We start from the raw sequence: 56536 nt of genomic DNA on the forward strand, positions 1-56536 counted from the left end.
CTGTGGAACACGTCCTGACGCTTGACTGCCGCGAGGAGCCTGGCATCGTCCACGCCGTGTCCGGTTTCCTGCTCGAACACGGCTGCGACATCATCGACAACAAACAGTTCGGTGACCGCATCGAAGGCCACTTCTTCATGCGGGTCCACTTCGCCTCCCCCGGTGAAGGAACAACCGTGGATCAGCTGCGCTCCGCTTTTGCTCCCCTCGCCGACAAGTACGGGATGCGCTGGCAGCTGGAAGAGCACCTCTCCCGCCGCCGGGTCCTCATCATGGTCTCGAAGTTCGGCCACTGCCTCAATGACCTGCTGTTCCGCGCCAGGATCGGAGAGCTCCCCATCGACGTGGTGGCCGTCGTGTCCAACCACACCGACCACCAGGCGCTTGTCGAGTGGCACGGGATCCCGTTCTTCCACGTGCCGGTCACAACCGCGACCAAGCCCGCCGCCGAGGCACGGCTGCTTGACCTCATTGACGACTTCGACGTCGAACTCGTTGTCCTGGCCAGGTACATGCAGGTCCTCAGCGACGGGCTGACCCGGAGGCTGGACGGGCGGGCGATCAATATCCACCACTCGTTCCTGCCCAGCTTCAAGGGCGCCAAGCCGTACCACCAGGCCTACGCGCGCGGAGTGAAGACTGTTGGCGCAACCGCGCACTATGTGAACGCCGAATTGGACGAAGGCCCGATCATCTCGCAGCAGGTGGTGGAGGTTGACCATACCTACGGCCCGGAGGACCTCGTGGCCGCTGGCCGCGACACGGAGTGCAAGGCATTGAGCAACGCCGTCCGCTGGCACTGCGAAGGCCGCATCATCCTGAATGGGAACAGGACAGTCGTCCTGAAGTAGGTTGTCCGAACAATCATGGACACCAGCTTCACCTTCTTCGCTAAGTGCCGGCAGTGCCGCCGGTGCTTTAATGTGTGTTGCGGGTCAAGCAGGCGGCCCGCCTCTTTTCCCTGCAGAAATGGTGTAACCCCTGTGTCTTCCGTCAGCGGATCCGGTCCCTCCGTCGAAGGGGACCGCAGGCCTGAACAGCTGTTGAACTGTCCCACCGGCTCCTATGAGTACTACTTCGACACCGGCGAACTGCGATGGTCCGATGAGATGTACCGGATTCACGGGTACCGGCGGGGAGAAATGGTTCCGAGCCTTGAATCGGGATTCCCCTACGTTCCGGCCGAGGAACAGGAAGGGGTGCGCGCCCTGTGGGGACGTCTGCTCACAGACGGAGGACCGATTGCCGGATACCACACGGTCGTTGACCGTCGGGGCCGCCGCCACCGGGTGCTCAGCGTGGGGGACCTCATCGTCGACGCCGGATCCGTTGTGGGAGTGCGAGGGATGGTCACCGACCTCACCGAGCCCGTGGACCGCAACACCCGACGGGCCACGGCCCAGGCCGTGGCCGACTCGGCCAGGAACCGGGCCGTGATCGAACAGGCCAAAGGCATCCTCATGGGCCGGCATAAGTTCAGCGCCGACGAGGCGTTCGAGGCGCTCAGCGCCCGGAGCCAGGCCGTGAACCGCAGGGTCGCCGACCTCGCCCAGGACATCGTCGATACCGCCACGGGGCATACGGCCTCCTCGACGCTGTGGGAAGCTCCCTCGCACTGAGAGCCGGGGCCCGGGTGCCGTGGGGGTGCCCCTGCGCCTACTGCTTGAAGGCCGCGTCGAACGAAGCGGTGGGGGGAGCGAAGTCGAAGGACTTGAGGAAGGCAAGCGCCTCCGGTGCGCCCTGCAGCCGGTCCATGCCTGCGTCTTCCCATTCCACGGAAATGGGCCCGTCGTAGCCGATCGCGGTCAGCGCGCGGAAGCTTGACTCCCAGGGCACATCCCCGCGGCCCGTCGAGACGAAATCCCAGCCCCGCCGCTGATCGCCCCAGGGCAGGTGGGAGGAGAGGATGCCGTTGCGTCCGCCGCCCATCCGCATCTTCGTGTCCTTGCAGTCCACATGGTAGATGCGGTCGGCGAAGTCGGAGATGAAGGCGACCGGGTCGATCTGCTGCCACATGAAGTGGCTGGGGTCCCAATTCAGCCCGAAGGCTTCCCGGTGCCCGATCGCCTCGAGGGCGCGGTGGGTGGACCAGTAGTCGTAGGCGATCTCCGAGGGGTGGACCTCGTGCGCGAAACGGACCCCGCACTCGTCAAATACGTCGAGGATCGGATTCCACCGGTCGGCGAAGTCCTGGTACCCGGCCTCGATGACCTCGGGGGACACGGGCGGGAACATTGCCACGTACTGCCAGATCGAGGAACCCGTGAAGCCGACGACCGTCTTCACTCCCAGCTTCTGGGCCAGGCGTGCCGTCAGCTTCATCTCCTCCGCGGCCCGGGAACGCACTCCTTCGGGCGTGCCGTCGCCCCAGACCCGCGGCCCCACAATCGACTCGTGGCGGAAGTCGATCGGGTCGTCGCACACAGCCTGGCCCTTGAGGTGGTTCGAGATGGCCCAGACCTTCAGGCCGTTGCGTTCGAGGATGTCCAGCCGGTCCTGGATGTAGGCGTCATCGTCCCACCGCCAAGCGTCGAGGTGGTCACCGGATACCGCGATCTCCAACCCGTCATAGCCCCACTGACCTGCAAGCTCCGCTACTTTCTCGAACGGCAGGTCAGCCCACTGGCCGGTGAACAGCGTGTACTTTCGTCCCATCTCAATGCTCCTTCGTCTCGGACAAGCGTCAGCGCGGGTTGCCGCTGGCGGTGAACTCAGAGCTCGACGACCGCGCTTGAGCGTTCAGCACTTGCCTCGAGGGCGGCAAGCACTCTCTGCACCGCGAGCCCTTCCTCAAATGACGGCGACGGCGCCGTCCCAGCATCGATCGCGGAAAGGAAGTCCGCGGCCTGGCTGGTGAAAGTTGAGTCCCAACCGAGGATATGCCCTGGAGGCCACCACCTGCCCGCATAGGGGTGGAACGGCTCGGTAACGAGGATCCGCGAATACCCCTGAACCTGTCCGGGAGCTTCGGTATCGAAGTACCGGAGCTCATTCAGCCGCTCAAGGTCGAACGCCAGGCCTCCGCGTGAACCGTACACCTCGATCTGCAGCGCGTTCTTCCGCCCGGTGGCGAACCGCGACACCTCGAGGCTTGCCACCGCGCCCGACGTGAGGTGCAGCGTTGCCCAGGCGGCGTCGTCGACAGTGACCTGTTCCATGCCGGCCGCTCCGGCGCGGGTCTCAACGAACGTCTTGACGGTCCCGGAGACGGCCGTGACGGCGGACCCGAGGAGGAACTGCACCTGGTCCACGGCGTGTGAGGCGAGGTCGCCGATCGCTCCCGAGCCCGCGGTCTCCCGGCGGAGCCGCCAGGTCATCGGGGCATTCTCGTCGCGGAGCCAGTCCTGGAGATAGCTGACCCTGACCTGCCGGATCTCCCCGAGGCGGCCCTCGGCGATGAGCGTGCGGGCCTGGGCGAGCGCAGGAAGACGGCGGTAGTTGAAGGCAACCATTGAGTGGACGCCCTTCGCGCGGGCGTCCGCCGCTGCGGCGGCCATCCGTTCCGCCTCCTCAACCGAGTTGGCCAGCGGCTTCTCCACGATCACGTGCTTGCCGGCCTCCAGGGCGGCGATGGCCAGCTCGGCGTGGAGATGGCCGGGGGTGCAGATGTCGACGATTGCGATGTCGTCGCGCTCGAGCACCGAACGCCAGTCCGTTGCGCTTTCACTCCAGCCGAACTGGCGCGCGGCCTCGGCGACCTGGTCCCGGTCCCTGCCCACAAGGACCTGCTGGGCGACCCTGGCGGTCGGGTAGAAGGCGTTGACGTTGCGCCACGCGTTCGAATGGGCCTTCCCCATGAAGGAGTAGCCGAGCACCGCGACCCCCAGCGCTCGCGGTCCGGAGCCGGGGGTGAGGCCGGCTGCAGCGGCAGGGGCGGTGGTGGTCATCTGCTCTCTCCTTAGGGTGCGGTGGCGGCCGAGCGCAGGAAGGCCAGGCCGTCCTGCGCGAGCTGGTCCTGCGACGGTGCAAGCGGGCGCCAGATCGAGGCTGCCCTGGCGATGCTTGCATTGGATGAGGTGAAGCTTTCGATGTTCAGCGGGCCGCTGTAGCCGACGTCGTCGAGTGCGGCGAAGATTCCGGGCCAGTCCGTCTCATCGCCGCCGGGGGAGCCGCGGTCGTTCCCGCACACCTGGAGGTGGACCAGGGAGCTTCCGGCAGCCCGGACCGCTGCGGCCGAGGAGCGTTCCTCGATCCCCAGATGGTAGGTATCAAGGGCGAGTCCGACGCCCCGGCCCAGCAGCGGTTCAAGCGCTTCGAGCGCCTGGGCGGTGGTGTTGAGCAGCGAGGTCTCGTAGCGGTTGAGCGGTTCGATGCCCAGCACGACGCCGGCGGCCTCGGCCTCAGCGGCCAGCGGCGCCAAGTTGCGGCGCAGCTGGCCGTAGGCTTCCGCGCGCTCCGAGGCGTCCATCCGCCAGAGCCGCCCCGTCGAGGCGTAGAACGGTCCGCAGACGGCCGGGGCGCCGACGTCCTGCGCCAGCGCGATGCAGGCGCTGAGGTATCGCTGGGTCTCCCTGACCACGGTGTCGTCGGCGAAAACAAGGTCCCTTCCGGGCGCCATTGCGCCGACGATGAACGGGCGCAGTCCCGCAAGGGAGCTACGCACCGTCCCGGCGGTGAAATCCCCGGCCTTCTCAAGGGGCAGTTCAACGGCATCGAAACCCATTCCGGCGATCTTCTCCAGCAGGGGAGGCAGGTTGGCGTCGGTGAGCGGGGATTCCCACACCCAGGTGTTGACCCCGATCAGGCGGCGCACGTGCCCTGCCTCCCCACTGGCCCCGGTGCTCACGGGATGGTGCGTTCCTGCCACACGTCGGGGTAGCCGGGAAGGTCCTCGCCGCCGAACTTGGCGTAGTGGCCATCAGGCATTCCCTCGTTGGCTTCGAGGAACGCGGCGCGGTCCTCTTCAGGGATCGGCGTCTGCGGGAGCACCCACTCGCTGGGAATCTCCTCGCCGGCGAAGATCTTCTCGAGCGCCAGGAGCGGGGTGCGCCACTGGAAGTTCGAGTAGACGGGGGCGAGGCCGGTCAGCCCGGTCTCCTCCCACTTGCGCAGGAAGCTCATTTCGTCTTCGCCGGTCATGACTGGGTAGTCCTTGCCGGCGTCCTCGAAGGCCTCGATCGCCGCAACGGCGCCGTCGCCGGCGTCCATCCAGACCCCCTGCACGTCGCCGGTGGCCAGTTCATCGGAGATGATCTTCTTGATCTCGGTGGGGTCGGCTCCGGTGAAGTAGTCGACCGCCTCGATCCCGTTCTCCTCGAAGATCTTTTCGGCCGCCGCCCAGCGCTGCTCGAGGACGTCGACGCCCGGGAGGATCCGCAGGGCCACGACCTTGTCTCCCTCCTGAAGGTTGTTGACGAGGAACTCGGCCGTGTCGATGCCCCATGCGTAGCCGCCGATGGGGTGGATGAACGTTGTGTAGCAGTCGGTCTCGACGCCGCGGTCGAAGACAACAACCGGTTTGCCGGTCTCGCAGGCACGCTCGACCGCCGGCGTCAGTGCGGCGGTGGAGTTCGGCGAGATGATGAACGCATCGCAGTTGCCTTCGGCGATGAAGTAGTCGATGTCGGCGATCTGGGTGTTGTCGTCGTCCTGGGCGTCACGTGTCTCCATTTCTGAGATCACGCCGTCCTCCTCGAGGACCTTGAGCTGCTCATTCATGGTGATCCAGCCGGTCTGCCGCCACGGGTTGGAGATCGAGGCATTGGAGAAGCAGACCTTCTGCGCGCCCTCCGCCGCGAGGTCGGAGGTGTTCTTCATTTCCCCGTCGATGTACTGCAGCCAGGGCTGCTCGGGGTCTCCTTCGAAGCTCGCCGAGCGCTGCTCCGACTGCCGGTCGTACACCTCCTGGACGAACCACTCGTCACCGCTGTCTTCGGCCGGAGTCGGGCCGCCGGCCGCCGCGCTTTCGCTGGCCGGCGGGTTCTCGATTGATGAATCGGTTGTACAGGCGGTCAGTGCGAGCAGCGCCGTGGCTGCCACAACTGTCGCCTTCGAATAGATGCTTCGCTGCATCATGTTCCTCCCTCATTGGCGCCCACGGTGGGCTGCTGTGCAATTGGGTGCTGCTTCTCATGGGTTGACCTGGTGGCGCCGCTCCTGCGCCGCTGCCACGTCTTCGCGCTGGCGGCGACGGCGAGGATGATGATCGCGCCCTGAACCGTGTCCCGCCACGTTGACTGGACCCCGGCGAAATTCAGCAGGGCGAAGAGCGTTTCGAGGGCGAAGGCCCCCGCCGCGGCGGAGAGCACCCAGCCCCGCCCGCCGCCGAGCACCACGCCGCCCAGGACGACGGCTGTGATGGCCGTGAACTCGTAGCCGCGGCCCACCGAGGGGTGTACCCCGGCGTATCCGACGAGGATGATGCCGGAGACTGTTGCCGCGAGCGAGGAAAGCATGAATGCCCGGGTGCGGATCCACCACACCCGTGCTCCGGTGAGCGCCGCGGCGCGGGCGTTGTCCCCGACGGCGACCAGCGTGCGCCCGTAGGGCCGGCGCATCAGCCAGAAGGCCCCTGCGGCCACCGCCAGGAGGATCAGCACCGGATAGGGCAGGATCTCGAGCACCGGAACGTCCTTGATGCCCCCGCGTCCGATCTGCCGGAACGTGTCGGCAGGGTTCCCGGTGGCGGCCCCGCCGGTCCAGTAAAGCACCAGGCCCAGCAGGGCGAGCATCATGCCAAGGGTCACGATGAAGCTCGGGATCTTCAGCAGCGTTGTCACGAGCCCGTTGACCAGTCCGATGAACGCACCGAAGACCAGCATCAGGAGCAGGACCGGCAGGGCCCTCCCCTCGTCCTGACCGATAAGGTTTCCCGCGATGAAGACCTGGGCGGTCACCACCGAGCCCATCGAGAGGTCGAACTCGCCCGAGACGATGACGAAGTACTGGCCGATCGCCGCGATGGCGATCGGTGCGGTGCGGCCAATAAAGCGGATGAGCGAGCCCGGTTCGCCGAAGGATGGATTGACGGCGATGACGGCGGCGAGCAGGAGCAGCAGCAGGATGAAGACCGCGCCTCCCGGGGTGCGCAGCGCGCGCAGCAGACGGTCCTTGCGAGGGGAGCGGTCGCGCTTGAGTTCAACGTTCCGGTTCGAAGCGAGGGTGCTCACGCGCCCACCTCCTGCCGTGTCGAAGTGGTCTCCCGCGGGGTGTCGTCGAAGCGGGCCGGCCGGCTGATGACGCGGCGCCCCGCGTAGACGGCGACGGCGGCGACGATGACGATGCCGCGGACGACGTCCTTCAAAAACGGATTGATCTGCATCACGCTCATGATGTTGTCGATCATCGCGAAGATCAGGACCCCGCCGAGGGTTCCTACGAGGGAGCCCTTCCCTCCGGCGAGCAGTGTTCCGCCGAGGACGACGGCTGCGATCGAGAGCAGGTCGTAGCCGCCCTGGCTGCCGATGGTGGGGCTGCCGACGCCGAGCCGCGCCGCAAGCAGCAGCCCGGCCATCCCGGCCAGCACGGAACAGATCACGTGGGCGGCGATGATGGGGGTGTTGGTGTGGATGCCCGACATGCGGGCCACATTGAGGTCTCCTCCCACGGCGTACATCGAGTGTCCGAGGCGGGTGCGCTCCAGCAGGAGCAGGACGACGGCGGCGCAGGCAAGCATGAGCAGGGTGGAGATCGGCACCGGCCCAAGCCCGGTCGCTCCCACAAGCCGGAAGGCCAGGGGGGCCTGCCCGGAACTGCCCTTGTAGTTGGTGGCGAGGTAGCCGCTGATGATCAGGCCCGTGCCCAGCGTGGCGATGAAGCCGTGGACCTTGAGCCCTGAGACGACGAGGCCGTTGACCAGGCCGATGGCCGCAGCCACCGCCAGTGCCACAAGGACGCCGGGGAGGATGTTGCCGGCCTGGTTGGCCATGATCACGGCCGCGAGGAGGCTGGTGAGGCTCACAACGTACGGGACGGAGAGGTCCAGGCTTCCCACGAGGATCACCAGGGTCTGGCCGATGGCGATGAAGCCCAGGACGCTGGTTCCCGTGAGGATCGATGAGACATTGCCGGCGCTGAAGAAGCTGCGCCCGGCTGCGGCAACCAGGATGGAGCCGGCGACGATTGTGAGCAGGACGACGAGGTAGACGATGTGGGTCGAGGTGAGCCGTGAGGTGATTTTCATGGGAGGACCGTTTCGCTTCGGGCCCCGGTTGCCAGCTGCAGGACCTGCTCTTCGCTCGAGCCCGCCGGCAGTTCACCGGCGATCCGGCCGTCGCGCATGACGACGATCCGGCTGCTCATCCCCAGCAGTTCGGGCAGCTCGCTGGAGACCATGAGCAGCGCCTTTCCTTCGGCCGCCAGGGACCGCATCAGGTTGTAGACGGCGAGCTTCGCGCCGACGTCGATGCCGCGCGTCGGCTCGTCGAGCAGGACAACCAGCGGGTCGATGGCGAGCCATTTCGCCAGCACGACCTTCTGCTGGTTGCCGCCCGAGAGGTACTGCACCTCCTGGTCGAGGTCCCGTGCGACGACCTCGAGGGAGGAAAGGATGCCGGGGGTGCCGGCCCGCGCCGCGGGCGTGCGCGATGGGAACACCGAGCGGATGACGCCGAGGGCGTTGTTGAGGATTGATTGGTTGAGGCTGAGGCCCTGCGCCTTGCGGTCTTCGGTGATCAGGGCGATGCGCTGGCGGATCGCCTGGCGGGGGGAGGTGGCGGTGAAGGGCCGGCCGTCCAGCACCATCCGGCCCCGGGTGAAGGGCGCGGCGCCGAAGATCGCCTCGACGAGTTCGGTGCGGCCCGAGCCCTGCAGCCCGGCCACCCCGACGATCTCACCGGCCCGCAGGGCGAGGTCGATTGAGTCGAGCTGGTGGTTGCCTCCGCCCTCCACGCTCAACAGAGTCTTGCCGAGCGTGGTGCCCGGGTGTTCGTCGGGGTAGTAGGCCGCGATGGGCCGGCCGACCATCATCCGCACCAGGGCGGCGTCGTTCAGCTCCGGCGCCGGGCTTGTGCCGACGATCCGTCCGTCCTTCAGGACGGTGATCGTGTCGCAGAGGTCGAAGATCTCCTTGAGCCGGTGCGAGACGTAAAGGATTGCCGTGCCGCGCTCCTTGAGCCGGCGGACGATCGCGTAAAGGAGGTCGACCTCGGCCCCGGCGAGGGCGGCCGTCGGCTCGTCCATGGAGATGATGCGGGCGTCATAGCTGACTGCCTTGGCGATCTCGACGATCTGCTGCTGCGCCACCGACAGTGAGCTCACCGCGGCGGTGGGGCGGATGTTGCCGATGCCCAGCTGGTCGAAAAGTTCGGCGGTGCGGGAGTTCATTGCCTTCGTGTCGACGAGCAGCCCTTTGCGCGGCTCACGGCCCAGGTAGATGTTCTCCGCGACGGTGCGGTCGGGCAGCAGGTTGAATTCCTGGAACACGGTGGAGAGTCCGGCGAGGTGGGCCTGGGTGGGGTGGTGGAATTCCACCGGGCCGCCGTCGAGTTCGATCGTCCCGGCATCACGCTGGTATACGCCGGCGAGGATTTTCATGAGGGTGGATTTGCCGGCACCGTTCTCCCCCACGAGGCCGTGCACTTCACCGGCCTTCAGTTCGAGGGACACATCTTCGAGCACGGGGATGCCGAAGAAGGCTTTCGACAATCCGGTGACCCGGAGCACCGGCGGGGACACAGGTCCGTTCATGCGAAAAACTGTGACAGACGTCATATCTTTTGTCGATAGCCATGCAAAAGACAGGTAGTACTCGTAAAAATGCGTGTGGCGTGACTCACGAAAGTGTGCCGTGCTTTACTGAAAGCGTGGTTCGAAGCCCAGCGTCCTACGCCACCTCGGCGCGAACCTCGGTCCTCCCGGCGGCGGGCGCGAGCGAGGTTTTCCAGCTCCTGCGCGACGGACAGCCGCGCACCCGTGCGGAGCTGGCGCAGCTCACCGGCCTGGCCCGCTCAACCGTCGCCTCCCGGGTTGAAACGCTGATGAAACTCGGCCTGGTCTCGCCCTACGGCGGCGCCGTCTCGACCGGCGGCAGGCCGCCGTCGCTGTTCGCGCTGAACTCCGGAGCGCGCGTCGTCATTGGTGCCGACATTGGAGCCACCCACGCCCTGGTGGTCCTTGCCGATCTCTCCGGAACCGAACTTGCCAGCGAGAGCACGGCGATGGAGATAGCGGACGGTCCGGAAGCTGTGCTCGGGTGGCTGGTTGCGGCCGTTGACTCGCTGCTGGCGCAGGCGGGGCGCCAGCGGCACGAGCTCGCGGCAATAGGGATCGGCCTCCCCGGGCCGGTCGAGCATGAGACGGGCCGGCCGATGAATCCGCCAATCATGCCCGGCTGGGACCGCTTCGACGTTCCGGCGCGGGTCCAGGCGAGCTTCGACGTCCCCGTGCTTGTCGACAACGATGTGAACATCATGGCGCTTGGGGAACAGAGCTTCCACTGGCCGGAGGTCACCGAGCTGATGTTCATCAAGGTCGCAACCGGGATCGGTGCGGGGATCATCTCGAGCGGCGCCCTCCAGCGCGGTGCCCAGGGCACTGCGGGCGACCTCGGCCACGTCAGGGTGCCGCGGGCCGGCGAGGTGATGTGCCGCTGCGGGAACTCCGGATGCCTCGAGGCGTTGGCCGGCTGGCCGGCCCTCGCGGCGGCGCTCACCGAGGAGACCGGCATGCCGCTCTCCTCGAGCGGGGACGTGATTCGGCTTGTCCGGTCTGGGGACAGCGCGGCCATCCAGGTGATCCGCCAGGCGGGGCGGGACATCGGCGACGTGCTCGCGACCTGCGTGAACCTCACCAACCCGTCGGTGATCGTCATCGGCGGCAGCCTTGCCCAGGCCGGGGAGCACCTTCTGGCCGGGATCCGCGAGGTTGTCTACCGGCGCTCCCTGCCGCTGGCGACCGAGCATCTGCGCGTGGTTCCCTCCGTCGCCGGACAGCGCGCCGGAGTGCTGGGGGCGGCCGTGCTGGCGATCACCCACGTCCTCTCGCCCGAATCCATCGAGGCAGCAAGCGCGGCCGTGTCCTGACAAGCGGTGGGCGCATCCCGATCAACGCCTACGATGAAATGGTGGAAGCAAACATTCGCGAGGAAGCTGACGCCGCACTGACCCGGCCGTCACCCTCGCAGACCCTGTCTCGCGGTATCCGCGCCCTCGAGATCCTTGCTGAAGCGCCGGGGCCGCTGACGATCGGCGAACTTGCTGAAGCGATGAAGGTCCACCGCTCCGTCGCCTATCGGATCCTGCGCACCTTGGAGGATCACTCACTGCTGATCCGCGACGACACAGGGCGGTTCGAGCCGGGACCCGGGCTGGCGGTGCTGGCACGGAATGTCTCCCGCAGCCTCCAGACAGCGGCACTGCCTGAACTCACCTCGCTGGCGAACTCCCTGAACATGACCGCCTTCGTGGCTGTGTGGGACCGGCAGGAATGCGTGACCCTGGTTTCCGTTGAACCCCGCCACTCCGGAGCGGCGGTGGCCCAGCATCCCGGCTCCCGTCACCCAGTCCACTCCGGAGCCCCGGGCATTGCCATCCAGTCGGCAATGAGTGAGGGGGAGTGGCAGGCCGTTGCTCCGACAATCCCCTACCGCACCCAGGCCGCCCTGGCCCGGAACCGGGGCTACGCCGAGAGCCACGACGAAGTGATAGCGGGAGTTTCCTCGATTGCCGCTCCCATAACAGTGCCCGGTGGAAAACCGGCGGCCATCGCCGTCGTCTATATCCGGTCCGACCAGGATGCGCCGAAAATCGGTGCCGAGCTCAGCGCGGGCGCCGAACGCATCGCGAGCCAGCTGCGGTAGGCAAACGCTTCCCGCGGTCCGGCGGGCCGCTGCTAGGCGAAGGTCCGTCCCGGCTGCCGCGCTGACCGCACCGGTGCGAGCAGCGGCTCGAAAAAGCCCGCGAGTTCGGCCATCGACCCCAGGGGCAGGACGTTTGCCACGTACTGGTCCGGGCGCACGACGACGATCACGCCGGAGCGGTCGAGGCCGCGCAGTTCGAAAATGTCGGAAGCCGGATCGGCGGCGTACACCAGTTCGTAGTCGGTGAGCCCGAACGGTCCCACCGCGGGCTTGAACGCTGCCGGAACGCCTCCGATGTCGACCTGCCTGTGGTCCTGCTGGTAGATCACCTTGACGTCGAACCACGCGTCCGCCCCCGCACCCTCGGGGGTGGCAGCGAGCGGAGAGTCGGGAGCGTTCTGAATCCACGCGGCGAAGTCGGCCACACCCGAGCCGCTGCCCGCCTCGGCCGCATCGGCGAAGACGTAGATCCGCCAGCGGCCGTCGGCCGTCGCGTGGTGGCCGAGGTGCATGGGGACGCCGTCGCAGACCCGCACCACGGGCGCCGACTTGAATCGCTTCCCGATCGGGAACCCCGTGGCGAGGTCCTGGTGCACGGGGTCGGCGATGAGGAGTGAGGGTGCGTACTGGGTCATGAAGCCCATGGGGAACTCGCCCGTGCGCACATAGAAGTCCTCGAGTTCGGAAGGGTCGGAAAACTCCTCCGGCTTCTTGGCCATGAGAGTTGACCACTCCTTGTCGAACTCGATCAGGTCCTTCGCCACGACCTGCCGCTCCGCCGAATAGGTTGCCAGCAGGCGCTCGGGGCTGCGCCCGTCGAGGACGTGCCCGAGCTTCCAGCCGAGGTTGAACCCGTCCTGCATCGAGACGTTCATGCCCTGGCCCGCCTTGGCGCTGTGGGTGTGGCAGGCATCCCCGGTAATGAACACGCGCGGGGTGCGGCTTCCCACCTCGTCCGGGAGGACGTCGTCGAACCGGTCGGTGAGGCGGTGGCCCACCTCGTAGACGCTGTGCCACGCGACGTTCCGCACATCCAGCGTGTAGGGGCTGAGGATCTGGTTCGCCTTCGCGATGATCTGGTCGAGGGTGGTGGCGCGCACCGCGCCGTTGTCGTCCGGCCCGACCTCGCCCAGGTCGACGTACATGCGGAACAGGTGGCCGCCCTCGCGGGGGATCAGCAGGATGCTTCCGCCTTCACCGGACTGGATGGCGCATTTCAGGCGGATGTCCGGGAAATCCGTGACCGCCAGGGCGTCCATGACCCCCCAGGCGTGCCGGGCCTGGTCGCCGGCCAGCGTGCAGCCGATTGCCTGCCGCACCTTGCTGCGCGCGCCGTCGGCGCCCACAACGTATTTCGCCCGCACGGTGCGCTCCCTGCCCTGATGTTCGCCGGAGGTGTGCACCAACGTCACTCTCACCGGATACTCCCCGTTCCCGGTCATCTCGAGTCCGGCGAACTCGTAGCCGTAGTCGGGCTCCATCCGGGTGGGGGAGTTCTTCATGAACTCCGCGAAGTAATCGAGCACGCGGGCCTGGTTGACGATGAGGTGCGGGAATTCGCTGATGCCGGTTGGGTCGTCCTCTGGACGGGCGGTGCGGATAATGCGTGACGGATCCTCGGGATCCGGCTTCCAGAACGCCATCTCGGTGATCCGGTACGCCTCATCGATGATCCGCTGTGCGAAGCCGAAGGCCTGGAAGGTCTCGACGCTGCGGGCCTGGATGCCGTCCGCCTGGCCGATTGCCAGCCGGCCCGGGCGGCGCTCAACGATGCGCGTGGTGATGCCCGGGAACTGGGAGAGCTGGGCGGCGGTGGTCATGCCGGCAGGGCCGGTCCCCACGATCAGGACGTCGACCTCGTCCGGAAGCTCCCTGGGCCGGTCAAGCCCGACGCCGGCCGCCGGACGAACGCGTGGATCGCCTGACACATATCCGTGATGGTGGAATTGCACGGGATTTCCTCACTTCGTCGTGACGGCCCATCGGCCACCTTGTTCGATAATAGAACTTCCCGTTCGATAAGTGAACAAGGATTGGGTGCTACTGTACGCGCCCTGAGACGGACGTCACAAGAGCTCATGAGCGCCTCGACGCCCGGTGTCAGTAGCTTGCGGACGGGTCGCCGGCGTCGGCCGAGCCATGCCTGGGCTCGGTGTATTCAGCGGCGAGGGCCTCGGAGCCGCGGGCCAGCAGGGCGACGTCGGCGCCGACGAGGATGAACTTCGCGCCGGCACCGAGGTAGCTGTGTGCCGTCGCCGGAGTGAAGGCGTTGACGCCGGCGGGTTTGCCGGCCCGCCCGGCGGCGGCCAGGCAGCGCTCGACGGCGCCGCGCACGTCGGCGTGCTCCTGCTGTCCGAGGAGGCCCATTGAAGCTGCGAGGTCGGAGGGGCCCAGGAAGATGGCGTCGACCCCGTCAACGTTCAGGATCTCCTCGACGGCGTCGACGGCCGCCGTCGATTCGATCTGGACGGTGACGCTGACGGTTTCTCCGGCGCGGGCCAGGTAGTCCGGGATTCGGTTCCAGCGGGCGGCCCGGGCCAGGGCTGAGCCAACACCCCGGACACCCTCCGGCGGATAGCGGGTCGCGGCCACTGCGGCCTCGGCCTCCGCCGCGGAATTCACCATCGGAATGAGCAGGTTCTGGACCCCGAGGTCAAGGTACTGCTTGATGACCACCGGGTCATTGACCGGCGGGCGGACCAGGGTGGTTACCGGATACCCGTGAACGGCCTGCAGCTGGGCAAGGATGGATTCAAGTCCGTTGGGGCTGTGTTCGGCATCCACAAGGAGCCAGTCAAGCCCGGCCCCCGCACAGATCTCCGCGACCAGCGGGCTTCCGGAGCACACCCACATTCCCGCAAGCGGGCGGCCGGCGTCGTCGAGCGCGTCCCGGAAGGTGGGACCGGGTTCTATTCGAAGCGGCATGTCACAACCCCAAGCGGTCCGAAGTCGGCGTGGACGGTGTCGCCCGGATGAACCCACAGGGGGCGGGTGAAGGACCCGGCGAGGATGATGGCCCCGGCCTTCAGCCCGTCGCCGTGCGCCGCGATCTTGTTGGCGAGCCAGTGGACTCCGGCTGCGGGGTGGTCGAGGACCCCTGCGGCGACACCGGTCTCCTCGACGGTCTGGTTCTTGTAGAGGATCGCCGAGACCCAGCGCAGGTCGACGGCGTCGGGGCGCACCGGGTTGCCTCCGATCACCATGGCGCCCATGGCGGCGTTGTCTGAGATGGTGTCAACGATTGTGCGTCCCTCCATCTCGATCCGGGAATCGAGGATTTCGAGTGCGGGGACAACGTAGTCCGTCGCATTAAGCACGTCGAAGATGGTGCAGCCCGGACCCGCAAGGTCCTTCTTCAGCACGAACGCGAGCTCCACTTCCACCCGGGGGTGCGTGTAGCGCTCCCACTCCACCGAGCATCCGGTCTCGAGAACCATGTCGTCGAAGATGGCACCGTAATCGGGTTCGGTGATCCCGGTTGCGGCCTGCATCGCCCTCGAGGTGAGCCCGATCTTGCGTCCCACCAGGACGCGGCCGGCGTCCTCGTTGCGTTGCCGCCACAGCCGCTGGACGGCATAGGAGTCCTCAACGGTCATGTCGGGGTAGCGGGCGGTCAGCAGGGGGACAGGGGTGCGGGTCCGGGCAGCGTCAAGGAGTTCGTCGGCGATCATTTCTACTGTGGATGGGTCGAGCATGGCAGGCTCCGTTCAGCGTTTGGAAGAGGGCGAAGGCGGTGTGGACAACCTGCGGATCAGAGCTGGGCGCCGACCTTGAAGCCCTTTTCCCCACCGTCGGGCTGGCGGGTGTAGGAGAAGCCGTCGGCGCCCACCGTGACGGCCATCTCTGAGGCGTCGGTGCGTTCGATCACCGGCTGCGGATTGCCGTCGAGGTCAAGGACCAGGGAGGCCTCCGTGTACCAGCTGGGGACGACGGGGTTGCCCCACCAGTCGCGGCGCTGGTTGTCGTGCACGTCCCAGGTGATCGTGGGGTTGTCGGGGTCCCCCGTGTAGTAGTCCTGGGTGTAGATCTCGATGCGGTGCCCGTCCGGGTCGAGGATGTAGAGGTAGAAGGCATTGGAGACGCCGTGGCGTCCGGGCCCCCGTTCAATGCGGTCGCTAATGCGCAGGGCGCCCATCTTGTCGCAGATCTGGATGATGTTGTGCTTTTCGTGCGTGGCGAAGGCGACGTGGTGCATCCGCGGTCCGTTGCCGCCGGTCAGGGCGGTGTCGTGGACGGTCTGCTTGCGGTGCATCCATGCGGCATAGGTGACGCCGTCGGAGTCCTTGATGTCCTCCGAGACACGGAAGCCGAGGTCCTCGAGGTAGGCACGTCCCCGCGGGACGTCGGGGGTGACCTGGTTGAAGTGGTCGAGGCGGACCAGTTCCCCGGCGGAGTAGAGGTCGTAGCGCTGGGTGAGGCGCTCGACGTGTTCGGTCTCGTAGAAGAATTCGTACGGGAAGCCGAGCGGGTCCTCGACGCGGACCGAGTCCCCGATGCCATTGGTGAAGCCTTCCGTGCGGCGTTCGGTGCGGCAGCCGAGCTCCTTGTAGTACGCCTCGGCGGCGTCGACGTCCTGCGGTGTCCGCACCCGGTAGGCGAAGGCCGCGACGGCTGCAACAGGTCCCTGCCGCAGCACCAGGTTGTGGTGGATGAACTCCTCGAGGGAGCGCAGGTAGATGGTGGTCTCGTCCTCTTCGGTCACGTGCAGGCCGAGGACACCGACATAGAATTCCCGCGACTTCGCGAGGTCGGTGACGACGATTTCCATGTAGGCGCAGCGGACAATGTCCGGCGCGGGGACCGAGGGCTTGGGGACGGCATTGCTCATGGGAATCTCTCTTCGTTGAAAGCGGAGGTGTACGGCGGAAGCTAGCCCTCGTTCAGGGCCGACACCTCGACGCTGCCGAACTTCGGGGTGTGGACGATGCCGAGGGTGATGTGCACGGCCTGCTGGTCGGTGTAGAAGTCGATGGAGCGGTAGCCGCCCTCGTGGCCCAGCCCGGAGGCCTTGACCCCGCCGAAGGGGGTGCGCAGGTCGCGGACGTTGTGGCTGTTCAGCCAGACCATTCCTGCCTCGACGTTCTGGGAGAAGGTGTGCGCCCTGGTGAGGTTCTGTGTCCAGATGTAGGCGGCGAGCCCGTACCGGGTGTTGTTCGCCAGGGCGAGGGCTTCGGCGTCGGTGTCGAACGGCGTGATCGCGACGACGGGGCCGAAGATCTCCTCCTGGAAGATCCGCGCATCGGGGGAGACGTCGGCGAAGACGGTGGGCGCGATGTAGTTGCCCTCCGGCAGGTGCTCCGGGCGTCCGCCGCCGGCGAGGAGCCGGCCTTCGGTTTTGCCGATCTCGACGTAGGAAGCGACCTTGTCGAAGTGTTCCGGGTGGACCAGGGCCCCGACCTCGGTCCGGGGGTCGTGCGGATTGCCGACCACGATGTTCTTCGCCCGGGCGGCGTACTTCCGGCAGAACTCCTCGTACACCGGGCGTTCGACGAGGATCCGCGAACCGGCGGTGCAGCGCTCACCGTTCAGGGAAAATACTCCGAACAGGGCCGAGTCTATTGCCGCGTCAAGGTCGGCGTCGGCGAACACCACGCACGGGCTCTTGCCGCCGAGCTCCATTGACAGGCCCTTGAGGTTCTCCGCGGCGTTGCGGAAGATCGTCTGGCCGGTTGTTGTCTCACCGGTGAAGGAGATCAGCGGCACGTCGGGGTGTTTCACGAGGGCGTCGCCGGCTTCCTCGCCGAGGCCGTTGACGAGGTTGAACACGCCGTCGGGCAGGCCCGCATCCTTGAAGATCTGTGCCCACAACGACGCCGACAGCGGGGTGAATTCGGCCGGTTTGAGGACAACCGTGTTGCCGGTGGCAAGGGCGGGCGCCAGCTTCCAGGACTCGAGCATGAAGGGGGTGTTCCACGGCGTGATCAGCCCGGCGACGCCGATCGGCTTGCGGTTCACGTAGTTGATCTGGGAGCCGGGGACCTTCATTGCGTCGTCGAACTGGGCCACGATGAGGTCGGCGAAGAACCGGAAGTTTTCGGCCGCGCGCAGTGCCTGTCCCTTGGCCTGCGTGATGGGCAAGCCGGTGTCGAAGGTCTCAAGTTCCGCAAGGCGCGACTCCTGCGCTTCGACGGCGTCGGCGATCCGGTTCAGGACCCGGGCGCGTTCGCTGGGCTTCATCTTCGGCCAGGGACCATTGAGGAACGCTTCACGTGCTGCCGAAACGGCGCGGTCGATGTCCTCTTTCTGGCCGGCGGCCGCCGTGGCGTAGTTGGTGTTGGACACCGGGTCGAGGACGTCGAAGGTCTTTCCGCTGACCGAGTCGACGAACCGGCCGTCGATGTAGTGCTGGATGTGCGAGGGGAGTCCCTCCGGGACGTACTGCTCTGTCGCTGTGCTGCTGGGAGTCGTCATCGTGGGTTCCTAACGGGAGTCGGTGGCGCTGGACTGCGCGAGGTAGGCGTCGAGGGTGGCGCTGCGGTGGAGACGTGCGGCTTTCTCAATGTCGTCGGCACCCGCCTGGGACTCAATGAGCTTCAGCAGGGCCTCGTGTTCGTCAACAGACTGGCGTGCGCGGCCGGGGACGAAACGGAAGGTGGAGGAGCGCAGTGAAGCCAGGCGGTTCCATCCACGGTGCACGAGGTCGAGGATGTGCGGATTGGGGCAGTGTTCGAAGAGGACGCTGTGGAAGTCCTGGTTAAGCCGGGTGAAACGCACCGGGTCGAAATGCTGAAGGCAGGCCCGCATCTCTTCGTTGATGCTGCGGGCGCGGGCGATGTCCGCGGCCCCAAGAAGTGGGGAGGACAGGGCGGTGGCCGCACCCTCGATGATGCTGAGGGTCTGCATCGTGTAGAGGTACTCGGTGGGATCGATCCCCGCCACCGTGGCGCCGACGTTGCGTTCGAAGGTCACAAGGCCTTCGGCTTCCAGCCGGCGGATCGCTTCGCGTACCGGCACCACGCTGACCCCGAGGTCCCCGGCGATTTTCGCGAGCACGAGACGGTAACCGGGGGAGTAGGTCCCCTCAACGATCCGGGCCTTGACCAGGGCGTAGGCCTGCTCTGATTTGCTGCCGGGGGCGGCAGGCCCCGCAGCCGCGACAACCTCAGCCACGGGCCTTCGCCTCCCACTCCTCATACAGCGCACGCCAGGAGGCGTTCATGGGATAGAGGCCGTCAACGCCGTGGCCCTGTTCAACCATTTCGGCGATGAAGGCCTCCTCGCGTTCCTGGGCAATTGAATCCTCGGCGAGTTCCGCGGCAAGCGCCGGTGGGATCACCAGGATGCCGTCAGCGTCGGCAACGATGATGTCGCCGGGCTGGACCGTTGTGCCGCCGCAGGCGATCGTGATGTCGGTGTCCCACGGGATGTGGCGGCGGCCGAGCACGGCAGGGTGGGGATTGGCGTAGTAGGTGGGCATGTCCAAGGCCGCGACGGCGGAGAAATCCCGGACGCCGCCGTCGGTGATGACCGCCGCCGCGCCGCGGACCTGGGCGCGGAGGGCGAGGATGTCGCCGATGGTTCCCGTACCCGTCTCACCCCGGGCCTCCATGACGAGGATTTCACCCTCATTGACCGAGTCGATTGCCCGCTTCTGCGCGTTGTAGCCCGCGCCGTGGGTGGCAAAGAGGTCCTCCCTGTTCGGAACGTAGCGCAGGGTTCGGGCCAATCCCACGATCCGCCTTTCCGGGCGGGTCGAGGTGAGGCCGTCGATGCTGACATTGTTCAGGCCGCGCTTGCGGAGCTGCGAGGAAAGTGTCGCCGTCGACACTCCTTCGAGCTTCGTTTTGAGGGCCGGGGTCAGCACGGGCACCGGGGCAGGGATGCCCGCGGCCTCACGCGAGCCATAGGCCTCCTCCCGCTGGAGGTCGTCACTCTTTGGGCGGGCACCGAAGTCTGCGAACGCCGTCGTGCCTTCCTCCACCCTGGTGACGAGACGGCCGGTGCTCATCCCGCCGTCGTTGTCTGTCGAACCGACGCTGCTGACCTCGACCTCGATGACATCGCCGGGGACGGCGACTGAGGCCCCGGCGGGGGTTCCGGTCAGGATGATGTCGCCGCGCTCGAGGGTGAGCAGCTGGGACAGATCGGCGATGAGCCGGGTGAAGGGGAACAGCAGGTCCTTGGTGGTGTCGTCCTGAACCAATTCGCCGTTGTGCCAGGTGCGGAGACGCAGCGCGGCGGGATCCACGGAGTCCGCCATGATCAGCCCGGGACCGACGGGAGTGAATCCGTCGCCTCCCTTTGACCGCAGGTTTGACCCTTTGTCGGCGTACCGCAGGTCATACACCCCGAGGTCGTTGCTCGCGGTGATCCATTCGACGTGGCTCCACGCGTCGTCGATGCCCACGCGGCGAGCAGGCCTGCCGATGACCAGGGCAATTTCGCCCTCGAATCCGAGCAGCTCGCAGCCTGCCGGGCGCTCGACCGCTGAACCGCTGAGGGCCAGCGACGACGGGGGCTTCAGGAAGTACGAGGGCTGTCCGGGCGTGCGTCCCCGTTGGGCAGCCCTGCTGGGGTAGTTGATGTGCACCGCAATCACCTTGCGTGCCTTCGCCAAGAGGCCGCCGTCAACCAGTTCCACCCGCTGCTCCTCGTCAAATATGAAATCGTATACGAACCCTAGGGGCTCCCATCCCGCGGGTCAAGGGGTGGTCCTCGGGCCGCGGATTATTTCCCGTGGCCTATTCCCAGTGGCGCTCGGATCGCTTAGTGCGTTGGTCGAATGTGCACCTCCTGCGGTAATCGATCCTTCAAAGCGGGGAATTCTGCAGAGTGGTTGCCTCGAAGGGGGCTGCGAGCCAAAGGTCCGGTCCGAAGACTTCGTAGCGGATCGCCTTCGCGGAGACGCCTCTGTTGATGAGAGTGCTTCGAAGGGACTGCATGAACGGCAGCGGGCCGCAGAGGTAGTAGACGGCACCCGGGGGCAGTTCGATGGAACTCAGGCTCATTCTGCCCTCGAGTTGGTTCTCGCCGCTTCCGGATTCCGTGACGCCGGTGCTCCAGGTGATCATCCGTGCGTCGGACATTCGGCTCAGGTCCGTCTGGATCTGGTCATGAAGGGCCATTGGGCCGGGGCCACGGTTGGCGTGGAGGAAGGTCACGTTCCGCCGGGCGTCCGTCCGGGCCAGGTGCGAGATCATTCCCGCATGCGGAGTGATTCCGATGCCTGCGCTCGCGAAAACGATCGGCCGGTCCGACGCTTCAAGGACCACGTCTCCGAAAGGCGCCGAGAGCAGCACTTCATCGCCGACCTCGAGTTTGTCGTGCAGCATCGTTGAAACTTCACCGTCGGGCGTTGCCGGGCCGTTGGCGCGCTTGACGGTGATCTGGCGGTGGGTTCCGTCATCGGCCCGGGAAAGGCTGTACTGCCGTGGCTGCCACACGCCGTCGGGCATGAGCGCCTTGAGGCTGACGTACTGCCCGGGGAGGGAGGGGCTCGCGGGGCTTCCATCGCGGTGCTCGAGGACGAAGGTGGCCACGTCCTGGTTCTCCCGGATCTTGCGGACGATCCTCCAGGTCTGCCAGACGGATTCGAGAGTCAGCCCTGCGTCGCGGTAGAGGGCACGCTCCTGGTTGATGAGGGCGTTGGCCATAAGCCAGTACACCTCGTCCCAGGCCGCGGCCACCTCGGCGGTCACTGCCTGCTGAAGCACGTCCCCGATCGCCCACATCAGGTGCTCGTGCACTACCTCGTACTGCTCCTCGCGCAGGCCGAGCGACGCGTGCTTGTGGGAAATCCGCGCCAGCAGGTGATCGGGCAGATCGTTCGGGTTGTTCACCAGGAAGGAGGCGAATGCGGCAATCGAGCCGGCCAATGCCTGTTGCTGGCGGCCGTCAGCCTGATTGCCCCGGTTGAAGAGCCCATTGAGCAGCTCCGGCCGGGCCTCGAACATGTGCGCGTAGAACCGGCGCGCAATCTCCCCGATATGCTCGCCCACAACGGGAAGCGTGGCGGCAATGACGGGGCGGGAAAAATTAGAAAGCATTACGGCCTCTTTCAACGCAGTAGCAACCGACGGGCTGGGATACCCCGGGGCGGCGCACCCGCGGCCGGGTCGCCTGCGCCGAAGAACTGCGCTGAATGCTGAACGAGGCGGGCCGGCCTGTAGGGGCACATTCCACACCCTATTGAATTTCTACACGTTGTAGAAATTCATGACGGCGGACCCGCGGTGCTGACGGAAGCCGGAAGAGATGCGCCGCCCGGAGGCTAGGCTGAACCAGTGAGTGAGACCCTTCCCGGAAACCGTCAGCTCAGCCGCAGCATCCTCCGCCTTGCGGTTCCCGCCCTCGGGGCGCTCATTGCCGAACCCTTGTTCCTCCTTGCCGACTCGGCGATTGTCGGCCATCTTGGTGTTGCCGAGCTGGCCGGCGTGGGGCTCGCATCGACGGTCCTCCAGACCGCGGTCGGACTTATGGTGTTCTTGGCATATTCGACTACGCCCGCCGTGGCGCGGCTGCTGGGGGCCGGGCGCCGGGCCGAAGCAGTAGCGGCGGGCCGTGACGGGCTCGGCCTGGCGGTGCTGCTCGGGCTGCTGTTGTCCATTCTCGGATGGATATATGCACCCGTCCTCGTGGCAGGCCTCGGCGCGCGGGGCGAGGTGCACGTCTTCGCCGTCGACTACCTGCGCTGGTCGATGCCCGGGCTCACCGCCATGCTCGTGGTGCTCGCGGCCACCGGCGTGCTGCGGGGGCTGCAGGACACGAAAACACCGCTCATCGTGGCCGGCGTGGGATTCGGCGCGAACATCGCCCTGAACTTCCTGCTGGTCTACGGGCTGGGACTCTCGGTGGCGGGATCCGCCCTCGGCACAAGCATCGCGCAGTGGGGCATGGCGGCGGTGTACCTCGTGATCGTCCTCCGTCTGGCACGCGGGAACTCCGTGCCGCTGCGTCCGCGCTGGAGGGGTGTGCACTCCACCGCCAGGGTCGGGTCGTGGCTGATGCTGCGGACGGTCAGCCTCCGGGCTGCCATCCTGGCCACCGTGTTCGTTGCCACCGCACAGGGGCCGGTCACCCTCGCCGCCCACCAGCTCGTCATGACCATCTTCACCTTCCTCGCGTTCGCCCTCGACGCCCTCGCCATCGCCGCGCAGGCGCTGATCGGCAAGGAGCTCGGTGCCGGAAACAAGGCGCTCGCCGGTGCGCTCACGCGCCGCATGGTGGTGTGGGGGCTCGGGTTCGGCGCCCTCACCGGGGGTGCACTGGCCGCCGCTGCTCCTTTCCTGGGGCAGCTCTTCACCCCCGACGAGCAGGTGCAGGCCGCCTTCGCCGCCGGCCTGTGGGTCCTTGCCGCGGCCCAGCCCGTGTGCGGGCTGGTGTTCGTCCTTGACGGTGTGCTGATCGGCGCAGGCGATGCGCGGTACCTCGCGCTCGCGGGCGTGCTCAACCTGGCGCTCTACCTCCCTCTGCTGGCAGCCGTCTATACTGCCGGGCTAGCCGGATCCTCCGGCCTCGTCTGGTTGTGGACCGCCTTCGGCCTTGGATACATGGCGGCGCGCGCCGGAACCCTTGGCTGGCGCGTGCGCAACGACCGCTGGATGGTCACCGGAGCGACGGCCCCGCGCGGCTAGGGGCCGCGGGAGGAACCGGGTGCGGGCACCGCCGATTCCGCCGTAAACTAGGACAATGCACTTCTACGCCACGTAGAAGCTTTTGATGCACCACCGGAAGGATTTTCAGTGGCTAAGAGCCAACCGGGGAAACCCAGCCAGGGCAGGATGCGCCACGGCGTCAAGGGGCCCCTCGTCTTTTCGGCGGTCCTGGGAGTCGTGGCCGGCTTTGCCACAACCGTCTTCGCCACGGGCGGAGCGGGAAGGGCACTCCGCGTCGACCTTGGTCTCACAGCGGCCGGCATTGCCTTCATCGTCTCGCTGATGATCTGCGCAATGCTGATGATGGTTGAGGCACCAAACCCGGAACACCTGGGCAAGGGTTCCGGAGTGAACCGGTCATCGGCGCCCTCGCAGGGGCAGCGCGCGACGCATGGGCCCGGCGGTTCGTCAGTCCCGGGATCCACCGGGTCAGGACCCGACGACGCCGAGCCGCGCTACGGCCAGCGGCGGCCCGACGCCTGAGCCCCGGCACTGCCGGCAGGGCGGTGACGATCAGGCCCCGGCTTTGCGGGCCCGGTATGCCTTGACGTGCGTGCGGTTGGCGCAGTTGCCCGTATCGCAGAACCGCTTTGAGCGGTTGCGTGAAAGATCAAGGACCACCGCGCTGCAGTCCTCGGCCGCGCAGGTGCCCAGCCGCCCCAGTTCGTGGGCCCGAATGACGTCGACGATTGCCATGGCGGCCTCGGTTGCCATCCGGTCCACCAGCGGGGCCTCGGGTCCTGTCGCGTGGAGGTGCCAGTCCCAGTGGTCGTGCCGGACAAGCTGCGGCAGCGCGTTTGCCGAGCGCAGGATCCGGTTCACCCTGGCCACGGCGTCGTCCTCCGCGGAGTGCCAGATCACCTCAAGTTCGGCCCGCAGCCCGCGCACCGCCTCAAGCTCCGCCGGCGAGTGCGTCCGCGACCCGGAGAACTGCTGCGCCGCCAGGAATGCATCAAGGTCCTCCTGCGTGCTGAGCTGGTCGCGGTCTTCCTTGCCCGTGTTGATCAGCGCTGCCGCCGACACCAGCGCAACCTCGGTGTCATAGGTAAAAGACATCTTGACTCCTGACATGGCCCGCAGATAGTGTCACGACCATTAGTAGGTTTTGATCATGACACCAAGATCATGGCATCAATTGGGTGGGTATGAAAGGCGGTGAGCGGATGGAGCGGCGTCCTGCGTCGGGCATCTGGATTGCCCTGTTGTCGGCGGCAACGTTCGGACTCTCCGGCGGGTTCGCCAAGTCCCTCCTCGAAACCGGATGGAGCCCCGGCGCGGCCGTGGGGATCCGGATCGCCGGTGCCGCCCTCGTACTGGTCGTCCCCGCGCTATTTGTGCTCCATGGCCGCTGGTCGACCCTGCGCGGCAACGTGCTGACCGTGACGGTCTACGGTGTCACAGCCATTGCGCTCTGCCAGCTCTTCTACTTCAATGCCGTTTCCCGCATGTCGGTGGGTGTCTCACTGCTGCTCGAGTATCTCGCACCGGTGCTGATCGTCGGCTGGTTCTGGCTGCGCTCGGGGAAGCCGCCGCACCGGCTCACGCTTGCGGGCGCCGTCCTGGCTGTCCTCGGGCTGCTGTTCGTGCTCGACCTCGGGGCCGAGGAGCGGCTGGATCCGGTCGGGGTGATTTACGGCCTTGGCGCGGCGGTGTGCCTTGTGGTGTTCTTCCTGATGTCGGCCCGCATCAACGACAGCCTCCCGCCGCTGGTCATGGCGGCGGGCGGCATGGTGACCGGCGCGCTGACCATCGGCGCCCTGGGCGTGGCCGGGGTCATGCCCCTCCGCTTCGTCTTCAGCGACGTTGTGCTGGCCGGGTGGCAGACCAGCTGGGTGGTGCCGGTCGCGGGGCTGGTGCTGGTGTCGACGGTCGCGGCGTACGTTACGGGAATCATCGCCGCGCAGCGGCTGGGCCCGAAGGTTGCCTCGTTCGCGGCGCTGACCGAGGTCCTGTTCGCCGTGTTGGCGGCCTGGCTGATGCTCGGAGAGCTTCCGAAGATCGTCCAGCTCATCGGCGGGGTCCTGATCATGGCCGGAGTGGTGTGCGTGCGGGTCGACGAACTGCGCTCCGCCGGACGCACCCGGGCCGCTGAAGCCCGTCCGGGAACCGCGGATCTTCCCAACAGCGTGGAGCCCGTTCCCCGGCCCTGAAATCAACCCCGCCGTGGGGGGAGGGGGGAGCTGGGCCGGGCTCACTTAGCGAACCTGCGCAGCCGCAGCGAATTCGCAACAACAAGCACCGAGCTGGCTGCCATTGCGGCTCCAGCAACCATCGGGTTGAGCAGGCCGAGGGCGGCCACCGGAATGCCGATCGTGTTGTAGAAGAACGCCCAGAACAGGTTGGTCTTGATGGTGGAGAGGGTTCTGCGCGAGAGCTCGATCGCCGAGGCCACCTGCTCCAGGCTGTTGCCCATCACGGTCAGGTCGGCGGCTTCGATGGCCACGTCGGTGCCCGATCCCATGGCGATCCCAAGATCCGCCTGGGCCAGTGCCGGAGCATCGTTGACGCCGTCGCCGGCCATCGCGACGATCGCGCCGCGCGCCTGCAGCTCGCGCACGGCAGCGACCTTCCCCGCGGGCAGGACCCCGGCCCGTACGTCTTCGGGCGCAATGCCGACTGCCTCGGCGACGCGAGCGGCAACCGAAGCGTTGTCCCCGGTCAGCAGGATGGGGCGCAGCCCAAGACTCTTCAGGCGCTGGATGGCACGTGCCGAGCCCTCCTTGACCGTGTCCGTCAAGGTGATCAGGCCTACGGCCCTGCCGTCGACGGCGATCCAAACCGCCGTCGCCCCCTGATCCTCGGCAAGGCGCATTGCCTCAATGTCGTTGTCGGAGAGCTCGATGCCGTTGTCCCGCAGCCAGCTCTGCCGGCCGGCAATGACGGTGGAGCCCTCGACCGTGCCCCGGACGCCACCGCCGGGGGCGCTCGAGAAGCCTGTCACCGGGGGCGGCGCGTCGGCGGCGGCCGCGATCGCCCGGGCGATGGGGTGTTCGCTCGCGGATTCGACAGCGCCGGCGAGGCGCAGCAGCTCGGGGGGCTGCAGGGCTCCGTGCAGCACGGCCGTGCCGCTGACCGCGAGCCGGCCGGTGGTGACCGTGCCGGTCTTGTCCAAAACGATGGTGTCGACGGTCCGGGTGTCCTCGAGCACCTGGGGGCCGCGGATCAGGATGCCGAGCTGGGCGCCCCGGCCGGAACCGGTGAGCAGGGCGGTGGGCGTGGCGAGCCCCAGGGCGCATGGGCAGGCAATCACGAGCACGGCGACGGCGGAGGTGAACGCGCTCTGCAGGTCGCCGGTGATCAGGGCCCAGGCGGCGAAGGTGCCGATGGCGATAACCAGGACCACCGGGACGAACACGGCGCTGATGCGGTCGGCGAGGCGGGCGACGCGGGCCTTGCCGCTCTGGGCCTGGCTTACGAGGCGGCCCATGTGCGCCAGCGTTGTATCGCTTCCCACCCTCGTCGCCGTCACGACGAGGCGTCCGGAGGCGTTGATCGTCGCCCCGGTGACTGGATCGCCGGGGGAGACTTCAACGGGCACCGATTCGCCGGTCAGCAGTGAGGCGTCCACGGCGCTGTGTCCCTCGAGCACTATGCCGTCCGTTGCTATCTTTTCCCCGGGCCGGGTGACGAAAACGTCGCCGGGGATGAGCGTTTCGGCCGGAATGCTGATCTCCCGCCGGTCGCCGTCGGCGCCGCGCAGAACGCGTGCCTCCTTCGCCCCGAGACTGAGCAGGGCCGTAAGGGCCGAACCGGCGCGCTCCTTGGCGTTCGCCTCTAGGTACCGGCCGAGCAGCAGGAAGGTGACGACAACGGCGGCCACCTCGAAGTACAGGGCGTGGCCGCCCATGTCCATGCCGGTATGGGCGGTGATCGAGGGATCGCTGAAGAGCTGCCACGCCGAGTAGAGATACGCCGCGGTGACCCCGATCGAAACGAGGGTGTCCATGGTCGAGGAGAGGTGGCGGGCGTTGACGGCCGCGGCGCGGTGGAAGGGCCAGGCGGACCAGGTGACCACCGGGGTCGACAGGGCGAAAACGGCCCAGCCCCAGTTGGGGAACTGCAGCGCAGGGAGCATCGAGATCAGGAGCACCGGCACGGTGAGCAGGGCGGCCGTGACAAGCCGGGGGCGCAGCCGTGCGGCCGCGGTGGGGCCGTCGTCGGGGCGCTGGTGGGCGGCCGTGTGCCGGACGCTTGCCGAATATCCGGTCGCCTTGACCGTGTTGAGCAGGTCCTGGTCCGAGATCGCCGCGGGCACCCGCACCACGGCCGATTCCAGGGGCAGGTTGACGCTCGCTTCGACACCCTCGAGCTTGCCCAGTTTGCGTTCCACCCGCGCCACGCAGGAGGCGCAGGTCATCCCCGAGATGTCGAGCTCCACCACCCGGGTGCCGTCCACCGCCGGGAGCCTGTCTGTGTCCATGCTCAGGCGTCGTTCGCGACCACGAGGTACCCGGCCTCGGCCACAGCTTCGCCAACCTCGGCAGGGGCCAGCGGCGCGTCCGAGATGACGGTGGCGGTTGAGATGCCCTCCTTGTTGAGCGCGATGTCGACCGCAGTGACCCCCTCCAGGGACTGAAGCTCGCTGGTCACTGCATCGACGCAGTGGCCGCAGGTCATTCCCGAGATGCTGACGGTTGTTGTTTCCATGATGTGCTCCTTGAATCGGGTGGTCGGGTTATTGGCCGGATCGGCGGAATTCAGCGCAGGAGACGGCCGATGGCGGCGGAGGCTTCCTGGACCTTGTCCTGGACGCCCTGCGGATCGCCCGAAGCCTGGGCATCCTGGGCGGCGCCAACGACACAGTGGGTGATGTGGTCCTCAAGCAGGCCAAGGCTGACGGCGTGGAGTGCCTTGTTCACCGCCGCCACCTGGGTGAGGATGTCGATGCAGTACTTGTCCTCGTCGACCATCCGCGCAATGCCGCGCACCTGTCCCTCAATGCGCTTCAGGCGCTTCAGGTAGGCGTCCTTGTCCGCGCTGTAGCCGTAGGCGGAAGGCTCGGTGGTTGGGGCTTCGTTCATGGGGTTCTCCTTCGGATCCCTTTCATGATACCCCAAGGGGGTATGCAGTGAAAGGCGGACTCCTGAGGGCTCGGCCTCCTCGGGCCGGTGCGCCCCGGCGGGCACCGGGCGGGCCTACCGTGCAGCGGGTGCCCGAACCGCGGCAGTGCGGGCCGCGAGGAGCGCTTCGATCCCTGCGGGGGAGAGCACGTGCTCATGGGCCAGGACCACGGCGCCGAGCAGGCCGACGGTGTCCTGCTGCGTGCTCGGTTCAACGCGCAGGGACCGTGTGGCAAGGGGCAGGGCGCGGTGGTAGATCGCGGAGCGGATGCCGGCAAGCAGCTCCTCGCTGAGTTCAGCGAAGGGGCCGCCGACAACGATGGCGGTCGGGTTGTAAAAGCTCACGATCATTGAGAGGACCTTGCCGATGCTCTCGGAGGCCTCGCGCACCGCCCTCCTCGCGTAGAGATTCCCCTCGGCGGCAAGGCGGGTGACATCGCGGCCGGTGCGCGCGGCTTCGACGCCCTGGGCGCGGAGCTTCCTCGCGAGCGCTTCGCCTCCGGCGACGGCTTCGAGACAGCCGATGTTGCCGCAGGAGCAGATCTCGCCGTCGTGCCCGGGTACCTGGATATGCCCGATGTCCCCCGCCGCGCCCTCCGCGCCGCGGTGCAGCCGGCCCGCGCTCACAATGCCGCACCCGATCCCGGTGCTGACCTTCACGTAAAGGATGTGTTCGGTGTCCTCGTTGCGGGCCCAGTACTCGCCCAGGGCCGCGAGGTTCGCGTCGTTGTCCACGAGGGTTGCAACGCCGTACCGCTCGGCAAAGAATCCGGGGACCACGCATCCGTCCCACCCCGGCATGATCGGAGGCCGAACGACCGTGCCGGTTGAATGCTCAACCGGTCCGGGAACGCCGATGCCAATGGCGCAGACCTCCGGGATCTCCCTCGAGGCCGAACGCAGCAGGGCCTGGAAGGCCCTGTCGATCCCCTCGAGGACCGGCTGCGGGCCGTCGGCGATGCGGATCGAGTAGGAAACCTGGGCAAGCGTGGTTCCGGCGAGGTCGCTCACCGAGAGCGCGCACTGCGTCACGCCCACGTCGGCGCCGAGGATGACTCCCGCTGAGCCGTTGAGCCGCAATTCGCCGGGAGGCCGCCCGCCCTTCGACGTTCCCACCTCCTCAAGCACAAGTCCAAGCCCGATCAGCTCATCGCTCCGGGTCGCCACGGTGCCGCGGGAAAGGCCGGTGACGGCGGCGAGGCGGGTGCGGGTGCACCGGGGTTCCCGGGCGATCGCCTGAAGCACGGCGCTGAGGTCCCCGCCGGAGGGTGAAGGAGATCTGCGCTGTTCTGCTGGAGTGATGACCATCTCACAAGCATCCCAAACTTCTCCGGAAGTTATGCCAATATTTTCATAACTTTTTGCGATTGCCAACATAAGAACTGCACCATATGCTCATGGCTTGTGTGATTCAGGTGACACCCCAAGGAGTTCAGTGGCACATATCGGTATTGGAATTGTTGGTACAGGCATGATGGGCCGCGTCCATGCCGACGCGGCCCGCAGGGTCGGCGCGCAGATCGTTGCTGTCAGCGGATCGAGCCTTGCGACGGCGAAGGCCGCCATCGAGTCATGGGCTCCGGAAAGCCTTGCCCTTGAGGTCGACGACCTGATTGCCCATCCGCTCATCGAAGTCGTCCACATCTGCGTGCCGAACCACCTGCACGAGGAGTTGGCGGCGAAGGTGCTTCACGCCGGAAAACATGTTGTCTGCGAAAAGCCGCTGGCTCTCGACGCCGCGGGAGCCCGGCGCCTCGCCGGACTCGCCCGGGAGTCGGACCTGGTGGCCGCCGTTCCCTTCGTCTATCGCTACCACGCACTGGTTGCGGAGGCCCGGGTGCGCATCACGGCCCGCTCCAGCGGCAGCATCCACCTCATGCACGGCTCGTACCTCCAGGACTGGCTTTCCACCCCCGAAGACACCGACTGGCGTGTCGACCCGGCACGGGGCGGCGCATCGCGGGCATTCGCCGACATCGGCTCCCACTGGTGCGACCTCGTGGAATGGGTCAGCGGACACAGGATCACCGAAGTGTCGGCTCTCACCTCCACGGCGTTCGCCAAGCGCGCCCTGCCTGCCAGCAGCGGGTCCGGCACGACCGAGGACATCGCGTGCGTCAACTTCCGCACCGACCGCGGGGCCGTCGGCTCGCTCGTCGTGAGCCAGGTTTCCCCGGGGCGGAAGAACCGCCTCTGGTTCGACATCAGCGCCGAGCGCGCAAGCGTCTCCTTCGACCAGGAACACCCGGAGGGCCTGTGGGTCGGCCAGCGCTCCGGCAGCCAGACGGTCGTGCGCGACCCAAGCACCCTGAGCCCCGAGGCAGCGTCACTTTCAACGCTTCCCGCCGGTCACCCCCAGGGTTACCACGACTGCTTCAGGGCCTTCGTCTCCGACGTCTACGCCAGTGTGCTCACCGGGGACGTCGAGCGCATGCCCAGCTTCGACGACGGCGTCCGCACCGCGGCCATCACGGAGGCGGTGCTCGCCTCCGCCGCCACCGGCGGCTGGGCCGAGGTGGCCGCCAATGAGGTTCACCAGCTTCCCCCGCGCTGAGCAAACCCGGGCGTTCCCCCGCACGCTTCCCCACAGAAGAACCGACAAGGAAGTCAACCATGAAGAAGCCATTCCCGACGATTGCGGCAACAGCCGCCGTCGCCGTCCTCGCGCTCGCGACGACCGGCTGCACCGGAGCAGCACCCTCAGGCCAGGGCGGCGCCGGGGAGAACGAGATCCGTTACCTCATCGGCCAGCCGGAGCTCCCCGCCGAACTTGACCTGATCAAGGCCGACCTCAAGAAGTTCGAGGAGGAATCCGGCATCAAGGTCAAGCTCGACGTCCTGCCGGCCGACAACATCAGGACCGTCCTCCAGACCCAGCTGCGCTCCGGTCAGGGCCCTGACGTGTTCAACTACGACACCGGTCCCGGTTTCGCCGGGACACTCGCCGAGGCGGGACTCCTCTACGACCTCACCGAGGCCTACGAGCAGAATGACTGGAACATCTACGACTTCGCCCGCGAGCGAGTCACCTTCGACAACAAGGTGGTCGGCGTGCCGACCCAGCTCGAGGAGATCGGCGTCTTCTACAACAAGGACCTTTTCGCGGAACACAACATCGCCCAGCCGAAGAACCTCGGAGACCTCAAGGACGCCGCAGCGGAGCTCGCCGAGGCTGGGGTCACCCCCTTCGCGGTCAGCGACAAGGAAGGATGGCAGGGCGGGCACCTGCTGAGCATGGCCCTCTCAAGCCGGGTCGGCGCCGACGGCGTCCAGGACCTCCTCGATGGAAAGACCCCGTGGACCTCGCCCGACGTCGTCGCCGCCCTCGAGACCTGGGCGGACTTCGCGGCGTCCGGACACCTTCCCGATACTCCCAATGCCCTCACCTACGACGACGGCAACGCCCTGTTCTACTCGGGCAAGGCAGCGATGGATCCCACCGGAAGCTGGCTCGTCTCATCCCTGAAAGAGTCGGCCGACTTCGAGGTCGGGTTCATGCCCTTCCCCGCCGAAGACGGTGAAGGCATCTTCAGCGGAGGCCTCGGCGCCGGAACCTTCATCTCGTCTGCGACAAAGAATCCCGACGCCGCTGTGAAGCTCCTCGACTACATGCAGACCGAGGAACGCGGGCGCTGGCAGGTCGAAAACCTTGGCACGATCCCCGCCTACCCTGTGGACACGGAAGGGCTCGAAGTCTCCGAGCTCTTCTCCCAGGTGATCGACGACACGGCGCGCATCGCCGAAGGGTCCGGCGACTTCGGCTACAACATCGACGTCCTCACCACCGACGTCTTCAACAATGCGATGTGGGACGGGTTCCAGGGAATCCTGACGGGACAAAAGACCCCCGAGCAGGTTGCCCAAGACCTTGACGCCGCCGCACAAGCTCCCGAAAAGAAGTGAAATGAGCACTGAAATCCGCTCGACAACCCCCACGGTCACGCGAAAGGCGCAGGCCCGCCTCGGCATCGCACTCATCCTGCCCCTGATGCTGGTCGTCACCTTTTTCTTCCTCTTCCCGCTCGGAAACGCGATCTACTACTCGTTCGTGGACTTCGACGGCATCACCCCCGCCCCGGCGTTCGTGGGCCTGGACAACTACACGCGGATGTTCACCGACCCCGAGGTGTGGCATGCCCTGGGCAACAACGCGATCTGGATCGTGATCGGCACGGCGGCCCCGCTGCTCATCGGCCTCGCCCAGGCGCTGCTGCTCTGGAAGGTCCGCCATGTCGGAATCTTTTACCGGCTTGCCTTCTTCCTCCCGTACGTCCTGCCCCAGGTCGCGATCGGTATCGTCTGGGGATGGATCTACGACCCGGTCGACGGGTGGGTGAATAAGGCGCTTCAGGCGATGGGCCTCGGCGGGCTCACCACCGGCTGGCTGGGCAACCCCAACACGGCCCTCTACGCGGTGCTGGTGACCGCGATCTGGGCCACCGCCGGGTTCGTGCTGATCATCTTCCTCTCCGCCCTGCAGAACGTTGACGTCGAACTCGTCGACGCAGCGCGGCTCGACGGCGCCAACGGCGTGCAGCGCCTGCAGCACATCATCCTGCCGCAGATCATGCCGGTCTTCCTGATGGTCACGACCATCACCCTGGTGGGCGGATTCAGCGTCTTCGACATCATCTTCATCATGACCGGCGGCGGCCCGGCCAACGCCACAAACGTAATCGGCACCTATGCCTACTCCAGCGCATTCCAGCTCAGCCAGATCAGCTACGGAACCACCCTGGCGCTGTTGATCACGGCCCTGTCGATCCCCTGCGCCGTGGCGCTCAACCGACTGCAGCGGCGGCTCTCTCTCCAAGGAACAGGCGTATGACAAACACAACCGCAGTAAAGCATCCAAGCGGCCGGCCCGCACTCGACAGGAAGGCCCCGCCGGTCCGGCAGAACCACCTCTCGGCACGACGCAGGGGCGCCCTCACCGGGAAGCACCTCATCCTGATCGTGCTCTCGGCCATCTCCCTGTTTCCGGTCATCCTGGTCGTCTCGACGGCACTCAAGACCGAAACGGACGTGCGGACGAACCCGTTCGGACTCTTCTCATCGTTCTCCCTTGAGAACCTCGCCAACGCGTGGACCGTCGGCGACTTCAGCAGCTACCTGCTGAACAGCGTCCTGCTGTCGGTGCCGAGCACCCTGCTGGTCGTCGTGCTCTCGACGATGGCCGGCTACACCTTCGCCCGGCTGCCCTTCCCGGGCCGGTCGTTCGCGTTCTACCTTGTGGTGCTGGGACTGCTCGTTCCCTTCTTCGCCTACATGATCCCCCTCTACTTCCAGCTGCGCGGTCTGGGACTGCTCGACACGCTGCCCGGGGCCATCCTGGTGCTGACCTCCACGGGGGTGTCCTTCGGAACCTTCTTCATGAGGGCGTTCTTCGCCGACCTCCCGCAGGAGCTCGAGCAGGCGGCCCGGGTCGACGGATGCTCGGAGTGGCAGATCTTCGTGCGCGTCATGCTGCCCCTTGTCACCTCGGGAGCAGGAGCCCTCGGAGTCTTCACGTTCATCCAGAACTGGAACAACTTCCTCGTTCCGCTGCTCTACCTGCCGGGCGGGGAATTCCGCCCGCTCACCACCGGGCTCTACCAGTTCACCGGCGGCCGCTCACTCGACATCGGTCCGCTTGCCGCCGGAACGCTCATCACCATCATTCCCGTCGTCGTCCTCTTCGTACTCATGCAGCGCCAGGTGGCCGAGGGGTTCATCTCGGGGGCAGTGAAGGGCTGACCGGCCCGTTCCCCATCAGCACCATCGATCAAAGGAAAACAGCTTCATGGCTTCTGTTGTAAGTTTCACCTCTCCGCGCGTCGCGGAGGTCGTCAGCGAACCGGTACCAACGGTGGGCGCAACCGACGTGCGGATCCGCACCCTCTACTCGGGCATCTCGGCCGGGACGGAGCTCACCGCGTACCGCGGAAGCAACCCCTACCTGCAGAAGCAGTGGAACCAGGAACGCCGGCTCTTCGTCGACGGCGCCTCCACCCTCAGCTACCCGGTCAACGGCTGGGGCTACGAGGAGGTCGGAGAAGTCGTCGAGGTCGGGGACGCGGTAACCTCCGTGGCCGTCGGCGACCGGATCTGGGGCACCTGGGGCCACCGCTCCGATACGGTGCAGACCGAGGAATACGCGGCCGCCCGCATCCTGGATCCCGCCGCCGACCCGCGGATCGGCATCTTCTCGCAGATCGGCGCGATCGCCCTCAACGTGGTCCTCGACGCCGACATCCACATCGGTGAAACGGTCGCGGTGTTCGGGCTCGGTGTTCCCGGGCAGATCGTGGCGCAGCTGGCCCGCCTGAACGGGGCGCGGGTCATCGCGGTCGACGGGATCGCCGAGCGGCGCGAACTGGCAGGCAAGCTCGGCGCCGACATCCTGATCGACGCCGCCGAAGGGAACGTCGCTGAGCGCATCCGGGAACTCACCGGCGGCAGGGGCGCCGATGCCTGCCTCGAGGTGACCGGCAACTACCGCGCCCTCCACGAGGCCATCCGGGCCGTCGCCTACAGCTCCCGGGTCTGCGCCGCCGGCTTCCTCCAGGGCGAGGGAATGGGGCTGCGCCTCGGTGAGGAATTCCACCACAACCGTGTCCAGGTGATCTCAACCCAGATCTCGGGTGTATCCCCGACGCTCCAGCACCGCTGGGACCAGTACCGGCTGGCAAGCACGGCCATCGACCTCGCCGTTGCCGGCCGACTGAACCTGATTGACCTCATCTCGCACACCGTGCCGCTTGAAGACGCCGGTGCCGCGTTCAGCATGCTCGACACAAACCCGCAGGACGCCCTCCAGGTCGTCCTGAAATTCGAGGAGACCTCATGAGCATCAAGCTTGCAGCACAGGAACACATGCTCGAAGGAGAAACACTCCTCGAGAAGTTCGAGTTCGCCCAGGACCGCGGATTCGACGGCATCGAACTACTCGGCCGCGGTGACGGAATCTTCGCGGAACGCGCCGCGGAACTCCGGGCGGCCCGCGAGGCCGGCGTCGTCATGCCGAGTGTCTGCGTGCAGATGGATCACTTCATCGGTGACTTCGACCCGGCCAGGAGCAAGGACGCCCGGGAGCAGATGAAGCACCTGCTCACCGGTATCGCTGCCGCCGGCGGATTCGGCGCCGTCACGCCCAACGCCTTCGCGCTGTTCAGCCGGCGGCTTCCACCCTTTGCGCCGCCCCGCAGCGACGAGGAGTCGCGGGCAGTGCTTCTCGAATCCCTCGCCGAACTCGGGGACCATGCGGCAAGGGAGGGCGCAGTCGTCCTGCTCGAGCCGCTGAACCGGTACGAGGACTTCATGGTCAACACCCTCGCCGACGCCGTGTCCCTCGTCGAGGAGGTCGCCTCCCCGGGCGTCGCGGTCATCGCCGACACCTTCCATATGTCGATCGAGGAATCCGACATCCCCGCGGCGATCCGGTCGGCCGGCAGGCACATCCGCCACGTGCAGCTCGGTGACAGCAACCGGCTCGAACCAGGTGCCGGGCACTACGACTGGCCGGGCACCCTCGCCGCGCTGTCGGAGATCGGCTACGACGGCTGGCTGGCGATGGAGTGCGGCCTCAGCGGACCGTCCCGGGACGTGCTGCCGAAGGTTTCGGCACTGCTCAAGAACTAGCCCCGCCCCACAGAACGGAATCCCCCATGCCGCACCCGCACTCCGCCCCGCTCCGCGTCACCGTATGGAACGAGGGCATCCATGAACAGACCGAGCCCGAGGTCGCTGTCCATTACCCGCAGGGAATACATTCGGCAATTGCCGAGGGGCTGCGGCCGCTGCTCGGCAGTACCGCCGTCATCCGCACCGCGGTGCTGGCCGACCCCGAGCACGGGTTGACCGAGGAGGTCCTCGACGCGACGGACGTTCTCCTGTGGTGGGGCCATATCGCCCACGACCAGGTCAGCGACGAGGTGGTGGAGCGGGTGCGCCGCCACGTCCTGGGCGGCATGGGCCTGATCGTGCTGCACTCGGGGCACTTCTCCAAGATCTTCATCCGGCTCATGGGAACCACGTGCTCCCTGCTGTGGCGCAACGACGCCGAGCGGGAACTGGTGTGGAACGTCAACCCGACGCATCCGATCAGCGAGGGCATCGACACCCCGATCGTGCTCGACCAGCAGGAGATGTACGGAGAGTTCTTCGACATCCCCACGCCCGACGACCTGGTGTTCATCAGCTCCTTCGAGGGCGGAGAGGTGTTCCGTTCCGGCGTCACGTTCACCAGGGGGCGGGGGCGGATCTTCTACTTCAGCCCCGGCGACCAGATGTACCCGGTGTACCACAACCCGCAGATCCGCAAGGTGCTCGCCAACGCCGTGCGGTGGGCCGCTCCCGCCTCACCGCTGCGCGTAGAGCCGGCGGTGGCGAATCCGGCCCGCGGGTGGTACGAGCCAAGCCGCATCTGAAGCTCCAGCAGGAGCGACCTGCGCGACCGCGCAGCACCACCCCCACAGCCACATAGATCGCAACCAGGAAGAAAAGATGAAACACCGCGCAGCTCTGAAACTATCGGCAGTCGGCGGAGTCCTTGCACTCGCCGTGACCGGATGCACCGGAACGTCGGCGGCGGCCCCCGAGGACGGCGCCAACCAGTCGATCCGTTACCTCATCGAGCAGCCCGAAGACCCGGCAACCACCGAACTCATCAAAGAGGACATCGCCACCTTCGAGGAGAAGAACAAGGGCATCGACGTCGAGCTCGAGGTCATGCCCACCGACAACATGCGGACGGTGCTGCAGACCCAGCTCCGCTCCGGCGAAGGCCCCGACATCTTCAGCTGGGGTTCGGGTCCCGGGTACGCCGGCGCCCTGGCAAAGGCCGGGCTCCTCTACGACCTGACCGATGACTACGAGAAATACGACTGGCCCGTCTACGACTTCGCCAAGGAGCGCGTGACCTTCGACGGCAAGGTCTTTGGTATCCCCGGAGACATCGAGACGGTCGGCCTCTTCTACAACAAGGACATCTTCAAGGAACTCGGCATCGCCGAACCGAAGAACCTCGACGACCTCGACGCCGCCGCCGCGAAAATCAAGAAGGCAGGTCTCGTGCCGATCGCGGCAAGCGACAAGGAGGGGTGGCAGGGCGGCCACCTGTTCAGCATGGCGCTGTCCAGCCGCGTGGGATCCGACGGCATGAAGAGCCTGCTCGACGGTGAGACGCCATGGGACTCCCCGGACGTCATTGCGGCACTCGACACCTGGAAGAAGTTCACTTCGGACGGCTACCTGCCCGACTTCCCCACGTCCCTGACCTATGACGGCGCCAACGCACTCTTCTACTCCGGGAAGGCGGCGATCCTTCCCACCGGCAGCTGGATCACCCAGGACATGCAGGACAACGCCGACTTCGAGGTCGGCTACATTCCATTCCCCGGCGAGGACGGACCGGGAATCTTCAGCGGCGGCCTGGGCTCGGGCCCCTTCATCTCCGCCACCTCGAAGAAGACCGATGCCGCAGTCAAGTTCGTCGACTACATGCTCACCCCCGAACACGGGCGCTGGACCGTTGAAAACTTCAACACCATTCCTCCGTTCCCCGTCGACACCGAAGGGCTCGAGGCGTCACCGCTGTTCACCCAGGTCGTTGAGGACGCAGCGCAGATCTCCGAAGGCACCGGAGAGTTCGGATCAAACATCGACGTGCTGGCCACCGACGTCTTCAATGACGCAATGTGGAACGGCTTCCAGGGTCTGCTGACCAACCAGAAGGGCGCAGCCGACGTCGCCGCGGATCTCCAGAAGGCGGCGAAGCAGTAGCACCCCCTAGGGGACGCCGGGGCCCGGGCGGCGAAATGCCGCCCGGGCCCCGGCATCCCCGACAGCACGGCCCCCCACCCCCACAAGCACCAAGGAAAAACACGATGCACGACGTTCTGGACCCCCGCGACCTGATTCCCGATGAAGCAGAACAGCTTTCCCACAGCGGCTACGATGTCGGCTCCCTCGAAGCCGAGGCCCGCGAAGCGGCCGCCGCCTCCGACCTGCCGCGCCTCGCCCGCATTGAAGAGGCGCTGGCCGGGCTGGACCGTGAACCGGACTGGGCGCATGAGGAGCCGTCCGACGAGGCGGAACTTCTAGCCATTGCCCGCCGGATTGAGCCGGTCGGTTACGACGCCTCCGGCTTGCCGGAACGGATCCGCGGCGCCTGGCTGGGGCGCGCCGTCGGGAACACCATGGGCAAACCCATCGAGGGCCTGAGCCGGCGCGAGGTCGAGACGTATCTCCGGGCCGCCGGGCAGTGGCCGCAGACCGGTTACGTGCCGCTCCTTGACCCCCTCCCGGAAGGGGTGGAACGGCTTCACCCGTCGTCGGCGTATGCGTCCGCCGGCCGCTTCACCGATGTCCCCCGCGACGACGACATCGACTGGACAATCCTCGGGCTTGAGCTGCTCGAAACCTACGGCCCGCAGCTGACCACCGAGCAGATCGCTGCCGAGTGGCTGAGCAGGCTGCCGTTCACCCAGATTTACACGGCTGAACGGGCGGCCTACCGCAACCTCATCCGCGGGCTCAAGGCACCAGAGACCGCCACCGAGGGCAACCCCTACCGGGAGTGGATCGGTGCGCTCATCCGCGGCGACATCTTCGGCATGACCAATCCCGGCGATCCGGCGGAGGCCGCGCGCCTGGCGCTCGTCGATGCGCGCCTGAGCCATGTGGGGAACGGCCTCTACGGCGAGATGTGGGCGGCGGCCCTGCTTTCCGCCGCCCTCGTCTCGGATTCACCGGCCGACGCCCTGCGCCTGGCCCAGCGGGTCATCCCCGAACGCTCCCGCCTGGCCGACGCGCTTTCGCACGTGCTTGTGCTCTTCGATGGCGGTGCAAGCGCGGAAGCGGCGCTCGACTGGGTTGACGCCGAGCTGGGGCACTACAGCTGGGTCCACACCGTCAACAACGCGGCGTTGATCGCGATTGGCCTGCTGTGGGGGAGTGACTTCACCAGTGCCGTGGCGACCGCGGTTTCGGGAGGACGGGACACCGACTCCACCGCCGCAACGGTGGGCAGCGCCTATGGGGCGCTCTACGGGGCGGAAGCCGTTCCGGCACGGCTGGTGGGAACCACGCATGTTCACGTGCGCAGCGACGTCCGGGACTTCGACCGCGTGACCATCGAGGAACTGGCCGAGCGGACCCTGCGCCTGGTCCGTCCGCAGCCCTGACGCCGCCCCGGCAACGGCCGGGGCTCCCCGCAGGCGGCGCGTGCGGGGAGCCCCGGGCAGGCCGAAGCCCGGGGCCGACGCCGGTTCCGTTCCCGTCTGAATGCAGGAGACTGTGGCCTTGGACGCAGGAGACGGTGCCTTGAGGAAACGTTCAGCACGATGCCCTACCGTGGATAGCTGAAAGCCCACCTGCCCAGAGGAACCCAATGATCACCACCCTCACCGCCTGGCAAAAGCGGCTGCTCCTGGTTTTGGCCGGCGTGGCGGTTCTTGCCCTGTTCGGCCTCGCCTTCACCGCCGGGCGGGTTTCCGCCGGCCCCGACCATCCGGACACCGCAAGCGCCGACGCCGGGTTTGCCCGGGACATGCAGGTGCACCATGCGCAGGCGGTTGAGATGTCGCTGCTGATCCGTGACCGCTCGAAGGACGAGGCGGTGCGGCTGATCGCCTACGACATCGCGCTTACCCAGCAGCAGCAGATCGGCCAGATGTATGCATGGCTCGAGGAGTGGAACCTGCCCCAGAGCCCGGCCGGGCCGAGGATGGCGTGGATGGCAGCCGGGGGAGCCGACCACCACGGAGGAGACTCAGGCACCCACTCGTCCGGCTCCGCCGCCGGTGCGCTGATGCCGGGAATGGCCACCGCCGATCAGATCTCCGAACTCACCGACGCCTCGGGCGTCGAGGCGGAACGGCTCTACCTGACGCTCATGATCGACCACCATGAGGCCGGTGCCGAGATGGCCCAGGCCGGAATGGAACTGGCCGACACGGCCAAGGTGCGTGACCTTGCGTCGAAGATGGTCGCGGCGCAGCGTTCCGAAATCAGCGCGCTGCAGAATCTTCTTGAGCAGCGATAGCGCCCGCCGCCGGTAGATTGGTGTATGCCGCGCAGCACAGCGGAGCATTTCTCCAGAACCGCTACGAAGGAATCGATCGTTGAATAAGAAAAGAGCTCAGCAGAACGCTCAGCAGAACACGGACCGTCAGGCGCGGCTCGCCGCGATACAGGCGCAGCAGCGGGCGAGCGAGCGCAAGCGCAATGCGCTGATCTTCGGCGGGATCGGTGCTGTGATTCTTGCCATCATCATCGCGGTCACGCTCGTCATCGTGAACCAGATCCAGACCAACCAGGCCGTCGAAGACGCCGCGGCACGGCCGATCGAAGGCGTCCAAACCTACGAAATCGCCAGCCAGGAACACACCGAAGATCCGGTGACCTACGAGCAGTCCCCGCCCGTCGGGGGAGATCACAGCCCGGTATGGACGAACTGCGGTATCTACACCGAAGAGATTCCCGCCACGAACACGGTCCACTCGATGGAGCATGGCGCAGTGTGGATCACATACCAGCCCGACCTCCCGCAAGCCCAGATCGACCAGCTCACCGAGCTCGTCGGTGACCGCAGCTACGTGGTGCTCAGCCCCTACAAGGGCCAGGACACTCCCATCGCCGCCAACGCGTGGGGCCTTCAGCTGAAGGTTGATGCACCGGACGACGCCCGCCTCGCCGCGTTCCTCGAGAAGTACATCGAAGGCGAACAGACCCCCGAGCCAGGCGCCCCCTGCACGGGCGGGCTCGACCCCAACGCTTAAGCGGTACTGCTCCGGTACTGCGCAGCTGTACCGGAGCAGGGCGGTTCAGGATCCGGGGGCCGGCCAGCACCCCCGGATCCTGACGAGGCGCTACCCTAGCCTCAAAGCCCAAACCGGTAGTGCTGATACCGGTTCAAGCAGGGGAGGCAGAGATGAAAAGGCCGACCGTCCGGTGCCGCGCGGTTTTCGCTGCTGCTGCGGCCCTGAGCCTTGCCGGGTGCACGTCTCCGCCGACTCCAACAGTTTCAGCACCTCCTGCCGGAGACCCCGCGCCCCCGCTCGGTGACGTGACGGAAATTGCTCGGGGGCTCACCACGCCGTGGGGACTGACCTTCCTCCCCGACGGATCGGCGCTCGTCTCAAGCCGTGACACCGGCGAGATCCGCCACGTCCCGGCCGCCGGCGGAGACACCGCGCTGGTGGGTGTTGTTCCCGGCGTCGAGCAGAGCGCCGAAGGCGGCCTCCTCGGACTCGCGGCGTCACCGGACTTCGCCGAAGACCGCCTCGTGTATGCCTATGTTTCCTCCTCTCCAACAAACCGAGTTGTCGCGCTATCGATCGCCGAGGATCTCGGGTCGCTGCGGCAGCGGCGCGTTGTCATCGACGGCATCGACACGGCCGAGCGCCATCACGGGGGCAGGCTGCGCTTCGGACCCGATGACAATTTGTGGATCGGCACCGGCGACGCCTTCGTTCCCGAAAACGCCGCTGACGACGACTCCCTCAACGGAAAGATCCTGCGGGTGCGCCCGGACGGCACGATCCCCCAAGACAACCCGTCGGGGACCGCGGTTTATTCGAGCGGCCACCGCAATGTGCAGGGGCTGGCCTTCGGACCGGACGGCACGATGTACGCATCGGAACTGGGCCACCGAACCTGGGATGAGGTCAACGCGCTGCGCCCGGGACGGGACTACGGCTGGCCCGAGACCGAAGGCATTGAAGGATCCACTGGGGAGCCTTCCCTGTTCACCTTCCGCCCCGAGGACGCCTCGCCGTCGGGAATCGCCTACGCGGACGGTCACCTGTGGATGGCCGCGCTCAGGGGTGAAAGGCTGTGGCAACTTCCCGTCGAGGACGGAAGCGCGGCAGGAGAGCCGGTGGCCCATTTCGTCGGCCAGTACGGGCGGATCCGCACCGTCGAGGTAGCCCCGGATGGTGCGCTGTGGATCACGACCTCCAATACCGATGGCTCATGGGGTGAGCGCCGGTCCGGGGACGACCGGATCCTGCGCGTGGAACTGGACCCCGACTGAGGGTGCCGACGGTTCGACCGCATTCCTCCCGCCTGAAGGCGCTTCGGTGCAGCCCCCAAGCGCAGGAAAAACGCAGGTTCGGAAGGATTGCCCGAGTAACTGCACAGGATTCACGCACACCGCTGACCTGCCGGAAATCGGCTTGTACCGTCGGATCAGGAGCCGGCGCTGGGCCGGTTCCGTCGAATTGAGGTAATTGTGAACGTTGTACAGAAAATCGCCGCGGCCGGCCTCGCCGGCATGCTCGCACTGAGTGTCGGTGCGGGCGCTGCCAGCGCTGCTCCGTCAGCCACCGCGAAGACCAACCCCGTCGCGGCAGCAGCCAAGGCCAAGGCCCCGGGCACGTCCAACTCCACCGTAGCGAAGGCCAATCCGGTTGCCGCGGCAGCCAAGGCCAAGGCATCGGCTGCCGCCAAGGCCACCGCGGCCAAGGCGCCCGCCGCCGCGAAGACCAACCCGGTTGCCGCAGCAGCCAAGGCCAAGGCGCCGGGCACGTCCAATTCCGCCGCAGCGCACGAGAACTCCAAGGGCTACCAAAAGCACCTGGACAAGCCCGTGAAACCACCCGTCGTTGTCGTTCCGGCGCCGGAGCCCGTTCCCGCACCGGAGCCCGTTCCGGCCCCGGCACCGGAACCCGTTCCCGCTCCGGAGCCCGTTCCTGCTCCCGAACCTGTTCCGGCACCGGCTCCCGAGCCCGTTGAGCCCCCCGTCGAGCCGGCTCCGGAGGCCTGACGGCTCCAAGCCAACCAACACACGAGGGGCACCCTCCGCAGCAGCGGTGGGTGCGCCTCGTGTATTGCTGTCCGTCGTCGTTGGTAAAGCGGACGTTGGACAGCGGGCCGGCCGTCGCCCTGAAGGGGTTACTCCGGGGTCGCGCCGATGGTTTCAAGCACGACGCCGGGGAAGTCCTTGCGGAAGTGCCCTACCTTCCACTTGTCGCCAAACACGGCGACCGCCTCGCCGTCGGCCCGGCGGAGGATCTCGCCCCCGCGGAATGTTTCGGGGACCCCGGTGCTCCCGGGTCCCACCGCCATTGCGAGGGTGTACGAAAGGTTATCGAGTGCGGTCGGCGCGTTGAATTCGGTGCCGAGCCGCTGGACCGCGACCTCGAACTGCAGGGCGCCCACCGCGGCAAGAACCGGTGCCTGGTCTCCTCGGAGGTCCGAGCGGAGCACCTGCACCACGCCTTCATGCTCAAGCTGCTCGATGCCGCGCCGGAACTGCTTGTAGCGTCCCGGATCCTTCGCCCGGGCCACGGCAAACAGTTCGGGGGAGAAGCGCGGAATTTCCGGAAACTGCACCGGTTCGTCGGCGTAGAGGCTGTCGCCCACCCGGAGGCTGGTGGCGTTGACCAGGCCAACGACGTCGCCCGGCCACGCTGTGTCCACCACCTCGCGGCTGCGCCCGAGCACGCGGTGCGCGTACTTGGTGGCGAACGGCTTGCCGGTGCGCTGGTTGGTGATCACCATGCCTCGTTCAAAAGCACCCGAGCAGATCCGCAGATAGGCGATATGGTCGCGGTGCGAGCTGTCCTGGCCCGCCTGGACCTTGAAGACGAAACCGGAGAATGGGGCCTCAAGCGGCCGGCGATCGGCGGAAACCGTCTCGCGGGGCGTCGGCGACGGCCCCAGTTCGACGAGGATGTCGAGCAGCTGCGAAACCCCGAAGTTCTTCGCCGCCGCCGCGAACAACACCGGCGTCTGCCGGGCTGCCGCGAACTCCACGGCGTCGAAGGCGCCGTGCGAGGATTCAACGAGGCCGGATTCCTCTTGGGCCTCCTCCCAGATTGCCGCGTCGAGCGGGGGAAGGGTGTCAACCGAGACTTCCGTCTGTGTGGCGGCCTGGGCTCCGCCGTCAACCGCCTCGAGGTGGAATGCCTTGCCCTCGCGCATGTCCAGCAGTCCCTTGAAGTTTCCGGCGATGCCGGCGGGCCAGGTCAGCGGTACCGGCACCATGCCGGTGCGTTCCCCGACGTCGTCGATCAGGCCGAGCGCGTCAAGGCCGGGCCTGTCCCACTTGTTGATGACGGTGATGATTGGAATGTTGCGCTGCTTGCAGACAGCAAGCAGCTTCACTGTCTGCGGCTCGAAGCCCTTCGCCGCGTCGATCAGCATGACCGCCGAGTCGACGGCGGCCAGCACCCGGTAGGTGTCCTCCGAGAAGTCGGCGTGCCCGGGGGTGTCGACCACGTTGAGGATGGTGTCCTTGTAGGTCAGCTGCAGGGCGGCGGAGCTGATCGAAATCCCGCGCTCCTGCTCGATGCCCATCCAGTCGGACACCGTCGCGTGCCGGCTGGATTTGCCGTGCGTCACCCCTGCGTCCTGGATGGCGCGGGCCAGCAGCGCCAGGGCCTCGGTGAGGGTCGATTTTCCCGCATCGGGGTGGGAAATCACGGCAAAGGTGCGGCGGCGCCCGGCCTCCCGGCGGATTGACTGGGGGTCGGTGACTGGCAGATCGGTAATCAGGGGCACTCTTCCATTGTCTCCGATGGCGCGGGCCCGGCAGACACGCAGGCCTGCCGGGCCGTAACTTCGGTTATCGGGTGCTGATGGGCCGCAGGCTCCACAGGGCGAGCCCCGCAGCGGCGAGCATCAGCAGGGCAGCGATCCCGGAGGTCAGGACAACACCGCTGTCGAACGCGCTGAACGCTGACTCGAGCAGCTGGGCGGCGCCTGCCGCGGGAAGCTGGCCGGCCGTGCTCACCGCACCGCCGAGCGTCTCGGTGGCCGTCGTCGCCTGGTCAGCGGTCAGTCCGGTGGGCAGCACCAGGTGCTGCTGGTAGGAGGCGAGCAGGATACTGCCGAGCATGGCCGTGCCGAAGACCGACCCGACTTCGTACGCCGTCTCCGATACTGCCGATGCGGATCCGGCCTTGGCGGGGGGAACCGTCGTGAGGATCAGGTCGTTCGACACGGTTTCCGAAGCGCCGACGCCCACGCCGAGCAGCACGAACGCGACAAGGAGGTCCATGGCGGAACCCGTCTGCCCGGTCAGCGCCACGAACGCGTAGGCGGCCGCCGAGAACAGCAGGGACACGGGAACCACGATGTGCGGCGGGACGCGCTTGACCACGGGCACCACAGCGAAGCCGGCGATGATTGTCATCAGCAGCCCCGGAAGGAGGATCACTCCGGCCTCAAGCGGGCTGTAGCCCAGGACGAGCTGCAGGTGCTGCGAGACGAAGAACAGGAACCCGACCAGGGAGAAGATCGCCAGCAGGTTCACCAGCACCGCGCCGGTGAAGGCGCGCACCGTGAACAGACGCACGTCCAGCATCGGATTGCTGCGCCGAAGCTGGCGGGAGACGAACACAGCTCCCGCGACGAGCCCGACGACGACGGCCGCCGCGGTCACAACGGGGCTGTCGCCCTTGGCGAAGTTCTTGATGGCAAACACCACCGGAAGCATCGTTGTGATCGACAGGGCGATGCTGAGGATGTCCACCCGGCCGGGGCTCGGGTCGCGTGACTCGGGCACGAGGAAGGGGGTCAGGACGAGCATCAGCACGAGGACGGGGACGGCGAGCAGGAACACCGAACCCCACCAGAAGTGTTCAAGCAGGGCGCCGCCGAGCAGCGGACCGAGCGCCGCTCCGGCGGAGAAACCTGCAGCCCACACCGCAATGGCAACGCGCCGCTGGTCGCGGTCGGTGAAGATGTTGCGGATCAGGGACAGGGTCGAGGGCATCAGCATGGCTCCGAAGACGCCGAGGCCCACACGGGCGCCCACCAGGAATCCCGCAGTAGGGGCGAAGGCCGCTGCGACCGAGAACACGGCGAAGCCGGAGGCGCCGATCATCAGCAGGCGACGCCGTCCGAAGCGGTCACCGAGGCTGCCCATGGCGACGAGGAGCCCGGCCAGCACGAGGGGGTAGCTGTCGATGATCCACAGCAGGGTGGTCCCGCTGGTGGAGAACTGAAGGGAGATTGCAGGCAGGGCAAAGCTCAGCACCGTATTGTCAACGGCCACCAGCAAGACCGGCAGCATCAGCACGGCGAGTGAGATCCAGTCCCTGATGCCGGCGCGCGGAGTTGATGATCCAAGGTTCTTCGCCCCGGGCAGGGCAAGAGAGGGCCGGGAAAGCAATGTCATAACCGGGAGACTATACCGTCCAGCCGGTACAGTGCAACTTTCGTGACGGCTATCATAAGTGCATGGCAAGTTCACGAGAACGCATCCTCGACAGCTTCGAGGACATCCTGATCCGCGACGGAGAACGCGCTGCAACCATGGAGGCTGTTGCCGCCGCTGCAGACGTCTCCAAGGGCGGGTTGCTCTACCATTTCCCCTCCAAGGAGGCCCTCGTAGAGGCGCTCGCCGAAAGGCTCCTTGCGCTTGTCGAACGGGACCGCGAGCAGATGTCCGGCGACCCCGATGGCCCGGCCCGGTATTACGTGCGCACGTCGGTCTACGAGGACAGCGCTCTTGACCGTGCGCTGGTGTCGATGGCCCGCCTGGCCCAGCAGGGCCACCCCACCGCGCGCCTCACCCTTTCCCGCATCCAGGAACTGTGGCTCAGCACGCTTGAGGACCGGCTGGGAAGCCGCACGGCCGCCATGGCGGTCAAACTGCTGGGCGACGGCCTTTACTATGACGCCGCATTCTTCTCCGGAGACGGAACTTCGGGCAGGACCGAAGGTGACCTGGAACAGATCCTTTCCGTTGTGGATCTCATCGTCGAGCAGTACTGCATCGGCGAGGTGGGGCGGCCGCGTGTTTAAGGGCTTCCGGAACTTCATCCTTCGCGGCAACGTCATTGAGTTGTCGATCGCCGTCGTGGTCGGCGCCGCCTTCACGGCCCTTGTCGGCTCCTTCACCGAGAATGTCGTGAATCCGGTGATTGCGGCCGCCGGGGGAGTTGACGCCGACGGGCTTGGTTTCCGTATCTGGCCCGGCAACCCCGCGACCTTCGTGAATGTCGGGGCCGTAATAACCGCGGTGATCACGTTCCTCATTACGGCGGCCGTGGTCTACTTCGTCTTCGTCCTGCCCATGAACAGGATCAATGCCCGGTCGGTGGCGAGGGCCGCCGTCGAGGCCGCTGAAGATCCGGTGCCGGTCGACACGGCACTGCTGACCGAGATGCGCGACCTCTTGCGTCAGATCGCCCAGGACAGCGACCGCCGCTAAGGGTGCGGGCCGGTGCGCGATGCGGTCCTGCAGAGTCGGTCAGCTCGCCGCGCTGGGCGCGGCGTCGTTGCTGCTCCGGTTCCCCTCGATTTCCGCCTTGTGGTCCTGCGCCCAGCTGACGAGCGGCATGGCCTGCTGCAGGAAGCCCGCACCCAGCGGCGTCAGGGCGTACTCAACGCGCGGCGGCACCTCCGGGTACGAGGTGCGGGTGACCATGCCGTCCTTCTCGAGCGTGCGGAGCGTTGCGGTCAACACCCGGTGGGAGATGGGGGCCAGGGCAGCCTGCAGCGCCGTGAACCTCAGCGGGCCGGCTGAGAGCTCATCGAGGGCGGGCATCGACCATTTGTCACCCAAGCGGCTCACCAGTTCGCGGACGAAAGAAATGGTGTCTCCGTCCCGGTCGCAGAGAACATGAGTGTGCTGGGAAGGTGTCTTCTCGATTGTCTGTTCCATGGCCGCCGACTTTCCAGATTTCTCCTGTTGACCTTTGCGCGCCGGCCGCCGCGGCAGGGGCACACAGGCCGGTGATGACCTGCCGTCGCGGGGTGCTTGAGCCGGCTCCGAGGCCCGAAAACGGCCGGGGTCGCCCGAAGGACGCGCTTATCAATTATGCGGGATTAACCTGTGCATTGGCCGAGGGTGTGGTCCAAAGCACAGGTTGCTCCGGCGTGGGCTGCAGGTTGATCGGCACATCGAACGGCCTGCCGTTGACGCACTTCCGCAGTGCGGCCGGCTCTACGGGAATTCGAATAAATCCTGAACGGTATATTGAAAACAAATTCTGCCTTCAGTCGAATTGCGGCTCAGCGGCGGGGCCGGAATAGTGCAGGACGGCAGGCGCGCAAATTCGGGAGCGCCTTTCTCTTTCTTTCGAAACAGTTCACCAGCCGTTGGATGCTGTGCTTCCATAGCGGCTCGACCGCCCCAGATAGCTGATTTTCCGGGGATCCTGCACCGTCCGGTAACTCCTGGCGGACCTCGTCGGCAGGTCTGGAAGGTCGACCCCTCGGTTATTTAAAGGTGCGTAGCGCACTTTAAAGTGCGTATGGCAGGCGGAAATATTACCCACTTCACGCGAGTTGTAGACGTTGCTGATCAAGCACACGTAACAACTGGTCCTGGAAGGGAACATCATGACTAAGATCGCCATCATTCTTGGAAGCACGCGCCCCGGGCGCAACGGAGAAGCCGTCGCTAACTGGGTATTCGAGAAGGCTGCGGGCCGCGACGATGCCAGCTACGAGATCATCGATCTCCGGGACTACCCGCTGCCGCACTTCGACGAGCCGATGCCCCCGCTGATGGGCCAGTACTCGCAGGACCACACCAAGGAGTGGGCGGCGAAGATCTCCGAATTCGACGGCTATGTCTTCGTCACCCCCGAGTACAACCACTCGACCTCCGGCGTCCTGAAGAACGCAATCGACTTCCTGTCCGCGGAGTGGAACAACAAGGCCGCCGGCTTCGTCAGCTACGGAGCCACCGGCGGCGTGCGCGCGGTAGAGCACCTCCGCCTCGTGGCCGCCGAACTGCAGCTCGCAACAGTCCGAGACCAGGCAGCGCTGTCGCTGTACACCGACTTCGAGAACTTCTCGACCCTGAAGCCCGGCCCCCACCAGCTCCAGGCACTTGAGAACATGTTCACGCAGCTCGAAGCGTGGGCGAAGGCACTCGAGCCGCTGCGCGCCGCGGTCACCGTCGCCTAAGTGCTTTCAGCAGTTCAGCCGATGATCGGCAGAGCCTGACCGCGCACGCGATGGCTCAAGGCTGGAATGAGGAAACGTAGCGCGTTCCCACTACGCCACACCAGCAGACGCTTCCCGCCTGCCCGCCGCTCCTGCGGTGGGCAGGCGACGCGGCGAGCTCCACGGCATCCCGCGAGTGAAGCCCGGTCCACGGACCGGGCTTCAGGCATTTAGGCGGCGCTGTTGCGGCCGCGCCGTGGACTGGTGAAACAATCGGCATAAATTCGTCACGCCCACTGGGCACCGGTTCTGAAAGCGCAGAAACTTAAGTCCGACGGGTTTCGCGCACTTGGATGGAGGACCGCCCGTCACGCCGCATTACTTGATTCATCGTCATTTCCGACAGCGACGGAGGCAACGAAATGGGCAGGATTCTCATTGTGGGTGGCGGTTACACGGGCTTCTATACGGCGTGGAAGCTGGAGAAGCGACTCAGGCCGAAGGAAGCCGAGGTCATCCTCATCGACCCACTCCCGTACATGACCTACCAGCCGTTCCTGCCGGAGGTCATAGCCGGCTCGATCGAAGCCCGGCACAGCGTGGTTTCGTTCCGGCGGCACCTCAAGAAGACGCAGATCGTGACGGCGAGGGTCACCTACATCGACCACGCCAAGAAGATGGTCACGATCATGCGCCACACCGGAATGACCTCCCAGCTCACGTACGACACGGTGGTCGTCACTGCCGGCGCCGTGTCCCGAACCTTCCCGATCCCCGGGATCGCCGAGCAGGCGATCGGGTTGAAGAACATCGAGGAGGCGGTGGCAATCCGTGACCGGCTCCTCAACAACTTCGATGTAGCGGCGGGACTTCCCTCCGGCCCGGAGCGGGACCGCCTGCTGACGGTTACGTTTATTGGAGGCGGGTATGCCGGCATCGAGGGCCTTGGAGAGCTGCGGGCACTCGCCACGGCGCTGCTGCGCTCCTATCCGGAGCTCACTCTCGAGGACACGCACTTCCACCTCATCGAGGCCACCGGGCGGATCCTCCCGGAGGTCTCGGTCGAAACCAGCCAGTGGGTGCTGCAGCAGCTCGCGGCGCGCAGGGCCCAGGTGCACCTCAACACGCAACTGATGTCCGCAGTTGACGGCGTCATCAAGCTTTCCACCGGGGAGACCTTCGAATCGGCAATCATCATCTGGACCGCCGGCGTCATGGCCAACCCCAGCATAACGCGCCATACCGACCTCCCGATCGAGGAGCGCGGCCGCCTGATTGTCCGGGCCGACCTACGCGTCGGTACCGAGGAGGCGGCGGTCCCTGATGCCTGGGGAGGTGGAGACAATGCCGCGGTCCCCGACCTGTCAGGAGGAGGGGTCGGTGGCTACACGGTGCCGAACGCCCAGCATGCCGTCCGGCAGGGAAAGCTGCTGGCAAAGAACCTCGTCGCAGAGCTGCGCGGGCGCCCAGTGAAACGGTACTTCCACAGGAACCTTGGCGCGGTCGCGACCCTCGGACTCGGAACCGGGGTTTTCCAGTCGGGAAAAATCGTCGTCAAAGGTTTCCCCGCCTGGGTCATGCACCGCGGCTACCACGCCCTCGCCATTCCCACCTGGGAGCGCAAATGGAGGGTGCTGTGGGGCTGGTGGCACAACCTCTGGCTGGGCCGGGACATCATTGGCCTCCGCGGACTTCAAACGCCCCGCGCTGTGTTCGAAGAGTTCGCCGTCCGGCCAAGGGCAGTGGAGGACGAACCGCAGGGCTCAGGAGCCAAGTAGAAGCACCGGTTGGGCAACGACGTGTCCGCTCGGGTCCGGCGTCCGACAATTCCTCATGCGCCCCTTTGTTAACAGGAGTTTCTGTTGTAATTTTGGGTTGTCGCAGCACTTTGAGGCTTCCAGGCGCCCGCGGACCGCGGGATTCCTAAGCCGTTGGCGTGCCGGCGGTGTGGCAATCACCTCTCTTCCCAGTCGGAGCATTGGACCGTTGGAAAAGCGCGGGGAAAATCACGACTCCGTGCTGCGCCCTCCAACGACCGCTTGGAGGTCCGATCTGGCTTGGGGGAAACCTAATGAATGCTGCAAAACTGCTGGCGAGCGGAACCACCGCGGTGCTCCTCGCGGGAGGTATGTTCCTTGGCGCGCCGGTGGCCGCCGCCGCACCGGGTGACGGTGCGTGCACCCAGGCCACGGCACAGTTCACCGGCGCGCTGAACCGGGCAGGGATCACGGCCGGGCTCGTCGCCGAATTCGACGCCGCGATCGCCGAGCTGACCAGGCTCGACGCCCGCCTTTCCGGCCTTTACGCCGAAACTGAATCTTTGGGGCTCGCCCTCGAGCGGGCCATGGGTCCCTACGAAAAGGCCGACCTAGCGCTCGCCGAGGCGGATAAGCGCCACGTGGACCTGCTGAAGCAGAAAGAGCCGCTTGATCGAGCATTAGATGCGAAGCAGAAAGCCGAGGACGAGGCGCAGCCGGTCTTCGACGCGGCAGAAGCGGCATACAAGCTGGTTCTTGCCGCAGACCCGCAAGACGCCGACGCCATCAGAGACGCGGAAGTAGCCAGGGATCTGGCAGGTTCGGTGCTGGCGGCTGCCCAGAACGAGAAGAATACCGCTGCGGCGAACCTGAAGGTCGTCACCGACGCTCTGCCTGCCGCTGCTAAAGCCGCAAGCGACGCCCAGCTCGTATTCAACGAGGCCGAGGCCGAGGTGATGAAAGCCGAAGCAGCCCTCATGGCCGCCATAGATACGCCCGCCATCCGTGAGGCGGAGGCGGCCTGGGAGGCTGCCTCAATGAGGCTGTTCGCGCTTATGGAAACCGTGAAGCTCGACCATGCGGCGGCGCAGGAACTCACAGGGCTCTTCCAGGCGTTCCTCGCGGCGTGCGGGCCTGACGCCGCCCCGGTCAGCGCGGCACCGGCTGCCCTTCCGCTTGCGCCCGCACCGGCCGTAAACCGGGGGCTGAACGTCCAGACCGCCGCCGATTCCGAGCCATCCGAAGGCACCGCCCTTGTGATCACCTCTGTGCTGGCTGGAATGGCCGGGCTGGCTGGCGCAGCCGGGCTGCACCGCAGGGCAACAAGCCGGAGCTAGCGGGCAGGGGGACGGCGACACAGCGCCGTCCCCCGGGCTCAGCTATTCGCCGCGGGCGCGCCTCCCCGCACCGCGGTGCCCAGGGGCGATGTCGCCGGCCCCTCAAGCACCTCACCCGCCGGGGTGAAGCGGGAGCCGTGCAGGGGGCAGTCCCACGTCCGCTCGGCATTGTTCCAGCTCACGATCCCGCGCAGGTGCGTACACACCGCCGACACGCGGTGCTCCACGCCGTCGACCCTGCACACGCCCACTGGGCCGCCGCCCTCCCTTACCACCACTCCCTGCCCCTCCGCAGGGGCCGGGGCGCCGGTCTTCGCCAGGCCGGACAGCCACCCGGAGACCATCTCAAGGCCCACCTTGGCGTTGGTCTGCGCAGTGGCAAGGACGTCCACCGGGCTCACCCGGGTCTTGTACAGGGTGTCCGCCCAAGGCATGTTTCCGCCAAGAATCTCGCTGGCGAGGGCGAGCGAGGCCGCGACGGCGTTGGTCATGCCCCACTTGTTGTATCCGGTGGCAGCATAGATGTGTCCGCCGCCTGCTGCGACCTTCCCGACGTACGGCACGGCGGCCGCGGGCTGGTAATCCTGGGCCGACCAGGCGTAGGCGGGACGGGCGGTGGGAAAATACTCGGCAGCCCAGCGCGTCAGGTCGTCGACGAGGCCCTGCGTGTTGGAGTGGTGGCCCACCTGGTGGCCGTTGCCGCCAACTATCAGGTAGTCCTTGCCGTCCGCACGAGCGGTCCGCAATGAGCGTGTCGGCGAATCAACCGACAGGTACATCTCCTGGGGCACTGCGTCGGAGACCTCAAGCGCAATGCAGTAGGAGCGCATCGGCTTGAGTACGGCGAAGTACCCGCCCCGGTCGAGAATGGGGATGCCGGTCGCCAGCACCACATTGCGTGCCGACACCGCCCCGCCGTCGGTCTTCAGCTCCACCCCTCCGGCGCCTGTCTTCGCGACCCCTTGGACGCGCACGCCTTCGATCAGGCTGCCGCCGTGCCGGCGCAGCTCCGAGGCAAGCGCCGCGAGCACCTCCAGGGGATGGAACTGGGCCTGGTCCTTGAGCCGCAGCGTCCGGCGCACGGGAAACGGAAGGGACGCCGCCCTGCCCAACTCGGTCTCAAGCCCGGCCGCGGTGCAGGCCTTGTGTTCGGCGTCGAGGCTTTTCGCGCCGCTGTCCGTGGTGGCGTAGTTGACGGCGTCGCGCCGTTCGTAGCCGACACCGTTCTCCTCGCAGAACCGCAGCAGCCAGCTCTGCCCTTCCTGATTGCCGGTGACGTAGGCGCGGGCAAGGTCCGCGTCGTGGTGGGAAAGGATTCGGGAAAGCGAGGTGCCCTGCAGGAGGGAGAGCTTCGCGGTTGTGTTGCCCGTGGTGACCGCTCCCGCCGTGCGTGCCTCAAGCACCGCCACCCGGTGCCCGGCCCGTGCCAGCAGCAGGCCCGTGGTGAGGCCGGTCAGCCCACCACCCACCACAACGGAGTCGTACTCGGTGCCCGGGGTGAAAGGCGCGGCTGGGATTTCCGGGGCGGTGTCAAACCACAGTGACTTCATAGTGTTCCCTCCGTAGGTGAATCCCACCCCACTACTAATCATGCTTACAGTCAAGGCGTGCCGCGCCGCCCGCAGCGCCGTTTCGCGCCCAAGCGCACCTATAGTCGGTCTATGGAACAACGAATCTTGGGCAGGACCGGACGCGCCGTTTCCGTCGTGGGGCTGGGAACTTGGCAGCTCGGAGCGGACTGGGGCGACGTCACCGATGCGCAGGCCATGGCGGTCCTCGACGCCGCCGCCTCCGCCGGAACGACCTTTTTCGACACAGCCGACGTCTACGGTGACGGCCGGAGCGAAAAGACGATCGGGGCGTTCCTTGCGGCGAATCCGGGCCTCGAGATGACCGTCGCGACGAAAATGGGCCGCCGGGTGGAGCAGGAGCCCGGGCAGTACCGCCTGGACAACTTCCGGAGGTGGGTGGACCGGTCCCGCTCCAACCTTGGGGTCGATGTTCTCGACCTCGTCCAGCTTCACTGTCCTCCCTCGGAGGTCTACAGCACCGATGCCGTGTACGACGCGCTCGACACCCTCGTCGAGGACGGGGCGATCCGGCACTACGGCGTCAGCGTGGAGCGCACCGACGAGGCACTTGCCGCGATCGCACGGGAGGGCACGGCGACGGTGCAGATCATCCTCAACGCCTTCCGCCTCAAACCCCTCGACGAGGTGCTCCCGGCTGCCCGGGCGGCCGGGGTCGGCATCATTGCGAGGGTTCCGCTGGCGTCGGGCCTGTTGTCAGGCAGGTACAGCAAAGACACAGTTTTCGCTGAAAACGACCACCGCACCTACAACCGGAACGGCGCGGCCTTCGACGTCGGGGAGACGTTTTCCGGCGTCGACTTTGAGACCGGGGTGGCGGCTGCACAGGAGTTCGCGCGGCTCGTGCCGAACGGCGTGAGCACCCCGCAGGCGGCGCTGGCCTGGGTTCTGGCCCAGGACGGCGTCAGCACCGTCATCCCCGGTGCCCGCACCCCGCAGCAGGCCCGGGACAACGCGGCCGCGGCCGACCTCGCCGATCTCGGCGCAGCACTCCAGGGCGGAGTCCAGAACATTTACGACGAGCGGCTCAGGGCGGTCATCCACCCGCGCTGGTAGCAAGGAGGTCCTTCGGCAGGGTTCCGGTATCCCGGCCCCTCGGCTAAGGTTGAATGCACCTAAGTCAGACGGTGTTAGAGGGCGTCTGTCATTGTTGAATCATCCATTTAAGGAATCGACCATGACTGAATCAACCTCCAATCTTTCCGCCGCTGGGCGCGACAGCCACTCGATCCGGGACTGGGCCGACCTCGCCGAGGAAATGTGGTCCTACCTCACCGGCAAGGGCGCCGCCGTCAACTACAGCCTCATCGACATGACGGTCGAAGTTCCCCGGGACATCGGGCCCGATGCGCCGCGCGCCACCTGGAAGTTCAATGGCACATTGCGCATCACCACAAGCGACAACGATGCTCCGGGCTCCGACTCCCACCGCGGCTGACGGCCCGAGATGGAGCAGCGTCTTCGGCTCGACATCGAGCTCGATTTTTCACTGACCGAACCGGGCACCGCCGACGGGCCGCCGGCACGTCTCAGCGGAACCGTCCGCGCCGCGGGGTCGCGGGTGGATATCTACTGCGACAACCCGGGGGCCTTCAGGGGTGCCGCCCTTCCCTCGGTTGGCGGCGTGCGCGCGTTCGCGAAAACACTGGCCGGACTCGGTTTGTCGGTGGCAGTGAGCGGGCCCAAGGGCGACCTCTTCAGTCTCGGTGCCGTCGAAACCTCGATGGCGCAGCGCCTGCTGACCCGCTCGCCTCACATCCGGCTGGGATCCGCCTCGGCGCTCGCGCCCCTGTGGCACGTCGGCCGGCGTGTGGTCGAGAGCGGCGGCGCGGTTGCGCTGGTGCCCCCGTCGACGCCGCTTCCCCTCGTCCCCACCGTCAACCGGCGCATCCGGCGCAAAATCACCACCACGCACTACGCTCCGGGCGGCGGGCGTCCGCGCCTGATCTTCGTGCGGGACACCGAGCGGTGGGAGGGCCAGATTCCACGCCAGTTCGAGCTTTCCGCCGAGAGGACGAGCATTGGCAGCGGCGAGGATGCCTCGTTGCGGCTCGACGGAATCGAGGGCCTCCACGCCGAAATTGTGCACGACGCCAACGACGAATACGTCCTGGTGCCGCACGCAAAGGTGAGTGGCAGCGTCAACGGCACCGGGCCGTCGGTCCTGCGCACCGGGGCAAGAATCCAGCTCGGCGGGTGGTGCCTTGCCTTCTTCCGGGAGGAGTATGCGGACCACGGGCGGCCCTTCGGCGGGCGGAGCGGCGGCGAATTCGCCTACCAGCGGCCGCAGCGCAATCCGCGGACGGGTGCCACCGAGCGGGACGGCTCGGAGGGGATCGGCGGACCGCGGCGGCCGCCGCGCTGACCGGATGGCCGACAGCGTTGAACTCCTGCTCGACGCCGGGTCCGAGGACGCGGTGCGCGGCGACTGGCTCCGGCTCGAGGGCCTTGGCCTTCCGAGCCAGTCGCGGCACACCGCGCCCAGCAACCGTCCCCACATCACCCTTGTGGCGGCGCCGGTCATCGGAGGCCAGTACGACGACGCCCTTGAGGAAGCCGTCGCAGGCCTCCCCCTGAAGCTGTGCTTTGGGGGGCTGCTGCTTTTCGGCGGGCACCAGGGGAAATACGTG

The 56536-nt window shown here is 66.8% G+C and carries 53 protein-coding genes (2 of these 53 running past the window's edge); 29 read left to right on the top strand and 24 right to left on the bottom strand.

Features of this window, described 5'->3' with window-relative positions:
* On the top strand, positions 1–851 hold the 3' portion of the coding sequence (gene purU / locus AC4D14_RS13930) for a formyltetrahydrofolate deformylase (protein ID WP_490903221.1). 46 nt of this gene lie to the left of the window's left edge; only the last 851 of its 897 coding nucleotides appear in the window; its start codon lies beyond the left edge, outside the window; the stop codon is at positions 849–851.
* 132 nt (positions 852–983) lie between these two features.
* Positions 984–1619: a PAS and ANTAR domain-containing protein gene (locus AC4D14_RS13935; RefSeq protein ID WP_490903222.1), complete on the top strand. Its 636-nt coding sequence runs from the start codon at positions 984–986 to the stop codon at positions 1617–1619.
* Positions 1620–1656: 37 nt separating this feature from the next.
* On the opposite strand, the gene AC4D14_RS13940 is transcribed toward AC4D14_RS13935, so the two are convergent.
* The 7 genes from AC4D14_RS13940 to AC4D14_RS13970 all read right to left on the bottom strand — a co-directional run bounded on the left by AC4D14_RS13940 (position 1657) and on the right by AC4D14_RS13970 (position 9627).
* Entirely contained in the window at positions 1657–2655 is a 999-nt protein-coding gene (locus tag AC4D14_RS13940; RefSeq protein ID WP_490903223.1) for a sugar phosphate isomerase/epimerase family protein, read from the bottom strand.
* Between the two features lie 56 nt (positions 2656–2711).
* Complete coding sequence (locus AC4D14_RS13945) at positions 2712–3887, bottom strand: Gfo/Idh/MocA family protein (RefSeq protein ID WP_490903224.1); 1176 nt, start codon at positions 3885–3887, stop codon at positions 2712–2714.
* Between the two features lie 11 nt (positions 3888–3898).
* Positions 3899–4753 (bottom strand): sugar phosphate isomerase/epimerase family protein, encoded by an 855-nt coding sequence (locus AC4D14_RS13950; protein WP_490903319.1) that lies wholly within the window; start codon positions 4751–4753, stop codon positions 3899–3901.
* Positions 4754–4782: 29 nt separating this feature from the next.
* The gene (locus AC4D14_RS13955; RefSeq protein ID WP_490903320.1) at positions 4783–6012 is read right to left on the bottom strand and encodes a substrate-binding domain-containing protein; all 1230 of its coding nucleotides are present in this window, start codon (positions 6010–6012) and stop codon (positions 4783–4785) included.
* The gene (locus AC4D14_RS13960) at positions 6012–7043 is read right to left on the bottom strand and encodes an ABC transporter permease (protein ID WP_490903321.1); all 1032 of its coding nucleotides are present in this window, start codon (positions 7041–7043) and stop codon (positions 6012–6014) included. Before AC4D14_RS13960 ends, AC4D14_RS13955 begins: the two co-directional genes overlap by 1 nt.
* Positions 7044–7105: 62 nt before the next feature.
* Complete coding sequence (locus AC4D14_RS13965; protein ID WP_490903225.1) at positions 7106–8122, bottom strand: ABC transporter permease; 1017 nt, start codon at positions 8120–8122, stop codon at positions 7106–7108.
* Positions 8119–9627: a sugar ABC transporter ATP-binding protein gene (locus AC4D14_RS13970; protein ID WP_490903227.1), complete on the bottom strand. Its 1509-nt coding sequence runs from the start codon at positions 9625–9627 to the stop codon at positions 8119–8121. Before AC4D14_RS13970 ends, AC4D14_RS13965 begins: the two co-directional genes overlap by 4 nt.
* A gap of 116 nt (positions 9628–9743) precedes the next feature.
* Between AC4D14_RS13970 and AC4D14_RS13975 the strand changes: the two genes are divergently transcribed.
* The gene (locus AC4D14_RS13975; RefSeq protein WP_490903229.1) at positions 9744–10961 is read left to right on the top strand and encodes an ROK family transcriptional regulator; all 1218 of its coding nucleotides are present in this window, start codon (positions 9744–9746) and stop codon (positions 10959–10961) included.
* A gap of 38 nt (positions 10962–10999) precedes the next feature.
* Positions 11000–11737 carry an IclR family transcriptional regulator gene (locus AC4D14_RS13980; RefSeq protein ID WP_490903230.1) on the top strand — a complete coding sequence of 246 codons (738 nt, stop codon included), beginning with the start codon at positions 11000–11002 and terminating at the stop codon, positions 11735–11737.
* A 32-nt stretch (positions 11738–11769) separates the two neighbouring features.
* On the opposite strand, the gene AC4D14_RS13985 is transcribed toward AC4D14_RS13980, so the two are convergent.
* The 8 genes from AC4D14_RS13985 to AC4D14_RS14020 form a co-directional block, all read right to left on the bottom strand.
* Entirely contained in the window at positions 11770–13689 is a 1920-nt protein-coding gene (locus tag AC4D14_RS13985; protein WP_490903231.1) for an FAD-binding monooxygenase, read from the bottom strand.
* 148 nt (positions 13690–13837) lie between these two features.
* On the bottom strand, positions 13838–14662 hold the full coding sequence (locus AC4D14_RS13990) for an HpcH/HpaI aldolase family protein (RefSeq protein ID WP_490903232.1): 825 nt from the start codon (positions 14660–14662) through the stop codon (positions 13838–13840).
* Positions 14647–15432, bottom strand: a complete 786-nt coding sequence (hpaH, locus tag AC4D14_RS13995) for a 2-oxo-hept-4-ene-1,7-dioate hydratase (protein ID WP_490903234.1) — start codon at positions 15430–15432, stop codon at positions 14647–14649. The genes AC4D14_RS13990 and hpaH overlap by 16 nt, the downstream gene beginning before the upstream one ends.
* A gap of 56 nt (positions 15433–15488) precedes the next feature.
* Positions 15489–16565, bottom strand: coding sequence for a 3,4-dihydroxyphenylacetate 2,3-dioxygenase (gene hpaD / locus AC4D14_RS14000; protein ID WP_490903235.1), 1077 nt, complete (start codon positions 16563–16565; stop codon positions 15489–15491).
* A 41-nt stretch (positions 16566–16606) separates the two neighbouring features.
* Positions 16607–18148, bottom strand: a complete 1542-nt coding sequence (gene hpaE, locus AC4D14_RS14005) for a 5-carboxymethyl-2-hydroxymuconate semialdehyde dehydrogenase (protein ID WP_490903237.1) — start codon at positions 18146–18148, stop codon at positions 16607–16609.
* Between the two features lie 9 nt (positions 18149–18157).
* A complete protein-coding gene (locus AC4D14_RS14010) occupies positions 18158–18847 on the bottom strand; it encodes a GntR family transcriptional regulator (RefSeq protein ID WP_490903238.1) in 690 nt (229 codons plus the stop codon).
* The gene (locus tag AC4D14_RS14015) at positions 18840–20318 is read right to left on the bottom strand and encodes a fumarylacetoacetate hydrolase family protein (RefSeq protein WP_490903239.1); all 1479 of its coding nucleotides are present in this window, start codon (positions 20316–20318) and stop codon (positions 18840–18842) included. The genes AC4D14_RS14010 and AC4D14_RS14015 overlap by 8 nt, the downstream gene beginning before the upstream one ends.
* Before the next feature lie 169 nt (positions 20319–20487).
* The gene (locus AC4D14_RS14020) at positions 20488–21723 is read right to left on the bottom strand and encodes a globin domain-containing protein (RefSeq protein WP_490903240.1); all 1236 of its coding nucleotides are present in this window, start codon (positions 21721–21723) and stop codon (positions 20488–20490) included.
* 237 nt (positions 21724–21960) lie between these two features.
* Between AC4D14_RS14020 and AC4D14_RS14025 the strand changes: the two genes are divergently transcribed.
* The gene (locus AC4D14_RS14025; protein WP_490903241.1) at positions 21961–23310 is read left to right on the top strand and encodes an MATE family efflux transporter; all 1350 of its coding nucleotides are present in this window, start codon (positions 21961–21963) and stop codon (positions 23308–23310) included.
* A gap of 108 nt (positions 23311–23418) precedes the next feature.
* Positions 23419–23814 carry a hypothetical protein gene (locus tag AC4D14_RS14030; protein WP_490903243.1) on the top strand — a complete coding sequence of 132 codons (396 nt, stop codon included), beginning with the start codon at positions 23419–23421 and terminating at the stop codon, positions 23812–23814.
* Between the two features lie 30 nt (positions 23815–23844).
* On the opposite strand, the gene AC4D14_RS14035 is transcribed toward AC4D14_RS14030, so the two are convergent.
* Positions 23845–24387 (bottom strand): CGNR zinc finger domain-containing protein, encoded by a 543-nt coding sequence (locus tag AC4D14_RS14035; protein ID WP_490903244.1) that lies wholly within the window; start codon positions 24385–24387, stop codon positions 23845–23847.
* A gap of 107 nt (positions 24388–24494) precedes the next feature.
* Between AC4D14_RS14035 and AC4D14_RS14040 the strand changes: the two genes are divergently transcribed.
* Positions 24495–25481 carry an EamA family transporter gene (locus AC4D14_RS14040; RefSeq protein WP_490903245.1) on the top strand — a complete coding sequence of 329 codons (987 nt, stop codon included), beginning with the start codon at positions 24495–24497 and terminating at the stop codon, positions 25479–25481.
* 41 nt (positions 25482–25522) lie between these two features.
* On the opposite strand, the gene AC4D14_RS14045 is transcribed toward AC4D14_RS14040, so the two are convergent.
* The 4 genes from AC4D14_RS14045 to AC4D14_RS14060 all read right to left on the bottom strand — a co-directional run bounded on the left by AC4D14_RS14045 (position 25523) and on the right by AC4D14_RS14060 (position 29699).
* A complete protein-coding gene (locus AC4D14_RS14045; RefSeq protein ID WP_490903247.1) occupies positions 25523–27751 on the bottom strand; it encodes a heavy metal translocating P-type ATPase in 2229 nt (742 codons plus the stop codon).
* 2 nt (positions 27752–27753) lie between these two features.
* Positions 27754–27978, bottom strand: coding sequence for a heavy-metal-associated domain-containing protein (locus tag AC4D14_RS14050; RefSeq protein WP_490903249.1), 225 nt, complete (start codon positions 27976–27978; stop codon positions 27754–27756).
* 50 nt (positions 27979–28028) lie between these two features.
* Positions 28029–28352 carry a metal-sensitive transcriptional regulator gene (locus tag AC4D14_RS14055; protein ID WP_490903250.1) on the bottom strand — a complete coding sequence of 108 codons (324 nt, stop codon included), beginning with the start codon at positions 28350–28352 and terminating at the stop codon, positions 28029–28031.
* Between the two features lie 114 nt (positions 28353–28466).
* Positions 28467–29699 (bottom strand): ROK family transcriptional regulator, encoded by a 1233-nt coding sequence (locus AC4D14_RS14060; protein ID WP_490903251.1) that lies wholly within the window; start codon positions 29697–29699, stop codon positions 28467–28469.
* Positions 29700–29826: 127 nt separating this feature from the next.
* Between AC4D14_RS14060 and AC4D14_RS14065 the strand changes: the two genes are divergently transcribed.
* From AC4D14_RS14065 to AC4D14_RS14125, 13 genes are all read left to right on the top strand, one after another.
* Positions 29827–30945, top strand: coding sequence for a Gfo/Idh/MocA family protein (locus tag AC4D14_RS14065; protein ID WP_490903252.1), 1119 nt, complete (start codon positions 29827–29829; stop codon positions 30943–30945).
* Between the two features lie 59 nt (positions 30946–31004).
* On the top strand, positions 31005–32294 hold the full coding sequence (locus tag AC4D14_RS14070) for an ABC transporter substrate-binding protein (RefSeq protein WP_490903253.1): 1290 nt from the start codon (positions 31005–31007) through the stop codon (positions 32292–32294).
* A gap of 1 nt (position 32295) precedes the next feature.
* On the top strand, positions 32296–33219 hold the full coding sequence (locus AC4D14_RS14075) for a carbohydrate ABC transporter permease (RefSeq protein WP_490903254.1): 924 nt from the start codon (positions 32296–32298) through the stop codon (positions 33217–33219).
* The gene (locus AC4D14_RS14080) at positions 33216–34127 is read left to right on the top strand and encodes a carbohydrate ABC transporter permease (RefSeq protein ID WP_490903256.1); all 912 of its coding nucleotides are present in this window, start codon (positions 33216–33218) and stop codon (positions 34125–34127) included. Before AC4D14_RS14075 ends, AC4D14_RS14080 begins: the two co-directional genes overlap by 4 nt.
* Positions 34128–34173: 46 nt before the next feature.
* Positions 34174–35220 (top strand): zinc-dependent alcohol dehydrogenase, encoded by a 1047-nt coding sequence (locus AC4D14_RS14085; RefSeq protein WP_490903257.1) that lies wholly within the window; start codon positions 34174–34176, stop codon positions 35218–35220.
* The gene (locus tag AC4D14_RS14090) at positions 35217–36011 is read left to right on the top strand and encodes a TIM barrel protein (RefSeq protein ID WP_490903258.1); all 795 of its coding nucleotides are present in this window, start codon (positions 35217–35219) and stop codon (positions 36009–36011) included. Before AC4D14_RS14085 ends, AC4D14_RS14090 begins: the two co-directional genes overlap by 4 nt.
* Before the next feature lie 26 nt (positions 36012–36037).
* The gene (locus tag AC4D14_RS14095) at positions 36038–36799 is read left to right on the top strand and encodes a ThuA domain-containing protein (RefSeq protein ID WP_490903259.1); all 762 of its coding nucleotides are present in this window, start codon (positions 36038–36040) and stop codon (positions 36797–36799) included.
* A gap of 76 nt (positions 36800–36875) precedes the next feature.
* Positions 36876–38153 (top strand): ABC transporter substrate-binding protein, encoded by a 1278-nt coding sequence (locus AC4D14_RS14100; protein WP_490903260.1) that lies wholly within the window; start codon positions 36876–36878, stop codon positions 38151–38153.
* Between the two features lie 104 nt (positions 38154–38257).
* Complete coding sequence (locus AC4D14_RS14105) at positions 38258–39556, top strand: ADP-ribosylglycohydrolase family protein (protein WP_490903262.1); 1299 nt, start codon at positions 38258–38260, stop codon at positions 39554–39556.
* A gap of 206 nt (positions 39557–39762) precedes the next feature.
* On the top strand, positions 39763–40416 hold the full coding sequence (locus AC4D14_RS14110; protein WP_490903263.1) for a DUF305 domain-containing protein: 654 nt from the start codon (positions 39763–39765) through the stop codon (positions 40414–40416).
* A gap of 79 nt (positions 40417–40495) precedes the next feature.
* A complete protein-coding gene (locus tag AC4D14_RS14115) occupies positions 40496–41152 on the top strand; it encodes a thioredoxin-like domain-containing protein (RefSeq protein ID WP_490903264.1) in 657 nt (218 codons plus the stop codon).
* A 287-nt stretch (positions 41153–41439) separates the two neighbouring features.
* On the top strand, positions 41440–42408 hold the full coding sequence (locus AC4D14_RS14120) for a PQQ-dependent sugar dehydrogenase (protein WP_490903265.1): 969 nt from the start codon (positions 41440–41442) through the stop codon (positions 42406–42408).
* A gap of 198 nt (positions 42409–42606) precedes the next feature.
* Positions 42607–43140: a hypothetical protein gene (locus tag AC4D14_RS14125; RefSeq protein WP_490903266.1), complete on the top strand. Its 534-nt coding sequence runs from the start codon at positions 42607–42609 to the stop codon at positions 43138–43140.
* A gap of 128 nt (positions 43141–43268) precedes the next feature.
* Here AC4D14_RS14125 and AC4D14_RS14130 read toward each other — a convergent pair whose 3' ends face one another.
* Together AC4D14_RS14130 and AC4D14_RS14135 are read right to left on the bottom strand one after the other, a co-directional pair.
* Complete coding sequence (locus AC4D14_RS14130) at positions 43269–44879, bottom strand: peptide chain release factor 3 (protein WP_490903267.1); 1611 nt, start codon at positions 44877–44879, stop codon at positions 43269–43271.
* 64 nt (positions 44880–44943) lie between these two features.
* Positions 44944–46500, bottom strand: a complete 1557-nt coding sequence (locus AC4D14_RS14135; RefSeq protein WP_490903269.1) for an MFS transporter — start codon at positions 46498–46500, stop codon at positions 44944–44946.
* A gap of 62 nt (positions 46501–46562) precedes the next feature.
* Here AC4D14_RS14135 and AC4D14_RS14140 point away from each other — a divergent pair, with 62 nt between their 5' ends.
* Positions 46563–47129, top strand: coding sequence for a TetR/AcrR family transcriptional regulator (locus AC4D14_RS14140; protein ID WP_490903270.1), 567 nt, complete (start codon positions 46563–46565; stop codon positions 47127–47129).
* Positions 47122–47538, top strand: a complete 417-nt coding sequence (gene mscL, locus AC4D14_RS14145; RefSeq protein ID WP_490903271.1) for a large conductance mechanosensitive channel protein MscL — start codon at positions 47122–47124, stop codon at positions 47536–47538. The genes AC4D14_RS14140 and mscL overlap by 8 nt, the downstream gene beginning before the upstream one ends.
* Positions 47539–47577: 39 nt before the next feature.
* Here mscL and AC4D14_RS14150 read toward each other — a convergent pair whose 3' ends face one another.
* Complete coding sequence (locus tag AC4D14_RS14150) at positions 47578–47991, bottom strand: winged helix-turn-helix transcriptional regulator (protein ID WP_490903273.1); 414 nt, start codon at positions 47989–47991, stop codon at positions 47578–47580.
* A gap of 680 nt (positions 47992–48671) precedes the next feature.
* Here AC4D14_RS14150 and AC4D14_RS14155 point away from each other — a divergent pair.
* From AC4D14_RS14155 to AC4D14_RS14165, 3 genes are all read left to right on the top strand, one after another.
* Positions 48672–49244: an NADPH-dependent FMN reductase gene (locus AC4D14_RS14155; protein WP_490903274.1), complete on the top strand. Its 573-nt coding sequence runs from the start codon at positions 48672–48674 to the stop codon at positions 49242–49244.
* Between the two features lie 401 nt (positions 49245–49645).
* Entirely contained in the window at positions 49646–51001 is a 1356-nt protein-coding gene (locus tag AC4D14_RS14160) for an NAD(P)/FAD-dependent oxidoreductase (protein WP_490903275.1), read from the top strand.
* A gap of 293 nt (positions 51002–51294) precedes the next feature.
* Positions 51295–52317: a hypothetical protein gene (locus AC4D14_RS14165; protein WP_490903276.1), complete on the top strand. Its 1023-nt coding sequence runs from the start codon at positions 51295–51297 to the stop codon at positions 52315–52317.
* Between the two features lie 38 nt (positions 52318–52355).
* On the opposite strand, the gene AC4D14_RS14170 is transcribed toward AC4D14_RS14165, so the two are convergent.
* Positions 52356–53867, bottom strand: a complete 1512-nt coding sequence (locus AC4D14_RS14170; protein WP_490903278.1) for an FAD-dependent oxidoreductase — start codon at positions 53865–53867, stop codon at positions 52356–52358.
* A gap of 111 nt (positions 53868–53978) precedes the next feature.
* Here AC4D14_RS14170 and AC4D14_RS14175 point away from each other — a divergent pair, with 111 nt between their 5' ends.
* The 4 genes from AC4D14_RS14175 to AC4D14_RS14190 form a co-directional block, all read left to right on the top strand.
* Complete coding sequence (locus AC4D14_RS14175) at positions 53979–54962, top strand: aldo/keto reductase (RefSeq protein ID WP_490903280.1); 984 nt, start codon at positions 53979–53981, stop codon at positions 54960–54962.
* A gap of 121 nt (positions 54963–55083) precedes the next feature.
* Positions 55084–55344 carry a hypothetical protein gene (locus tag AC4D14_RS14180; RefSeq protein WP_490903282.1) on the top strand — a complete coding sequence of 87 codons (261 nt, stop codon included), beginning with the start codon at positions 55084–55086 and terminating at the stop codon, positions 55342–55344.
* 9 nt (positions 55345–55353) lie between these two features.
* Positions 55354–56271, top strand: coding sequence for an FHA domain-containing protein (locus AC4D14_RS14185; protein ID WP_490903283.1), 918 nt, complete (start codon positions 55354–55356; stop codon positions 56269–56271).
* Positions 56272–56275: 4 nt separating this feature from the next.
* Positions 56276–56536, top strand: the start of a protein-coding gene (locus AC4D14_RS14190) for a 2'-5' RNA ligase family protein (RefSeq protein WP_490903285.1). 264 nt of this gene lie beyond the right edge of the window; only the first 261 of its 525 coding nucleotides appear in the window; the start codon lies at positions 56276–56278; its stop codon lies beyond the right edge, outside the window.

Source organism: Arthrobacter sp. TJ-254, assembly GCF_058269175.1.

Bases quoted from the DNA above. Each gene is read 5' to 3' on its own strand.
- AC4D14_RS13965 (WP_490903225.1), bottom strand. From the start codon at position 8,122: ATGAAAATCACCTCACGGCTCACCTCGACCCACATCGTCTACCTCGTC.
- AC4D14_RS14165 (WP_490903276.1), top strand. From the start codon at position 51,295: ATGAATGCTGCAAAACTGCTGGCGAGCGGAACCACCGCGGTGCTCCTC.
- hpaE (WP_490903237.1), bottom strand. From the start codon at position 18,148: ATGACGACTCCCAGCAGCACAGCGACAGAGCAGTACGTCCCGGAGGGA.
- hpaD (WP_490903235.1), bottom strand. From the start codon at position 16,565: ATGAGCAATGCCGTCCCCAAGCCCTCGGTCCCCGCGCCGGACATTGTC.
- AC4D14_RS13940 (WP_490903223.1), bottom strand. From the start codon at position 2,655: ATGGGACGAAAGTACACGCTGTTCACCGGCCAGTGGGCTGACCTGCCG.
- AC4D14_RS14040 (WP_490903245.1), top strand. From the start codon at position 24,495: ATGGAGCGGCGTCCTGCGTCGGGCATCTGGATTGCCCTGTTGTCGGCG.
- AC4D14_RS14045 (WP_490903247.1), bottom strand. From the start codon at position 27,751: ATGGACACAGACAGGCTCCCGGCGGTGGACGGCACCCGGGTGGTGGAG.
- AC4D14_RS14180 (WP_490903282.1), top strand. From the start codon at position 55,084: ATGACTGAATCAACCTCCAATCTTTCCGCCGCTGGGCGCGACAGCCAC.
- AC4D14_RS14150 (WP_490903273.1), bottom strand. From the start codon at position 47,991: ATGGAACAGACAATCGAGAAGACACCTTCCCAGCACACTCATGTTCTC.
- AC4D14_RS14090 (WP_490903258.1), top strand. From the start codon at position 35,217: ATGAGCATCAAGCTTGCAGCACAGGAACACATGCTCGAAGGAGAAACA.
- AC4D14_RS14080 (WP_490903256.1), top strand. From the start codon at position 33,216: ATGACAAACACAACCGCAGTAAAGCATCCAAGCGGCCGGCCCGCACTC.
- AC4D14_RS14050 (WP_490903249.1), bottom strand. From the start codon at position 27,978: ATGGAAACAACAACCGTCAGCATCTCGGGAATGACCTGCGGCCACTGC.
- AC4D14_RS13980 (WP_490903230.1), top strand. From the start codon at position 11,000: ATGGTGGAAGCAAACATTCGCGAGGAAGCTGACGCCGCACTGACCCGG.
- AC4D14_RS14095 (WP_490903259.1), top strand. From the start codon at position 36,038: ATGCCGCACCCGCACTCCGCCCCGCTCCGCGTCACCGTATGGAACGAG.
- AC4D14_RS14075 (WP_490903254.1), top strand. From the start codon at position 32,296: ATGAGCACTGAAATCCGCTCGACAACCCCCACGGTCACGCGAAAGGCG.
- AC4D14_RS13955 (WP_490903320.1), bottom strand. From the start codon at position 6,012: ATGCAGCGAAGCATCTATTCGAAGGCGACAGTTGTGGCAGCCACGGCG.
- AC4D14_RS14175 (WP_490903280.1), top strand. From the start codon at position 53,979: ATGGAACAACGAATCTTGGGCAGGACCGGACGCGCCGTTTCCGTCGTG.
- AC4D14_RS14060 (WP_490903251.1), bottom strand. From the start codon at position 29,699: ATGGTCATCACTCCAGCAGAACAGCGCAGATCTCCTTCACCCTCCGGC.
- AC4D14_RS14055 (WP_490903250.1), bottom strand. From the start codon at position 28,352: ATGAACGAAGCCCCAACCACCGAGCCTTCCGCCTACGGCTACAGCGCG.
- AC4D14_RS14100 (WP_490903260.1), top strand. From the start codon at position 36,876: ATGAAACACCGCGCAGCTCTGAAACTATCGGCAGTCGGCGGAGTCCTT.
- AC4D14_RS13970 (WP_490903227.1), bottom strand. From the start codon at position 9,627: ATGAACGGACCTGTGTCCCCGCCGGTGCTCCGGGTCACCGGATTGTCG.
- AC4D14_RS14155 (WP_490903274.1), top strand. From the start codon at position 48,672: ATGACTAAGATCGCCATCATTCTTGGAAGCACGCGCCCCGGGCGCAAC.
- AC4D14_RS13990 (WP_490903232.1), bottom strand. From the start codon at position 14,662: ATGCCGCTTCGAATAGAACCCGGTCCCACCTTCCGGGACGCGCTCGAC.
- AC4D14_RS14160 (WP_490903275.1), top strand. From the start codon at position 49,646: ATGGGCAGGATTCTCATTGTGGGTGGCGGTTACACGGGCTTCTATACG.
- AC4D14_RS14170 (WP_490903278.1), bottom strand. From the start codon at position 53,867: ATGAAGTCACTGTGGTTTGACACCGCCCCGGAAATCCCAGCCGCGCCT.
- AC4D14_RS14035 (WP_490903244.1), bottom strand. From the start codon at position 24,387: ATGTCTTTTACCTATGACACCGAGGTTGCGCTGGTGTCGGCGGCAGCG.
- hpaH (WP_490903234.1), bottom strand. From the start codon at position 15,432: ATGCTCGACCCATCCACAGTAGAAATGATCGCCGACGAACTCCTTGAC.
- AC4D14_RS14185 (WP_490903283.1), top strand. From the start codon at position 55,354: ATGGAGCAGCGTCTTCGGCTCGACATCGAGCTCGATTTTTCACTGACC.
- AC4D14_RS14070 (WP_490903253.1), top strand. From the start codon at position 31,005: ATGAAGAAGCCATTCCCGACGATTGCGGCAACAGCCGCCGTCGCCGTC.
- AC4D14_RS14135 (WP_490903269.1), bottom strand. From the start codon at position 46,500: ATGACATTGCTTTCCCGGCCCTCTCTTGCCCTGCCCGGGGCGAAGAAC.
- AC4D14_RS13945 (WP_490903224.1), bottom strand. From the start codon at position 3,887: ATGACCACCACCGCCCCTGCCGCTGCAGCCGGCCTCACCCCCGGCTCC.
- AC4D14_RS14085 (WP_490903257.1), top strand. From the start codon at position 34,174: ATGGCTTCTGTTGTAAGTTTCACCTCTCCGCGCGTCGCGGAGGTCGTC.
- AC4D14_RS14105 (WP_490903262.1), top strand. From the start codon at position 38,258: ATGCACGACGTTCTGGACCCCCGCGACCTGATTCCCGATGAAGCAGAA.
- AC4D14_RS14110 (WP_490903263.1), top strand. From the start codon at position 39,763: ATGATCACCACCCTCACCGCCTGGCAAAAGCGGCTGCTCCTGGTTTTG.
- AC4D14_RS14140 (WP_490903270.1), top strand. From the start codon at position 46,563: ATGGCAAGTTCACGAGAACGCATCCTCGACAGCTTCGAGGACATCCTG.
- AC4D14_RS14020 (WP_490903240.1), bottom strand. From the start codon at position 21,723: ATGCTTTCTAATTTTTCCCGCCCCGTCATTGCCGCCACGCTTCCCGTT.